We start from the raw sequence: 41,565 nt of genomic DNA on the forward strand, positions 1-41,565 counted from the left end.
ATCAGGGTGACAACAAACGTTAGTGGTTAAACCCGCCCCTACAAAAGGGTGGATTTAGTGACATTAAGGTGACAAAAAATGTTATACAAAATCCGAGTTAGCCACCCCTTTTATAACCCAGTCCGCGTAGGCGGACTTTGTTTGTGTAGCAGCGATTTTAATCGCCGTGGTAAACGAGGGTTACTAAGGCAGATTTAGTTCTCGTAGGTTGGGTAGAGCGTAAGCGAAACCCAACCTACAAAGATGACATAATTCCGATTTTAATCGCCGTGGTAAAAGGGGGTGACAAACATCTATGCGGGTAATGTCCAAATTAAATAGGATGCCCATATCGCCGCCACTACAGCCAGAATCACTAACCATAATGGATAATGGGCGCGACTGATTTTCCCATCTGATGTACTCAATGTTTCCACATCAATCCAAGGCGTAACCCCCCGCCGAAACCAACCCATTACTGTCACCGATTCACCGACTAAATCACTGGGGCGAGTTCCCAGGGGGAGTAAGTTACCCAGAGGACCTAAAATTGAAAAGTAATGCAGTTTAACTAACCCACTATCCGTTTCGATAATTAAATCGACCCCTAACCAATTCTGCAATCCGCGCCGCCCTAAAAGTTTACCTGTAAATTCCACAGGTTGATGGGTAGAGGGTAACGCATTCGGATCAGCTAACATTTGTTCTAAGCTGGGTTGGTGACGAATCGCCGCAGGTTTGATATCGGGAAAGTAACGATTAATCCAGAGAATAATACTTAAACTAAATGCAATTAGGATACAAGCATCCAGAAATGACCCAGCGTTGTGTAACCATATCAGCCGCCAGAATCCACTTATCCACTTGCGAGATAACAAATCACTGAGAATACCGAGTAGCCAGAATACCACTCGCAGCACAACACCGACAACGAATCCAGTTAATAGGACACTTTGAAATAAGGGAAAGGCTTTATAACTATCAATTAGTTTCAACCAGCGTGTTTTATTATCCCGTATTGGCGGTGGTGGTATGGGTAAATCCAATTCTGTACCCAACCGCCACTCATAAGCATAACGAGCGCACAAATGCAAGCGATCGCCTAATAAAGGATGAGCCTCTGTGATAATTAACCAGTGGCGGTAAGGGTTGGTACATTCCCACTGTAAAACCCGTTCAAAGGGAACATGGGGCGAACAACTGCTTAAGAGTAATCCTTGTCGGTATCCTAGGGGTAATACTAAATCAAAGCTTTCCCATAAGGGGCGGGTTTGATCGGCTTGATGGATTGCATCACTCATTCCTAAGCCGATTTTCAATAGCGCCCGGGTTAAGCCGTTGGGATTTCCGGTGGTTTCTATCGCCACGCGATCGCTATAGTAAATTCTAATCCGGGAAAACCAGAGCAGGGGGAGGCGCAGTAGCCAGTAGGTGGTGTAACCTAAGCTGGAAATAATACTGGTAATCCCTAAACACAGAGGCGGTAACACTCGTTGAGTGGCGGGATATTTGCCCCGAATCCACTCCGCTAACCGTTCTCCCCCTTGGGCAACATATATATATAGGAGATAGGGAAACTGGAGAATTAATGTGCCTAGAGAACTTAAGATAAAGTCCCAGTTAACAATATGCCCCAACTGAGTCGCATAGATCGTGGCGATTTCATCTTCAGCGAGTTGTGTCAATAAGCCCTCACTGACGACAATTCGAGCCGTGCGAGGCAAATTACCATAGGTTATCGCTAAAGGCGCTTGTGTGGGTAAAATACCCAGCGTCGGTAACGGTAAACGGCGTTGACGGCAAAAGCGTTGGATAGTTTTAGCCGATTCTGATGATCGCGCCGCCAGTTGGCTTACGGAAAGAGGTTCTAATCCATACACCTGTCTTAATAGCCAATCCATTAACCAGGGAGAGACGATTAGCGTCACGATCCCTAAGATAGCTAAAACCTGAGTAGGATCACGGTAGAACCATTGAATCGGTGATAATAGCGGCAATTTCACCAAGATAGTATTGGTGGTTGCCATTAAAAACTTTAGCCAGAAACGCAGCAACCAAGCAAACGCGATCGCACTTCCTACCCCAATTAGCCCCAATCGCCTTAATTTCGGGCGTTTGAAGGGACTCCAGTTTTCCGCACGCCCTAAGTTACGAAACCGAGGGTTAGCGGAAAATAGGGAGGGTGCTGAAGGGGGTGTGAAAGCAACCGGGAGTTGGGATGAGGGTTGAGGAGGAGGTTGATTTCCTGAAGAGTGTTGTCGCGATTTGCCACCTGCAAACAGGCGTTTAGCAGAATCAGTTAACCGCTGTTTAACCGTTCCAGGTTTGGCGGGGGAGGAGGGGGAGTTTAGGGGAACAAATCCGGTAGTATCGGATGCGGAGGGATTAGCCGATGTTTTCTCTACAGGCGTAAACCCTGTGGGATTGGCTGGAGGTGGGGATTCCGCCATGAGTTCCGGTAAGGTATTTGTCGCCCATTGTTGAACCTTAGGATTGAGATCTTGGGTGAGGGTTTGGCAAAGCGCGATCGCGTTTTGGATATCACCACTTTGGCGATAAGCCTTGACTAGGGCGACATTGGCGCGGGAGACGATGGCTTCATCTAACTCAATCTCGCAGACACCTTCTAGGTGTTCGATCGCCGCCGCGTAATTGCCCTGTTTGAGAGCCGCTAAACCCGCATCGAGGGAGGGATTGGGAACAGATGCCATAATCTTTACATTCTACCCTGCTCTTTTAGAATAAGCTGTCCTGCCTGGAATGTTTCATCCGGCAGATAAATCGCGTCATTGTAAAGTTTTGTGTGGGATCGGGTTTCACGTTTATCGTTTCTTCGTCAGTATTTTTCCACAACTTTATCGATGATATGGTTAGCCGTCCTCAATTGGTATGGTGTTCAATTGAAGAACTCCTAAGAGGAATACCAATCTATCGCTTTAGCAACTATTTCCCCTCTGGAAACTGTCGCTCTCGCACATCATGACTATAGTCTTGCACCGCCTGAGTAATCACTTGCCGCAAATTTGCATATAACTTGGCAAAGGGTGGCTGACGTTCCGAAAGTCCCAGTAAATCGGCGGTGACTAATACCTGTCCGTCGCAATCGACTCCAGCACCAATCCCAATCGTGGGAATGGTTAAGGTTTGTGTAATCTTCCTAGCCAAATCTGCCGGAATATGCTCTAAAACCAGGGCAAAAACACCCGCTTGCTCAAGCGCGATCGCTTCTGCCAAAATCCGCTCCGCCGCCTCTTCTGTTTTCCCTTGCTGACGATAACCGAGAAGATGTACCGACTGCGGTGTCAAGCCCACATGACCCATAACTGGAATTCCCACCGCCGTTAAATGGGCTACAGTTTGGACAATGGCAGAATGTCCGCCTTCTAACTTCACCGCCTGCGCCCCTGTTTCCTTCAATACCCGACCCGCCGAATGCATCGCTTGTTGGAGACTTTCCTGATAACTCAAAAAGGGTAGATCGCACACCACGAACGCCTGTTTTACACCCCGACGCACGGCTTTAGCATGGTGTAGCATTTCTTCCAAGGTCACGGGTAATGTCGTCTCATACCCCAAGGTGACCATTCCCAAGGAATCCCCAACCAGAATAATATCAACTCCAGCCGCATCTAATAATTGTGCGATCGCATAATCCCAAGCGGTCAAGACGACCAACGGACGCCCTTGTTGTTTCCATTGTTTCAGTTGCTGGATATTTACCATTAGGGGAGTTTTGATCCTTGGCGATCCTCGAGGACATGGTGCGTGATTGTGTAGGGGCGGGTTTTACCGATAACGTTTAAACTCAAACCACTACCGGAACTAAACCCGCCCCGTCTAAATTATGAATGATGACTTCCTAAATAAATGACTAAAACGTCTCTGGCGGATTCTTAACAAACGCTAAATGAGGTCTGACTTGACCCGTGGATAGGCTAACCCAGGCTAGTCCTTCCGTCGTTCCCACCCATAATTTATTCCCAATATCTGGGGACAGGGAAAGAATATAGTCTGAGGGAAGATCGGATAGTTCTCCCAACACGGCTCCCGTTTCCGCTCTGATTTTTAACAAGCCACTTTCCGTACCTACCCAAACACTACCATCTAGAGCAAAGCGCACCGCTGTTACACTACGCCCCCGTAACGGAGTCACCGAACGCGGTTCGGCAAAGGGATTGTTGGGGTCAATTACCAAAAGACTACTGGGTGTTCCGACCCACAGCTTGCCATCAGGTCCTGTGGTGAGGGTTTGGACAATGGTTCCAGGTAGATTGCCAATCCGCCGAATGACAAAAGCACTGGCGGTATCGACTTGCACTAATCCTTCTAATGTACCCACCCAAAGTTGACCCTCTTCATCTAATGTCAGAGCATTGGCGCTGACGCCGGGGAGTTCTTGCACCGTGGTCATCAATAATCCTTTGTCGGGACTAATCATAGCCAAACCGCGATCGCTTCCTACCCAGAGATACCCACGCCGATCTATTTGTAAGGATAAGACTCGATTCGAGGGTAATGTAAAGTTTTGTGCGGTAACCTCGTTACTGCGGGGATCTACTCGTAACAATCCTTCATAAGTTCCCAGCCAAATTCGTCCTACCCGGTCTTGGGCTAAGGCGTCAATGGTGTAGTTTGGTAAATCAACACGGGCTTTCAGGCGTCCGGTGTTCGGGTCAATTCGGGCAAGTCCTGAGTAGGTTCCCACCCAGAGGTCACCGGTGTAGTCGGGTTGCAACGCGGGGACGCGAAAATCGATGGATAGGGGTTCTACTTGTCGTCGCAAGCGTTCGGGGGGTAACGGAGCGCCTCCAGGGGGAGGGGGTGCACCTTGATAGTCGGGGGCTGTCCCCAGTTCGGTTTGAGCTAGGGTCACTTGTGCCAGTACTGGGTTCGGCTCAATCCCCATCCATAGAGGAGCGGTTAAGCTTGCCAGGGGTAACCCTAACCCTAGCAGGGTAGCACCGATGAAAAGACGAATCGGGGCATTCAAAGACGCCATGTTCTCTGAGACTATTGGGATAGTTTTTCTATATCTATATCTATATTAGTCGGAGTGATGTTTCATCCTGGACTATAAAATCATTACCTCAATACGTCCCAGATTGGTTATTCTGTAACAGAAAATTAATAATATTTAACATTTCGTTGATTTATAATAGTACCTTATACAATTCTCAAGAATATTTGAAGTTAAACTTATTGAATTCTTTGGTATATTAACAACGTTGCTGAAAATTTCACTTGTCTGGCAAGGAGCTGCACGTCGTGCCGCTTCGCGAACACGCTATAATTTTTCAATTTGGCGTGAAATGAATCGCCACAAGGATGCCACCTAAAGCCATAAGGGGAGAGAAGCCCATATCAAGCAATAGTTTGGTGCTGTGGGATAATTGCTCTTATCCTGATCCGCTCAATAAAAAAATGTCTTGGCTGAGTCAAGTTTTTTGACCCAAAATGGCGGATAATAGGTAATTCAGAAACCAAAAACCAAAATGAGCAGGTTGGGTGTGGGGATGCACCCAATCCGGGCTAATTTTCAGAGTCATTTTAGCGATTTTAGTCTTTAACTAAGGGCATAAAATCGTTAATAATGCATAAGGGTTTAGCCTGCCGCAACATTCAGTACGTTCCTAAGGAAGGAAAACATGTCTTACGCTAAAACAAAAACTCAGTCAAAAGCTGGGTATGATGCCGGGGTCAAGGATTATAAATTAACGTATTACACTCCGGATTACACTCCTAAAGATACAGATATTCTGGCAGCTTTTCGCATGACCCCGCAGCCTGGGGTGCCTCCAGAAGAAGCGGGTGCAGCTGTAGCGGCTGAGTCTTCCACCGGGACATGGACAACGGTTTGGACAGACCTGTTGACAGACCTGGATCGCTACAAAGGTCGTTGCTATGAAGTCGAGCCAGTCCGTGGGGAAGATAATCAATATATCTGCTACGTAGCTTACCCTTTGGATCTGTTTGAAGAAGGTTCTGTAACCAACATGCTGACCTCCATCGTGGGGAACGTGTTTGGTTTTAAAGCCCTGAAAGCCCTGCGTCTAGAAGATATGCGGATTCCAGTGGCTTATCTGAAGACCTTCCAAGGACCCCCTCACGGGATCGTGGTTGAGCGCGATAAGTTGAACAAGTACGGGCGTCCCTTGTTGGGTTGCACGATTAAGCCCAAGTTGGGTTTGTCGGCGAAGAACTATGGTCGTGCCGTGTATGAGTGTCTGCGCGGCGGTCTAGACTTCACTAAAGACGACGAAAACATTAACTCCCAGCCCTTCATGCGCTGGCGCGATCGCTTCCTATTCGTGCAAGAGGCAATTGAAAAATCCCAAGCCGAAACCGGTGAAATGAAAGGTCACTACCTGAATGTCACCGCCCCCACCTGCGAACAAATGATGGAGCGGGCGGAGTTCGCCAAGGAAATCGGTACGCCGATTATCATGCATGATTACCTGACGGGTGGCTTCACGGCGAACACCACTTTGGCGCAATGGTGTCGTCGCAATGGTGTACTACTACACATCCACCGTGCGATGCACGCGGTAATCGACCGTCAGAAGATCCACGGCATTCACTTCCGGGTGCTTGCCAAATGTCTGCGGATGTCCGGTGGTGACCACCTGCACTCCGGTACTGTGGTCGGTAAGCTCGAAGGTGAAAAAGGCATCACCATGGGTTTTGTTGACCTGATGCGGGAAGATCATATTGAGCGCGATCGCGAACGCGGCATTTACTTCACCCAAGACTGGGCATCCATGCCCGGTGTAATGCCGGTCGCTTCCGGTGGTATCCACGTTTGGCACATGCCAGCGCTGGTTGAAATCTTTGGCGATGATTCCTGCCTGCAATTCGGTGGTGGTACTCTGGGTCACCCCTGGGGTAACGCTCCTGGTGCAACGGCTAACCGTGTCGCCTTAGAAGCTTGCATCCAAGCCCGTAATGAAGGACGCAACCTGATGCGTGAAGGCGGCGATGTTATCCGCGAAGCCTGTAAATGGAGTCCTGAATTAGCCGCCGCTTGCGAACTGTGGAAGGAAATCAAGTTCGAGTATGAAGCGGTTGATACCGTCTGATACCCGATGAAGTGTGAAGTATGAAGTGTAGAACTTCATACTTCATCATTGATACTTCATACTGTTATAGGGCTGGGTTCAGACTATGGATCTAAAACGAGTTGCCAAAGATACAGCCAAAGTGCTAACTAGTTACATGACCTACCAAGCACTGAGGATTGTCCTGGATCAATTGGGTGAAACTGACCCGCCCCAGGCTCTGTGGCTGCATTCTTTTTCGGCAAACCAAGGAGTTCAAGATGGAGATGCCTATCTCCAAGCACTCTTGGTGGAAAAACAAGAACTGGCGTTTCGGATCATGACTGTGCGACAGCATCTGAGTGAGGAAGTGGCAGACTTCTTGCCAGAAATGGTTCGCACGAGCATTCAACAGTCGAATATGGAATATCGCCGTCAGTATCTTGAGCGAATGACGCAACTCAGTATCTCTGAACACCCAGCCTCAACCGAACAGCAAGCTGATTCGGACACCTAGTTGGCAATTAAGCCGGGTACTCTGCCATCTGCTGGCATACCCTACTTATGGAATGTGAGTTCCATATAATCTCCCTTTTTCTAAAAAGGAGATCGTCAAAAACACAACCATCACAGAATTACCCATGCAAACGTTACCTAAAGAGCGTCGTTTTGAAACTCTGTCTTATTTGCCGCCTCTGAGCGATCAGCAAATTGTCCGACAGGTTGAATACATTTTGGAACAGGGCTATATTCCAGCCATCGAATTTAGCGAAAGCTCTGAACCAACACAGCACTACTGGACACTGTGGAAACTTCCTCTGTTCAACGCCACTTCTGCTAAAGAAGTAATGGCTGAGGTTGATGCTTGTCGGTCTGAATATCGCGACAATTACATCCGCGTTGTGGGTTTTGACAACATTAAGCAGTGCCAAGTTCTGAGCTTCATTATCTATAAGCCCGGTGAAAATCGTGGTGGTAGTCGGTGGTAGTCGGTGGTAGCCGAGGGTACTACTAAGTTGCCCAGCTTTGAAATCTGCTGAGATAGAGAGGAGAGGTCATAAAACCTCTCTTTTTTTCTTAATAATCACCACAAAATAATAGTAGAGACGTTACCTGTAACGTCTCTACATTAATACCCCCAAGGGAATTCGAATCCCTGTCGCCTCCGTGAAAGGGAGGTGTCCTAGGCCTCTAGACGATGGGGGCGTATTTCTCAGACCTTAATAAATATAACGAACATTTTTGGGTTTGTCAACTCCTGAGCCAACAAATTAAGCGGAAACTTTTATGGCTCCACCTGAGTGACCAGATGAATCAATTCTGGTAAGATAAGCCTTTCCATGGCAAGGGTGACTGCTCCGGTAGAACCAGGAATGGAGAAAATCAGCTTACGGCGATACACTCCAGCGACAGCCCGTGAAGCGATCGCGCGTGAGCCAATCTCTTGGTAACTGAGCCAACGAAAGACCTCACCAAATCCGGGTAAGGTCTTCTCTAACAAACCCACTAAGGCGTCATAGGTTGTATCTCGCTCAGCAATCCCCGTACCCCCGTTAACCACAACCGCCTGAATATCCGAACGCTTTGCCAAGACTTGCAGATAAGTCTGAATCTGGTTCGGTTCATCCTTAAGAATGGAGTAAGCGACAACAGCATGACCCGCGTCACGCAGCAATTGCTGGATGAGGGAACCACTGCGATCTGATTCGTGCGATCGCGTATCGCTGACTGTCACCACAGCACAAGAAATCGAGCTTGAGCCTTTATCGGGATGAGGCTGATGAGTCATATCGGCGGTGTTTAGGCGTATGCAAAGGGATATTTAAGCTGACATCTGATACTAAAGCCGTTATGAAAGACCTACTCAAAGCTGGTCAACCTTAGTCAGACCTAACTTTGATGCTTACTTCCTGCTTCACTCTGGCAGTGACGGCACTTAACCAGTCCACAGGCTACCACCACCTAACTGGCGGCTATCTCCAAATTAATGGAGGCGTTAAAATCGCGGTCAAGTTCTAACCCGCAATTGTCACACCGGAAAACTCTTTCAGATAGGGGCATTTCATCCTTTTCGGTGTGGCATCTTGAACAGGTTTTAGTCGAGGGATACCATCGGTCTACTACAACCAAAGTTGACCCCCGTAGATCACAAAGAATTGAGATCTACAGGTTCAATGCCCACAAGAATACCATTGAGTTACTCATCCTTTGAGCCGTGGGAGAATCAAGACTTACTAAATCCTAAATCATTCTCCTCAGCATACCGCTCCATGAAACGCATAAAGCGATCCCATTCTTCTTGGGATTTCATGATCACAATTGCCTCTAATGCCGTCGGCTGTCCATTGACAAATTTGCCTTTAACCTCTCGGCTGACCAGCTCACCTTCTTCATCCATCAGGTATATACCTGTTATTTCTTCACCATAGTTGCCATTGAGCGCCTTAGGATTATCAAAATAAAAGGTTGCCGTACCATTGCTGCCATCACGAGAGCGAGTCAGGCGCACATCAGGTACAACTTCTTCGTCAATGCCTCTAATAAATTGAATTTTAGCCATGAGCCGTTCAGTCAAAATTTAAGAAAGTTATCAAAGTTATCACCAATTAAACTTCCCCCTGTTGCTTACGCTGAACAGTGGGATTTCAGTAGCCCTAAGACATGCTCCTCTAGCGAGCAAGCAAGTCCTGAACCTCCAGGCTGGTCTAAAAGCAGCCCCAAAACGGAAATATTCTTAGCGCCGTTCTCATCCGCATCACCAATCCAGCCGCAATGACCACAGCTAAACCTCTTACCACTTCTGTAGGATTTCCCTCTAACTGGGTGAATATGCAAACACTTATAACAGGTTTGCGAGGTATAGCGAGGGTTAACAAACACCAGGTTTACGCCAAACTTCACGGCTTTATAAGTCATAAATTGGCGAAATTGGTAGAACGTCCAACTGTTACTTCTACGCCTCTCAATTTTAGATCGTGGTTGTTGGTTGATACTGGTTGGAGCAAAACCCTTAACAGGTCGGTTCTGCTGTTTGGCAGTCTTACGATTAGCGCAAACTCGGCGAATAGCGTGGATAGTCATCTGAGCCGACAAACCCGAGTATTCCCGTGCTTCCCTGTAAATCAAGGACTGCACGGCTATCTGGTTGGTCAGTTTTGGGTCAGTGTTTTTATTCACGTACTCACAGCAGCTAGCAAAGGCACGAAGCACCGCATCAAGTTTTTCAACCTGTTGCGGGGATACTTCGATTTTGCAGCTAACTGTGAGGACTTGGAACATTTTCAAAACTCCTTCGAGTCCGAGTGTGGAGTTGTCACGTATTTATGTTTGTCCTCAGTGATCATACCAAAAACCCTACAATTAACAAAAAAAGCACGATTCTTCTGCCATAACGACCAAGGTAATGGCAAAATTGATAGAGCAGATCATCAAAGAATTATCAGGCGTCCCCTCATTGGTGTTAGCGTAGGTTAGCGGAATCCAGCTCACCTTACCTCTGAGGGGAGACGGTTTTGTAGATTCCTGCCAAAAATCTGCACCGTTTCACGGCGATTCCTCCAGTGCTTGACACGAAAGCGGGTACAAGCCTGGGACTCTCGCCACCTTGGCTCTTCCAAATCCTTAACCAATATCAATGGGCAAAAAGCGCGTTCTCTCTGGAGTTCAACCAACTGGCAATCTTCACCTGGGTAACTATCTCGGAGCAATCCGTAATTGGGTAGAAGCTCAGAGTCAGTATGAAAATTTCTTTTGCGTCGTCGATTTACATGCGATTACGGTTCCCCACAATCCAGCAACTTTAGCCGCAGATACCTATACGATCGCGGCGTTATATCTAGCTTGTGGGGTAGATTTAAACGATGCAACCATTTTTGTCCAATCTCACATCCCAGCTCACTGTGAACTCACCTGGCTGTTTAATTGCATCACGCCAATCAATTGGCTCGAACGCATGATTCAGTTTAAAGAAAAAGCGGTGAAGCAGGGAGAAAATGTCAGTACGGGTTTACTGGACTACCCTGTGCTGATGGCAGCAGATATTTTGCTCTATGATGCGGACTTAGTACCCGTGGGAGAAGACCAAAAGCAACATATCGAACTCACTCGTGATATTGTAATTCGGATTAATGACCAGTATGGCAGCAAAAAAAAGCCGGTGTTAAAACTGCCTGAACCCTTGATCCGTAAAGAAGGAGCGCGGGTGATGAGTCTCACCGATGGTACAAAGAAAATGTCCAAATCTGACCCATCCGAAATGAGTCGGATTAATCTACTGGATGCTCCAGAGGAGATTCAAAAGAAAATTAAGCGCTGTAAAACTGATCCAATTAAGGGTCTAGAATTTGACAATCCAGAACGTCCAGAGTGTAATAACTTGCTCACCCTTTATACCCTGCTTTCGGGGAAAACCAAGGAAGCTGTCGCCGCCGAATGTCAGGATATGGGGTGGGGACAGTTCAAAGCGGTGTTGAGTGAAGCAACTATTGAAGCCCTCAAACCGATTCAGCAAAACTATCAAGCTGTGATGGAAGATAAAGGCTATCTAGAGTCAGTGTTACGCCAAGGGCGCGAGAAAGCTGAAGCGATCGCTCTCTCAACCCTATCCAGAGTCAAGACAGCTATGGGGTATTCTACACCCTTGTAGAGACGTAGCATGCTACGTCTGGGAGCAGGGGGAGCAGAAGGATTACAAATGACGAATGACAAATGACAAATGACGAATGACAAACCTTACTAAACCCTCGTTTCGCGACGCCGTTAAATCAGGGGAATTCTTAATTACGGCTGAGGTTACCCCCCCCAAGGGAGGTGATCCAATTCACATGCTTGACATGGCAAAACCGCTTAAGCAGCGTGTTCATGCCGTTAATATTACGGATGGGTCTAGGGCTGTCCTGCGGATGTCTTCCTTGGCAGCCGCCGCTATTTTACACCAAAATGGAATTGAACCCATCTGTCAGATGGCTTGCCGCGATCGCAATCGACTGGGATTGCAGGCGGATCTGATGGGGGCACAAGCATTGGGTATTCGTAACATTCTTGCCCTCACTGGCGATCCAGTAAAAGTCGGTGATCATCCTGACGCTAAGCCCGTTTTTGATCTAGAATCAGTACGTTTGCTCCAGCTAATCAGTAAACTCAATCGTGGCTTCGATGCCAATGATAAACCATTGTCTGATGGAAATACAGACTTGTTTGCTGGAGCAGCCGTTGACCCTCAGTTAAAAAGTTGGTCTGGATTACAGCGTCGATTTGAGCGTAAACTAGAAGCGGGTGCCCAGTTTTTCCAGAGCCAACTGATTGCTGATTTCCAGCGGCTGGAAATGTTTATGGATAAGATTGCGGCTGACACCGATAAGCCGATTTTAGCTGGGATATTTTTGATTAAATCGGCGAAAAATGCTCAATTTCTCAATAAATACGTTCCCGGTGTCAACATTCCCCAATCTATTATTGATCGACTGGCAGCCGCCGTCGATCCACTGCAAGAAGGGATGAAAATTGCCGCTGAGCAAATCCAACTCGCGAAACAACTGTGTCAGGGTGTCCATATTATGGTAATTAAGCGAGAAGATTTAATTCCCCAGATTCTCGATTTAGCGGGAATCCCTCCTCTGAACAGGTAAAACGGATTTCAGTAGACCGAAACGTTTTTGGTTGCGATCGCAGGGGGATTACTGTTCCAGACGTAGCATGCTACGTCTGGGAGTAGGGAAAGATTATCGTGTTTTAGCTTTCGCAAGCCGGAAGCCCCACAAAGAAAGCGGTACACCGAAGAGGTGTCGGGATGGATAGGCGGGTCATTGGAGGTACGGAAATGACCAATAAATTAATCAGGTTCCTCCTGGTTTTTGATGTACTTCTTTAATGCTGAAACACTCACACCACACTGTTCCTGAAATTAAGCCAGAGTTTAACCCGGATAAAATTACCGGAATTGATATGGGTTTAAAGGAATTCTTGACGACTTCCGAGGGTGAAACTGTTGCTATTCCTCAACACTACCGAAAAGCCCAGAAACGTTTGCGTGTTATCCAAAAACGGGTATCACGAAGGAAAAAGGGAAGTAAGGGTAGGCTCAAAGCAATTAAACAGTTAGGGAAGCAACATAAGAAAGTTGCCGACAAGCGAAAAGATTTTCACTTCAAGACGGCTAATTATTTGCTGTTAAAATATGATGTAGTGGCTCATGAACAGTTAAACGTTTCTGGGCTTGCTCGTACCCGATTGGCTAAATCTGTGTTGGATGCTGGGTGGTCAAACTTCCTGTCAATACTCACGAACAAAGCCGAAAATGCTGGTTTGTTGGTAGTTCCAGTCAACGCCCATAACACTACACAGGATTGCTCCAATTGTGGCGAGAAAGTCCCCAAAAAGCTGCATATTCGCTGGCACAACTGCCCTCAATGTGGGTGCAGTCTTGACCGTGACCACAATGCAGCTATAAATATCAGAAACAGGGCTGAGGGGCATCCAGTCCTTAAAGCGCAACGCCTCCTAAGCGATAGCCGGATTGGTTGCGAAGCCTACACCATACCTGTACTCAGGTTTGTGTAGGAGATGTCACATACCTCACATTTGACGTTTAATTAATTTTTTGGTCTGTATTCAAGCGCCGAAATGATTGCAGGGTGCTTGATTTGAGGAAAAACAACGGATGAACAAGACGGTAGATACCGAAATTTGTAACGTTACAGTGTATGATGACCAGGCGCTAGTTAAGCGCCGGGGTGTTGTACAGCTAACGGGTGAGGAACGGGAACTGGTCATTGCTAATTTACCCGTAACGATTTTAAGCGAATCCGTTCAGGTGTCGAGTACAGGTTGTGTCGGTAGGCGATTATTAGAGGTGCGGACGGAACAAACCAGTACTCGTGAAGCGACTCACCCAAAAGTTAGCCAACTTTCTGAGGAAATTAGTCAGTTAGAAGAGCAAAGACGTCAGGGACAAGATGTGCTGACGTTGCTGAATCTACAGCGGAATTTTATCAAAAATTTAGGGAATCAGTATCTGGAGCGCTTGACAAAATCCCAAAACTCTGAACCTTTAAACTTGACTCAAATCGGGGAATTGCTGGATTTTGTGGGAGAACGGTGGCAGAATTTATCTAGTGCGATCGCGCAACAGGATCACGAGCAAAAACAGCTTAACACTCAGTTACAGGCGGTGCGAGGGCAGTTTCAGCAGCTCTCTACCCCCCAGATTCATGACAGCTTTAATATCATTGTCACCCTAGAACCATTGGGTTCGGGGGAATTAGCGATCGAGGTTTCTTACAAAGTTACAGGGGTAAGTTGGCAACCCGTCTATGATTTACATTGGCAAGATAACCTCCAAGCCGTTAGCCTTAGTTACTTGGCTCAAATTACTCAAAACACGGGTGAAGATTGGTTAGGTGTAGCCCTTACCCTTTCCACCGCCCAGCCCGGAGTTGGGCGGGAAATTCCCCCGATTACACCCTGGTATATCGATCTGCAACAGCCTAGCGCCTTGGCAAATCGGACAACCACAAATCCAAAGGAGCATAACTCACCTCGCCCCACGTTGGTGAATATGCCCTTTCCTGGGATAGCGCCAGAACCCGAACCGACGATAGATGAAGAGTTAGAGCGGTTGAGAGCCGAAAAGGAAATTGGGGAACGTCCGGGACAAAAGGGTATTGTTACCTTTACCCTCGATAGTCAAGCGACTATTCCCAGTGACGGGGTTAGCCATAAGGTTCCTATTTTCCACAGAGATGATTATCCCTGTAGGGCTGAATATGTGGCGATGTCGCGCCAACTTAATTTTGCTTACCTGAAAGCAACGGTTACCAATCCCCTGAATGGCGTTACTTTATTACCGGGACAAATTATCATCTTTCGCGATAATACGTTTATTGGCACTAGCGAAATCCAGAATATTGCCCCAGGTCAGGATTTTCAAATCGATTTGGGCGTGGACGATGGGCTAAAAATTGAGCGGTATTTAGTAGAACGACAGATGGATAAGAAGCTGATTGGGAGTCAGCAGCGTGAAGTGGCTACTTATGCTTATCGGTTAACTGTTGCGAATTTACGACACAAAGATGCACAAGTTAAGGTGATGGAACAACTGCCGGTGAGTTGTCATTCCCAACTGAAAGTTCGGCTCACTGATGCTAATCCTCAAGTTCAAGTTGGTGAATTGGGTGTGTTGGAATGGTTACTAACTTTGCCTTCCCTTGCCTCTCAGGAGTTATCCTATCAGTTTACGGTGGAGTATTTGCCGGAATTCAGGGTGATAGGATTAGACATTTAGCCATAAAATTAATTAAGACTTATTAGGCATAGTCTGAATTTGGTGGAAGCGAGTTAGGTTAGAGGGAGACTCTATATTAAGCATTATGGAGCGAATCCGTGCAAGGCAGTGGCAACTAATTGAAAGTGAAGCTATCGCAGTTGAACTGGGAAAAATGCGTAATCTGGAGAAAAAAAACTATATATTAGAACTCTTAGAATTAGCAACAGTGACGCAGGAAATTAACGAAAATATTGACCTGCGATCGCAACAATTGGAAAGGTTTGGTTTGGGACTTTATGATTCATTTCATCTAGCTTGTGCTGAGGCGACTCAGGCTGACATATTTCTCTCTACTGATGATCGCCTACTAAAAAATCCTATCCGACATCAAGAGGCTTTAAACCCAGATTCCGCATGTCAGTCTGTAGTATGTTAATTCTGGTGTAGTTTGCTTGTCAGGAATTGTATGATCAGTTTACAGTCGGGTATTTGCCGGAATTTAGGGTGATAGGATTAGATGTGTAACCTAGTATGCACGCGCTCATCTAGGGAGGAGTCCGATGCCTGGTTTGACGATTAAAGACCTGGAAAAATTGCAGGTGCAACATCCACACTATCGAATGGAGTTGATCGGTGGGGAGATTATTGTTATGAGTCCGTCAGGGTATGAATCCGATGAAGTTGCGGCGGAGATTATCGCCCAGTTGCGTAACTGGGTCAGACCTCGCCGGTTAGGGCGAGTGACGGCATCCAATGCTGGATTTATTCTCCCCAATGCTTCGGAGGACGTGCGTGCGCCGGATGCGTCCTTTGTCCGAGCCGAGCGATTGCCGCGAACCACAGGAGATTATGCTCAGTTAGTCCCTGATTTAATGTTTGAGGTCAAGTCCAAAACTGACTCTTTGTCCAAGCTGCGTCAGAAAATTCAGGAGTTTCTAGCACTAGGAACACAGGTTGGGGTTTTAGTTGATCCGAGAAGTCGGACGATGGAGGTTTATCGTCCGGGTGTGGAGAAAGTGGTTTTGCGAGATGGGGATGTGCTGACGGTGCCGGAACTGCTGCCGGGATGGGAGTTAGTCGTAGCTGAAATTTGGGCACCAGAGTTTGACTAATACCAAATAGTTCTACCAAATAGTTCTAACCCTAACCGGGAGCATGTCGAATTTAGAAATGGTGATAAACTTAGCGATCGCTAAATTTTTGGGAATCCCCATGACGATGGGAGGCGGAGCCTCCATAAGAGCCTTCCCAGGCAGAGCCTGGGAAGGAGGGTGTCTCTAGAAAGTAGCTAGATTACTGACGCCAGACTTCATCGACAACATCCCCTGATGAACCGACTAATTGGATATGCAAGGGCATTTGACCGAAGGCATGGGTGGAACAGCTTAAGCAGGGATCAAAGGCGCGAATTCCGGCTTCAACTCGGTTTAATAACCCTTCAGGTATTTCATTCCCGTGGATGTAATGCTTGGCAATTTGTGCCACGGTTTTGTTCATCGCCAAGTTATTTTGACCCGTGGCAATAATCATGTTGACTTTCTTGATAATGCCATTTTCATCAACATTATAGTGGTGGAACAATGTACCTCTGGGCGCTTCACTGACACCGATGCCTTCTAAATTGTTAATTCCGGCTTCAGCACGAGTACGTTTGGAGACAATATCTGGATCTTCAACTAATTGTTCAATCCGTTCTAAAGCTGCCAGAATTTCCACTAAGCGGGCATAGTGATAGAAGAAGGATGAGGTGGCTACACCGCCGGCGCGATCGCGAAACTCTTGTAACTCCCGATCCGCTGCTTCAGTTCCCATGCGATCGCAGATATTCAGTCGGGCTAATGGACCTACCCGATAAATCCCATCCGGGTATCCTAAGGGTTTATAGTAGGGGAATTTCAAATAAGACCAGGGTTCAACCGCTTCACCCATAAAGTCTCGATAATCATCCTCACTGAGTCCATCGGCTACCATATTCCCTTCACTATCTTTAAAGCGAAGATGACCATCATAATGTTCCCAGACTCCATCTTTGCCAACTAACCCCATAAACAAAGAGGGGAACAGACCAAAGGTTTCTACCTCTGTAGAAAACCGATCCAATAACTGCTTAAACAGCCCCAGGGCGGTATCTAGAGTCGCACGGGATTCCGGTAAGCGATCGCGAATCCAGGCGCGTCCCTCTTCCGATAGAGGCGATCGCACGCCACCAGGAACCGCCCAAGATGGGTGAATCTTCTTCGCCCCCAATAATTCGATCACCGTTTGACCAAACTGGCGCAAGCGAATCCCACTGCGGGCTAAATCTGGATCAGCCGCAATTAATCCAAACACATTCCGAGTCGCCGGATCACTATCCCATCCCAATAAAAAGTCAGGACTACTCAGATGAAAAAACGACAGCGCGTGAGATTGAGTAATTTGACCCAAATTCATCATCCGCCGCAATTTCTCACCCGCAGGCGGTACCTTCACCGCTTGAATTTTATCCCCAGTTTTCGCCGACGCCAGTAAATGACTCACCGGACAAATCCCACAAATTCGAGCCGTAATTCCCGCCATTTCCCACATCGGGCGTCCTTCACAGAACTTTTCAAAACCCCGGAATTCCACCACATGAAATCTAGCGTCTTCCACTTCCCCCGCATCATCGAGAAAGATAGAAATTTTCGCGTGTCCTTCAATACGAGTAACCGGATCAATAACAACTGTTTTAGCCATAACATTACCCTTGTTTATTTGTTTCTTTGTCCTTTGCTTATTTTCTTGGTTAATTATTGTTCGTCATCAACTATCAACTTTAACCAATGACAAAGGACATAAGACGAATGACCAATGACTATCCAAACTTAATCATTTCCCGTCCTTCCATAACGGGTTTTTCACCTCGCAGTAAAGGTTCGATTGTTGCTTGAATTCGGTCGGCTGGTGGTGGACAACCGGGCATAAATAAATCAACGTGAACCACCTCATGCACAGGGCGCACGCGGTCTAGTAATTCTGGGACAATTCCAGGGAATTTTGGTAATTGGGGATTAGTGTCTCCCAACTCCAAATAACAGCGTTTCAGCACAGGTTCTGCCCCTCCCAACATATTCCGCAGGGCGGGTACATTCGCGGTTACAGCACAATCGCCAAAGGAAATCAGGAATTTGGTGCGTTCTCTGGCTATGCGAATTAACTCTAAGTTTTCTTCATTAGCGATACCCCCTTCTACTAAACAAACATCCACGTCTTCGGGGTAGTCTTTAATATCAGAAGCCACGGGGCTAAAAACCACATCCACTTTCTCAGCCAGTTCCAGTAGCCACTCGTCTAGATCCAGAAAGGACATGTGACAGCCGGAACAGCCACACAACCAAATAGTCGCCAGTTTTATCTTTGCCATGTTTTATTTCTCCCATAATTGGTGATTGGGGAACAGGGGATTGGGCTCTCGCATTCGCGTTGGGATTTGAGTATAAATCCGAGATATTTGGGCGCGAATGCGAGAGCCCCTACGATTTTGTCACCGCGTCCATTTTCGATCTTCCCGTGCTGTGACCAAAAATTCTACTTTCCCTCTGTCTTTTTCCATTTCCGCGACTGTAGAACCTTTGCGGAAAAGAGAACCTGTGGGACAAGCATCTACACACTTACCACAAGAGGTACAGGCTTCCACCTCTCCCCAAGGTTGAGCTAACCCGCTAATTACACGGGAAGCCGGACCTCGACCCGCCACATCCCAGACGTGGGCGCCTTCGATTTCATCACAGACTCGCACGCATCGGGTACAGAGAATACAGCGGTTGTGATCGATGCCGAAGCGATCGTGAGACACATCCACCCCTCGTTCTGGAAAGCGGTAAGGGAAACGGGTGTGATCCATCCCCACCTCAATTGCCACATCTTGCAGTTGGCAATTGCCATTGGCTACACAGATGGCACAGATGTGATTCCCTTCGGAAAACAGCATCTCGACAATCATGCGGCGGTATTCTTTGATCGTTTCGGTATTGGTATGAACTTTCATTCCCTCTGCTACCTCAGTAACGCAGGCAGGGAGGAGTTTGTTACTACCTTCAATCTGCACTAAACACAACCGACAAGCGCCCACATCGGTAACCCCTTCTAGATGGCACAATGTAGGGATATGGACACCTGCTTCTTTGGCTGCGGTTAGGAGGGTGGCGCCTTCTTCAATGGCGAGATCAACACCATCAATTGTCAATGTTTTTACTGACATATCTTTTGTCCTTAGTCATTTTTCCTTGGTCATTCATCAACAAACTTATGACTTATGGGGCTGGTTTTGCTGATTTAATTAGTTTTAGTTCCTAAACCCGTCCCTACAGTCCCTAAAATTAACCCTTCACAACCTTCGAGGGTAGGCTGATGACTTATGACTTCACCGCCACTTTGCCATTGGGGCTGTCTTGAAGCAGCGCCAGATACTCATCCCGGAAATAGTGCAACGTACTCAGGACGGGATTGGGTGCGGTTTGACCCAAACCACATAGACTGGTGGATTTCACCATTTCACAGAGGTGTTCAAGTTGTTCAATATCTCTCATTGTGGCTTCTCCCTTGAGGATCTTGGTCAGCGCTTGGTACATTTGCACTGTTCCAACCCGACAGGGAATGCATTTACCGCAAGTTTCTCCGCGACAGAATTCCATATAAAACTGGGCAACTTCAATCATACTGGTGGTTTCATCCATCACCACCATACCGCCGGAACCCATCATTGAGCCGATTTTAGTCAAGGAGTCGTAGTCTACGGGGGTGTCGAGGAGTGATGCGGGAATGCAACCACCAGAAGGACCACCTGTCTGCACCGCCTTGACTTCACCATCGGGTACGCCGCCACCCATTTCTTCAATGATTTCCCGTAGGGTGATACCCATGGGAACTTCAATCAAACCATTGTTGCGGATTTTACCCGTGAGGGCGAACACTTTCGTACCTTTGCTCTTTTCGGTGCCGATATTGGCGTACCATTCGGCTCCTTCCCGAATAATGGCAGAAATATTAGCAAAGGTTTCGACATTATTAATTAAAGTAGGACATCCCCATAAGCCCGATTGCGCGGGGTAGGGGGGGCGGGGGCGAGGCATTCCCCGTCCGCCTTCTACGGAGGCGATTAAGGCGGTTTCTTCACCGCAGACGAAAGCACCTGCACCAATGCGGATATCAACTTTAAAGTCAAAGGGAGAGCCGAAGATTTGACTCCCTAGAAGGCTGAGTCTTTTAGCTTGCTTGATTGCCTTTTGCAGGCGATCGATCGCGAGAGGATATTCAGCCCGGACATAGATGAAAGCTTGTGTAGCACCAACCGCATAACCTGCGATCGCCATTCCTTCTAGAACCCGATGGGGGTCACTCTCTAACACCGAGCGATCCATGAACGCACCGGGATCACCCTCATCCGCATTACAGATAACATATTTTTGCTCCCCAGGCATCTTCGCCATGGTTGCCCATTTCAATCCCGTGGGATAGCCGCCGCCACCGCGTCCCCGCAACCCACTCTTGCTGATTTCATCGACAACCTCCGCCGGGGTCATATCATGAATAACTTTATAAAGGGATTGATACCCCCCCGCCGCAATATATTCTTCAATCCGTTCTGGGTCAATTTTGCCACTGGTTTCCCGGACGATTCGCATTTGGCGAGCAAAAAAGGGGTGATTCAGATCGCCCTCATCTGCCGTGGCTGTCCCGCCGTTAAGTGCTTCAATAATACTAGCGGCATCATCGGGAGTTACTTCCTCATATAGTTTTTCCTGGGGATCGATTTCCACCAAAGGACCTCGCCCACAGAATCCCATACAACCGACACCAACCACTTGCACGCGATCGCCTAATCCTGCTGTTTTAACCGCTCCCTCTAAATTTTTCTTTACACCCAAGGAATTTGCCGCTTGGCAACCCGTTGACGTACAGCAATGTACCCGGATGCTTTTTTGCGCCTTGCGTTCTTCCTCAGCAATTTCTTGCAGTTCCGTTAAGTCCATCTTTTTCTCTCCTCATCAGTTATGGAATCAACCCACCCGCACAAACGTAATCCTACCCAGCGCCATGTAAAGACGTAGCATGCTACGTCTCTACTCCATCCATCCCTTCACCTTCTCCAGTGCCAATTCTGCGGTTTGTTTCGGCGCAACTGTGCCATCAAACACCACGGCTGGGGCGATACCGCAGGCTCCAAGACAACGGGCGCTGAGCAAGGACATTTCCCCATCGGGGGTAGTGTCGCCCACTTGGATACCAAGATGCTCTTCTAGTGCTGATAACACTTGTCCGCCGCCTTTGACGTAACAAGCCGTACCCGTACAAACCACACAAGTATGAGTGCCACCGGGCTTCAGGGAGAATAGATGGTAAAATGTCGCCACCCCATACACCCGACTCAGGGGGAGTTTTAGCCCTCGTGCTACATACAGCAACACGTCCTCCTCCAGATAGCCAAAGGCTTCCTGTGCCTTGTGGAGAACTTCAATCAAAACATCAGGACGATACTGAGCCCGCTTCATAGTGATATCTAGGACTTTGAAGCGCTTATCACCACTGGGATGTCCTGTCTTGGCTTCCTTTGGTTTTTTCGCCGCAGTGGTGTCTGCACGAGCCGTGGGCGCAGTTGCCATAGTTAACTCTCCTTTATTTGAGTATCTGTAGGGTGGGTAAATGCCCACCCCACAACAGGTTTACACCGCAGGTACGGCAGGTTGGGTATCGCTTATACTGGTGTCACCGATCGCACCATTGCCGTTGACGGTTTCGACATCAGGAACCTCACCCAAGTCGCCGTGATAGGCTTTGGTAAGGATTTCCTTAAGATCTGCAATCAAGGGATAGCGGGGATTCGCGCCAGTACATTGATCATCGAATGCCTGATCCGCAACTTCATCCAGCTTGGCGAAGAATTCCGCTTCACTTTCCTTGATCACATCCTTCAGCGCCGCCGGAATCCCCACCTGACGCTTGAGTTCCTCAATTGCCCCAATCAGGTGATTGATTTTCTCGTCTTCGCTATCGCCGCCCAAGTGCAGGTAATCAGCAATCCGAGAATAGCGCCATTTGGCATTAGGATACTTGTATTGGGAGAATGTCGCCTGCTTAAAGGGCGCATCCGTGGCGTTATAGCGAATAACATGGGAAATTAACATGGCATTCGCTAACCCGTGGGGGACATGGAAAATAGCCCCTAATTGGTGTGCCATAGAATGACAGATGCCCAGGAAACTATTGGCAAACGCCATCCCTGCCATCGTGGCGGCATAGTGCATTTTCTCCCGCGCCTTGGGATCATTTGCACCATTTTTGTATGCCGAAGGCAGGTATTTAAAGATTAGGCGAATTGCCTCTAGTGCCAACCCATTGGTATATTCACTAGCTAACACCGAAACATAAGCTTCTAAAGCGTGAGTCAAGGCATCGACACCCCCGAATGCGGTGAGACTCTTGGGCATATTTAGGACTAATTCGGGGTCTACAATCGCCATATTTGGCGTTAAGGCATAGTCCGCCAAAGGATACTTAATATCATTGCGGCGATCGGTTACTACCGCAAACGGGGTAACTTCTGAACCCGTTCCCGATGTCGTGGGAATGGCTACCATCATCGCTTTCTCACCCAAGGGGGGCAGTTCATATACCCGCTTGCGGATATCCATGAACCGCATCGCGAGTCCTTCAAATTCAATCTCTGGATGCTCATACATCAGCCACATGATTTTGGCCGCATCCATGGGCGAACCCCCACCCAAGGCGATAATCACATCGGGCTTGAAGGTGTTCATCAACGTCAATCCCCGTTGTACGGTTTCTAAGGAGGGGTCTGGCTCTACGTCATAGAAGATATCGTATTTGATACCAATTTCAGCCAAAACCTCTTCGACGCTAGCCGTCATCCCTAGATCGTAAATGGGTTTGTCGGTGACGATAAATGCCCGTTCTTTCCCCGCTAACTCCCGCAGCGCTACGGGCAGAGACCCATACTTAAAGTACACCTTGGGCGGTATCCGGAACCACAGCATATTTTCCCGCCGTTCCGCGATCGTTTTTATGTTCAGCAGGTGTTCCGGTCCGACATTTTCACTGATGGAGTTCCCTCCCCAAGTACCACAACCCAGCGTCAACGAGGGATCAAGGCGGAAGTTATAGATATCCCCGATCGCACCTTGGGAGGAGGGGGTGTTAATTAAGACGCGAGACGCCTGAACTTGGTCTTCAAACCGTTTAATATGGTCAGCATTGGCTGGATTGGTGTACAGCACCGCCGTATGTCCACGTCCGCCAAATTCAACCAATTGTCCGGCTTTGTCTACCGCATCCTCAAAATCTTTAGCCCGATACATTGCCAGAACGGGGGAGAGTTTCTCGAAGGAAAAGGGTTCATCAGTGCCAATCTTTTCCACTTCGCCAATAATCACCCGGGTTTGTTCCGGTAAGGCAAATCCAGCTAATTCGGCTAACTTCTCAACAGGTTGACCGACAATTTCGGCATTTAAGCGCCCATTGACAATAATTTTACTCCCCATTTTTTCCCGTTCTTCTGGCGTCAAGAAGTAAGCGCCGCGATTAATAAATTCTTGGCGAACTTCCTCGTAAACATTATCCAAGACAATCACCGACTGCTCACTGGCGCAGATCATGCCATTGTCAAAGGTTTTACTCAGAATAATCGAAGACACCGCCATTTTAATGTGAGCGCTGGAATCAATCACCGCTGGCGTGTTTCCTGCACCAACACCGAGAGAGGGATGTCCCGAAGAATAGGCGGCTTTCACCATTCCCGGACCCCCTGTCGCCAGGATCAGCTTCACATCGGGGTGCTGCATCAAAGCTTGGGAAAGAGGCACCGTTGGTTCATCAATCCAGCCGATAATATTCTCAGGTGCGCCAGCCGCTACCGCCGCGTCTAAGACGACTTTTGCCGCTTCCAGGGTGCATTGTTTGGCACGGGGATGAGGGGAGAAAATAATCCCATTTCGGGTTTTCAGAGCAATTAATGCCTTAAAAATCGCCGTTGAGGTGGGGTTGGTGGTGGGTACGATCCCCGCTAAAATACCAACGGGTTCAGCAATTTTCTGGAAGCCGAAAGACTTATCCTCTTCGACAACACCACAGGTTTTGTCGTGTTTGTACTTGTTGTAGATCATTTCCGAGGCAAAGTGGTTTTTAATCACTTTGTCTTCAACGACTCCCATGGCGGTTTCACTAACTGCCAGTTTTGCTAGAGGAATACGGGCAGCATTGGCAGCGAGTGCCGCTTTTTTAAAGATGGCATCGACCTGCTCTTGAGTGTAGCTAGCGTATTGGGTTTGAGCTGCTTTAACCCGTTTAATTAATTCTTCGAGTTCCTGATGGTTTGTGACTTTAATCATGTTGGTTGCGGTAAGTTTCGTCATGGGTCAATATTTAATGTCCCTCACACCCACTATTGATTTGGTTCTTGTTATTTCTCGTTTACTAATCGGGCAGATTTCCCAGCTAAAGCGACTGAGTTTCTCCCTGAATAGCAACCATAGTTTTGCCACTTACTTTTGCTTGCACCCTTACATTTGCGTCATGGCAAACTGAGCTACTCCCAGTATAAAGTGGGTAGGACTTCATAAAAATCTCCTCATTGGAATACTCAAATTTGCTCCGGCTAATCCCCTAGAATGATTCGATTCAACAATAATTAATCAGATCGTTGATTAATCAGACAGTTCCTCCCCATGCAGTATAGACCAAGAATTCATGACTAGGGTAGTCCAGGGAATCTCAGGAATACTTTTTCCTCCCGTCACACTTACTATACTATCTCGAACGAGGGATTCATACATTAATAAATCAATGAAATTTTTAGGATTGCGCTAGACTTTAGCCTCCTGAATTTTAGAATTTCTTAATAAACAACGCTCTAGTTGTTCAAACGCCAGACTAGCTTTTTTCAACCAACCAAAACTGTTAACCATGAACCAAGCATCGGACAAGGCGGCTGCATGTCCTTAATAGCACTTGCAGTATCGGTTTGTCGATAGGGGGAGAATTACCCCTGATGGGACTATGTTCGTCTATCTCCAGACGTAAACGTTGCAATTTTAAAATAAACTTAACACAATGAAATTATTCTTTTAATATTGATAGGCGATGACGACCACCGATGAACTAAAATCCCGCCCCTTACCTCCCGGTCATTTCGGTTTACCGCTGATTGGGGAAACAATCCAGTTTTTCCGTGATCCCGACTTTGCCAAGAAGCGTCATCAAAAGTATGGGTCGATATTCAAAACCAAGTTATTTGGACGTCCCACGGTGATGATTAGTGGTTCCGAGGCGAATCGCTTCGTCCTCACCCATGAGAACCAGTACTCAAGATAGCGGTGTTTATACGCAACCAGAACTATTTGACCCAGAACGGTTTAACCCTCAAAGGGCGGAGGATAAAGCCAAACCCTTTAGTTATGTAGCCTTTGGCGGTGGGGTGCGCGAATGTTTGGGGCGGGAGTTTGCCAAATTGGAGATGAAATTATTTACCGCGTTGTTAGTGCGAGATTATCAGTGGGAACTGCTTCCGGAACAGGATTTGGATATGGTTACAGTACCGACACCCCACCCCCGCGATGGTTTGCGGGTTAAGTTTTGGCGGCGACAGGGACACAAGTCGGTCTTTGTCACTGATGAATAACGACGGGCGTTCCTACAGACGCCCAATTATATAACCACTCGGCGTGATCAACTGCTACATTCACACAACCGTGACTCATCGGAGTGCCAAAGTTATTGTGCCAATAAGCCCCATGAATGGCATAGCCACCTTGGTAATACATGGTATAGGGCACATTAGAAACATCATAACCGGGACCACGCATGCGATCGCGCCGCAGCTTGGTTTGAATGTTAAAGACGCCGGTACGGGTAGGTGTAGCGCTTTTCCCGGTGGAGACAATCACCGCATAGACTTGAGCCCCCCCTTCCCAGGCGATTAACCGTTGATTGCTTACATCAATTTGAATCCAGCGCTGGTTCGTATTTTGCAGCGCCGTCATTTTGCTGGCAATCTGTTCACTTTGGGGTGTGGGATGGGCGACGGGTGTATTAAACCCAAACACAGTTATGGCTAAGGCGACACCCGCTAGGAGGGTTCCTGAACGGCGCAGCCACTTTGTAGACCTGATGGTTTTCATTGAAACTTCTGAGGTAACAGCATCATCCTCTTAGTTCCATTTTATGGATCATGGTTAAATTGAGATCGAAGTTTTTTCGCCCGTTGGGTAATCCCTTGCCAATCCCCAGACGCGATGAGGGGTTTGGGAAACAAATCTCCCGCCAAACCGACCGCGATCGCACCGGCTGTGATAAAGTCTTTAGCATTGGCGAACGTTACGCCGCCTGTAGGAATCAGGGGAATATGACCCAGAGGTCCTTGTAAGGCTTTGATATAACTGACACCGCCTACCGCCTGGATAGGAAACACTTTAACGCAACTTGCCCCCGCATCAATAGCGGTAACAATTTCACTGGGAGAAAGTGCGCCGGGAACGATGGGAACTCCAGCGTTAACAGCCGTATTAATTAGACTGGTATTGGTATGAGGGGTAAACAGAAACTCAGCCCCCGCATCAATAGCTTGATGTACTTGTTCCAGGTTTAATAATGTCCCTGTACCAATCGTACAGTTTGGTAACTCTTGGCGCAGATGACGAATTAATTCCGCCGCTGCGTCTGTATTCCAGGTAATCTCAATTAACTTTATTCCTCCTGCGGCTACCGCCAGCGCCATTTGACGTCCTAACGATTGGTCAGACGCCCGAATTACGGCAATGGTACGATGCTCTTGCAGAAGAGTCAACCAAGATTGATTTGATATACTCACAACGTTATGCTTACTTCTGTCATCTACCTTAAGTCAAATGGTACTGCAATTAAGGCTGGTGGGTAGTGACCACCCTACAGTATATCAAGGGTTTCGGCGCTTCCAAAATACAAATGTTCAGTGCCATTGAAATTAAGTCAGTGCCAATCACTTTAAATCAAAAGTCACCGACTTACTGAGTTGATAGTTGCGCTGTATTCGCCCTAAACGCTTAAAGGCTGACTACAAACTCTTAATTCAGTAACATTCACTCTAGGTTAAGTCGTATAAATAATTCAAGGATTATAGTCAGGGCTTCAGAGTTATTTTACAGGCTAAAGCCCTTACTACGAACTACAAACTAATTCACCGCTTAGCCGTAGCCGTTTGCAGCCATTGCTGTAACTGTTGCTTAACTTGTCGTTCCCTTTGTGCAACGGTTGCACCAGCTTCACCCATCTTATTCTCAAACTCAGCTTGCTTGTATTCTACAACACTAGGTTCTACAGTTTGAGATTGTGCTTTTAGTTGGTTGTACCAGGCGGCAAAAGTCTCTAGGCGCTGCTTCAAACGCTCATAGCGATTGCGCTCAATTTCAGCCCCGTTGATATCACGATTAACCTCGCGATTATTCATCGTAGCATATTGATGCTGCACATCCGTATAGGCTTGGCGCAAATAGGGCAAAAGGCGATTTTTAAGCGCTTTGGAGACGGCGATAACGATAGCTTTGGAACGAAGCCCAGGTGTTTTTGGCGCGGCTTCATCGTTTTCGTTCTCGATTTTATTTACCCTTGCCAAAATCTCCGATAAGTTTTCTTGAAAAATCCCGCGAATTTCACCCGTTCCGTCTTTCACTTCAGCCAAGGTTTTAGAGAAAGCCTCTTGGACAATTTCTTGAATTCGTTCTGCCCGTTCCCTTTCTGCGGATTTAGCTTTCTGAAAATCAGTGGTGATGCGTTCTTTAGTAGAGTGAGACATTTTTTATCCCTCGTTGCTTTGATTAACTCGGTTTCGAGACTTCTGGTAAAAAGCTTTTCTACTCCCAATTTAATCTTGCCAAATTTATGCCTAACTTTCCGGTGTGGTTTACCCCCAGTTTTGGCGTACTAATTCGACAAACGGTAGGGAGACTACGACATCAGGTACGGATATCCGACGATTGAGCTTGTTTCATCAACTATCCAGTTGAGGCGGATTCCTGTTTCCTTCTTTCCCCCCTTTCAAAGGGGGCTAGGGGAGATCTCCCGATGTTCAATACACACTTCCCAGTCGTATTGTGCATTTTCCCAACCTACTTGACTCTCTTGAAAGCAGGGAACAGGAAATAAAGGCAGAAGTCTAGGATATATTATTTTACCCTTGGCTTTTGGCTTGGTTCTTCGCCACGGATAATTTTTTCTTTAAGAGAAAAACAACAAATTGACAATAAGGTCTATATTTAGCTTTTTTGTTGACATTGGCAAATTTGGCAATTTCCTTACTGAAAATGCCAACCGTCCAAGACTTAGATGGATATTTTTTACTCAACCACTCAATCACAGCATACAGTAACAACAAATATATCCTTGTTCAATTAGTAATGATTGGCGTAAATCATCTTTTTGCGGATAGTTATCATAATCAGCATAAGGCTGTGAGCGGTGTTCTAACAATGAGCGGGGTTCGTTCCCTTTGACAATATGCTTCATGCTAGTCAGTCAAAAAACTAATCAACGTTTGCCCCCGAACAACTTCCGGGTCATTTTCTCCCAGTAACTCAGCGAGTTCTTGCAGTTTAGTTTTAGCCTCCTCTATTTTATCTTCATCGATCAAGGCAAAACAAGCATTGATTTTCTCCTGCACTTGATTGGGGCGTTCTTTCACCCCCATCAATTCATATAAAATTGAATTGCTATCTCTACCATAGGTATGAGGGGTTACTTCGACGAGTTGATAGTCTTCTAAAATAAATACATTTTCTCGTTTCACATTACTCAGAACTTGAGGCGAATGAGTTGTCACGATAAACTGGCAATTCGGAAAGGTACGGGTTAGGCTGGGAATTACGATTCTTTGCCATTGGGGATGCAAATGTAAATCGATTTCGTCAATTAAAACAATACCTTTGCCTTCTAAGGCATTAACTCCCAAGCCGGGATTAGCAATTGCCAATCGCCGCGCTAAGTCAGTCACCAACATTAACAGCATTTTTTCTCCATCTGAGAGTTGCTCTAGCTTGAAATCTTGATTATTCTTGGTGATTGTTAAGGAAGGGGAGACAGGGTTACGAGTAAAATCAATATTTCTTTGGGATTTTGATCTAACTACTCGCAGGTTATGAAAATGGTTATCGGGAAATTCGGCTAAAAATACTTCTATTGCCTTTCTTATTACTTCTAAGTTGGGATTCCTATATGCATTATCTTGGCGCAAGCGAATTTCATTTTCGTAATCCTCCTCTTGTCTGAACCATATCAAAAAATCTTGAAAATTCTTTATTTCCGGATTAAATGCTCCCCGATAAGCATTCAATTGATTAATTTTGCATTGAATAATTGTGATATCTAAATCATCTAAATCAATGGGTTGAGTACCTAAAATCATTCGATGAGTTCTGTAATATATTAGTAACGGTAAATTTAGAGCTTGATTCTCTTCTTGTAATTGTTGGCGCAAATATTCAATATAATGATTGACTTGATCATAGTTTCCTGGAATTTCTTGTTGATTAATATTTTTTTGAATATACCAACATATTTCATTATTAGAATCTAATGAAATTTTAATGGATGCATAAAACTCTTTATTCCCAAGTTTAATATCATCTATCGTCAAAATTTTATTGATTTTCTTATAAACAGTATCTGATTCAAAAAGATCAGTGAGTTCAATTTTAAGTATTCGTATTTCTAATTGAATTAACAGAGCAGCAATGCAATCCAATATAGCTGATTTTCCTGAACCATTGATTCCAATGAGTATGGCTGTATTATCAGGTGAAAATTTAAAATGTATTTCTTGAAAACATCTAAAATTTTGAATATGTAATTCATCAATATGCATAAATAGCCCAAAATGGATAATTTATATAAATTATTTTACTTTAAAACCTTTGCCAATTCAAGTAAACTCAGCCATTAGCCCTCTACAAAATCTCAATCACTTGCCTAGCCATCCTCTAGCGTCAATCTAGGAATCAAAGTTAACGGCTACAAGACGTAATCAGTCAATTGTAGGGGCGGGTTTAGCCACTAATTTAGCTTTTCAAAGATAACTGAGCAACAAAACCCGCCCTATCTCACTTTTCACGGGAATTCTATAAACCTGAGTCGGGGCGGGTTTAGTCACATCTTGGTGAAACCGAAAAGATAGTAGTGAAACCCGCCCCTACACAATCTACAAATCTCCCAATTTCTAACTCAAAACTTACCTCCCTTCGTTGCGCCACATACAGTGAAAACTAATAAATTAAACCACCTTGGGTTTCGTTCCTCAACCCAACCTACGAAGGTAATAAAAGGTGATATGCTCCCTTCACATTCGCCTTATCCAGAATCCTCCTTTTCCAGCAAAGTTAATAAATTCAATTCTTTATTCGCTACATACATCACCGGATTCTTCTGCTTAATCACATTACCCTCTTGCACCGCTCTTTTTAACCAATCCTCCATCTGTCCTTTTCGTACCTGCAACGATTCAGCCAGAGATTTCGCATCTTGAGGTTGCTCTAACTGGTTGAGGATAAAGGGTAAAACCGCTTCATAGATATCTTTGGCGGGTAAATTAATAGAAATCGTTTTATCCCCGCCTAAATCATCTCCGGCTGAGGATTTCTCAGACTCTATTACTCCCCCATCAACTTTGCTTTCTTCAGCCTCAGCTATAGCGGCGTCTAAAATTGTACGCAACGGTTTATTCCAAGGGGCTTCTGGAAAAACGATTCCTCCCTTTTCCAGCAATTTATGATTTCCTTCGGGTACAGTTCCCTGCATTCGTACAAAAACCGGGACATCTTTTACCTGTCTCAACACCTCAGTCGCCCCCGCCCAGGTTCCACCTTTACCAACAGCAGAACTAATCACTAACGCATAATCAGCTAACGCATAAATATACTTGTTTCGCCCCATAGCATTACCCGCGCTGAAACTAGCGTCGGGGTCATACGCAGACACTAATGTCAGTCTACCTTCTTTAATTCCAGCACGATACTTACTCGCCACAGCCGCCTTCGTTAAACTATCAGCAAGTACGCCCACAGCGTTCCCACCTGCTGCTAATATACCTAACATGGAAGCTTGATCTACCCCACGCGCCCCACCAGAAATCACATTGATTCCTTGTTCAGCACATGTCTGGACAACTCTTTCAGTATAATTGAGTCCTTCTTGATCAACATCACGAGAACCAACGATAGCCAACCCAGCTTGAGAAAGCAATTCTCTAGTCCCAATTCCATAGAGAATAGCGGGTGCATTATGATTCAATCTTTGCTTCAGATATTGAGGATAAAGAGCGTCACCTCGTCCCAGTATCCATAACCCCTGATTCGTCCACTTTTCCACCGCTAAACCTAGCATAACACCGCGCTCAAGTAAAGCGACTAACCGATGAGACTCAAGCTTGCCAATGGTAATTTGGGATAAGCGATTTTTCAGGGTTTGATCAAGCAAATCCTCCGGAATCATGTCATTTTCCAGCAACCAACTCGCTACCGTATTATACTCGCTCAGGGTTAAGGGTTTGGGTTCAGTTTGACGATTTTGTCCAAAGCTGGCACACAATAATAAAATGGCTTGAGTATTGGGTGACAGCAGATGGTAATCCATAATCTTCTAATTGGCTTACGCTAACGAATTGAGTGTCAATGCCAACGGAAAAACCTGACCACTTCCAGCACGACGCAAAAGTGCAGCAATGACCGTGAATGTCCAACGTGAATCTACCATATCATCAATTAAGAATACTGCACCCTTCATGCCTTGCCAAGGCTTCACTTCAAAGACACCATCGAGGTTATGCGCTTGTTGGTAACTATTCCCCATCTGTTTTTGTGGCTGAGTTTGGCGAACTTTCTGCACAATTGGCTGAAAGGGTAGTTGTAATTGATTGGCGAGTCGTTGGGCAAAATTTGGCACAAGTTGTGGATGACGTAAGGAAGGAACACAAGTTACCCAAGTAGGAAAAGGTTGAGGGTGCCAACGTCGAATCATCTCAAATGCACCCTGCACCAAGGCGTCATCAAAATCATGATTATCGTATTTCCCTTGTTTAACTAATTCTCCCCAACCTGCATCCCCCCAAAGTGATAATGCTCGTCCGGGTTCAGCGCGTAAATTGTCGCGAATTTTCCCAGAAAACCCATAAATAGGGAGCGCTTTAGATGCCCATTGTTTACGATGTTCGATAATTTGGTCACTACGACGGAGATACTGAATTGCTTGATTAACTCGGTCTAGGGAATAGGTTTCGGGTAATAACGGTCTACCCAAGCATACCGCACATTTACCGCAAGGCGTTGGCTGGGGATCATCTAATTCTTTGGCGAGAAATGTCATCAAGCATTCTCGACTGTTCATATAGTCCAACATGCGAGTTTGTTCTTGGCGACGAATTTGGGTTAACCGTTTAATTTTATCTGTATCCGGTTGATAAAATACGGGCGTCGCATACCATTTAGAGCCTTGTTTGGTTACGGGTGCAGGGGACTCCAGGGATAACAATTTCAACACCTTATTAATTTGTCCATTAGAAAGATTGAGATGCTGCTCGATTTGGGGAACCGACAATCCATCTTCTGCTTGTTCTAATGCCTTTAAAACATCTTGAACATGAGCCTCTGGCGGAAAGGCAGTTTGAATAAAATAATCAGTAATTTCCTGGTCTTCATCACCACTGAGCAGAATCCCATAAGCTTGCTCTACCGCTCTCCCCGCGCGTCCGACTTGTTGGTAATAATGAACCACAGAACCTGGACGCTGGTAGTGAATGACAAATCCTAAATCCGGCTTATCAAATCCCATTCCTAAAGCAGTTGTAGCGACTAAAGCTTTAATTTCATTGTTGAGGAGTTGGTCTTCTAAGGTTAAACGCTGTTCATGGGTTAGAGCCCCATGGTATGCTTGAGCATTAATGCCTTGCTGATTTAACCAATGGGCAACTCGTTCGGTATCTTTAATCGTCAGGGCGTAAATAATCCCACTTCCGGATAAATTTGGCAGCTGTTCAGCTAACCACGCCATGCGTGCGGCGGGACTCGGTAATTTGATGGTTTGTAATTGTAAGCTTTTTCGGGTTAGAGTGCCTCTGGATACAAGCAAATTAACACCCAGTTGAGTAATAATATCGTTAACTACTCGGTTATTTGCTGTGGCGGTTGTGGCGAGGGCGGGAATGGTTTGAGGAAGCGCTTGCAAAACACGGACGATGCGCCGATAGTCGGGGCGAAAATCATGTCCCCAGTCGGAGATACAATGGGCTTCATCAACAACGAATAAGCCAATTCGTTGCGATATGGGTAACAGAATGGTTTGGCGAAAGTTTTCATTGGCGAGTCGTTCGGGAGAAATGAGCAGAATATCAATGATTCCCCCTTGTAATTGAGTGTTAATCTGTTCCCATTCTTCTGAATTACTGGAGTTAATCGTGGCGGCGTTAATATTAATGCGTTCAGCGGCGACAATTTGATTTCGCATCAAAGCCAGGAGGGGTGAAATCAGCAGGGTGGAACCCGCACCACTATTTCGCAGCAAGCGAGTAGCGAGAAAGTAGACAATGCTTTTCCCCCAGCCTGTGCGTTGTACAACCAGGAGCCGCGATCGCGCTAGAATTATGCTAGCGATGGCTTCCCATTGTCCATCCCGGAATTGAGCAGTTGGATTATTGAGAGCTTGGCGCAGCAGTGACAGCGCTTGGGCTTTGAGTTGGGTTGTCATATCGATACACCGTAACGATAATAGCCAAGGCGGGTTTAGTTTCATTATGGGTTTTCTTCTGAATGTTATCAGTAAAACCCGCCCCTACTGTCCTCAAATTCAAATCAACTTATCAATGGATAATTAATAATTGATAATTGACAATTGATCAATTGGGTCTAAGATCTCTTCATTTACGAAGAAATTAAAAAAGATTTTCCTTAATTTCAATCCTCTTCTTTTAAGGAGAGGTCATTATCCATTGTTCATTATCCATTGTCAATTTGTGAATGGAGTGGCTCAAAAGATTGGCGGACTGGGCGTTAGCTTTAAAATTGTTTAACCCTAGGAATGCGAAAAAGGCGAGAAGTATGTCTCGTCGTTTAAACTTCATGTTGTTTACCTTCGCCAAATAGAAAAGTATCAGATATTATATCCTTTTAGAGAGAGGTTTTACGGGAACGCCTCTCCCTAATAGAGCCTGCTATATCTGGCACAATCTTTTTTGCCTACTCTAGATACTTAGTGAGACAGGTTTTGTTGTCGCATCCTGAGTTTATCCAAAAACTGGATAACTACCCTTTCCAGTGGTCTATCTTGAATCCTTTGAACAAATTTAGTTAATGGGTTGAGTTCAATAACATAATTCCCAATTTGAATCCCCAGCGGTGCTAAATGCTTACCGGATAGTTCCTGGTGCAGTAAGGGAAACTTGCCCTGCTTTAAATAATCAATGAGCCACAGCACATCACTATTTCTTCTGTGTTCCTCATCTTTAAATCTGTCCTGCTCACTTCCAGCAATTGTATCCTTGTCAAAAGAAATAATGCCTGTTAAATTAAACAGTGGGCTTTGGCTGATGTAGCATAGAGTTTGTTCCCTTGTGGGAATTACACCCAGGTTTTTTGAGTCGAGGAAACGGGCGATGAAAGCTAGAGGTCGAGGAATGGCACTTTGCGTATCACTAATATCAGGTGCGATGAGTAAAGAAGGTTGACCTTTGATAGCACGTTGTAGGTCAGGACTATCGAGGATACTTTCTTCAATTTGTCGAATCTGACTGTCCGCGTCTGAATTACACCGCTTTAAAATATCTCGCCATCTGTCGCCACTTAAAAGCTCTAAAAGGGCGATGTACTTGCACCCTAAACTGTGACCTATCCAAAAATAGTTTTCTGGATTTTGATAAACTTGAGTTGGATAGTTGAGTTTATTGGCAATTTGGGAAATTTCCTGGGACAGAAATTTCTGTTCTTTTAACAAATTAATTGAAACAGACCAATGGCGAAAGGTAAACCGGAATGGTAGAGCAATAATCGTATAACCTTCATCAAACAACGCCTTTAATAAATAGCGATAAAAAACGGTCGGTAAACTGCCAAAGAAAGCACCGCCGATAAATTGAATAACACCTTTGGGATTGGGATGAATAGCAACCCAACTAAAGGAAAGTGGCGAAAATTTTATTTTCTCGTTCATATCAGTTGATTTTGCTTTTAGGGGGGTAGGGGAAATCTGAATATGTAGTAAGCCGAAGGAAAATTAGTATATTTCCTAAGTATGGTAGTAGAGACGTAACCTGCTACATCTCTACTATCTTTTTGGTCAAAATCCAGGTTGATACCGACTGAATTACGGTTTAAGCTGTGATTGTTTAACGGCTTGGAGCTTGGGTTTCTAACTCACTGATCCGTTCCACCATCGCGCTTAAAACCTGTTGCAAGCTATCGGTGGTGCTTGAGATTGCTCCATTGCTCAGATTCGGGGGGGTAAGAGTAAGCCGATCAGGATTTTCTCGGATAATTTCGGCTAACCCAGGGTCAAGATCAAGAATTTCCGGAGGAAGTTGCCGTATCGGAAAATTTGGGAATTGAAACTGAGTCAGTTTAACTTGAGAACCGCCTGTAGCCGTGGGAAGTGCATAAGCAAGTTGGTCAAAGTCTTCCTTGCTTGTGGGAAAGTTTTTTGGCAAGAATGTTCCTCGTTGCTGAGGAGTCAGCAACAAGTCAAAGGAGCTAGAACCAAATAAGTTGGCTAGGGAAAGCGTAACAAATCCACGTATTTCAGTATCTGCTTTGTCAACAACCTCTTTTTTGGTTACATCAGGTTGTAAGAGAAATAATCCGGTATCTCGTGGACCAATGGATATCAAATAGGTTTGGGTAGTTGGGGTCTGACTAACGGGATTTAATGGACTATTCAAACCCGCGACATCAAAAAATGCTAGTAGCGGTTGGCTGTTTAGGTTTGGAGATTGAGCGGTGAAATTGACTCGCAGTCGGACAGGGACACTGCTATTGAGATTAGAAATTGTCAAAAAGTAACCCTGGATAATAGTCCGACCTGCGCCTAATATGTCAGCAGCCGGCTGCACTAGGGGTTTAACCAAAAGCTCGAAAGTAGAAACAACTGTGGATACAGCCATTAGCTTGAAACTCCTTTAATAGAACATCAGAACCTAGTACCGCTTCCGAGAAATTCACAATGGTTTGATTGTCAGCATTTTAGTAAGGCTTGACTGATCAATTAATTTCCGCCGCGCTGTACTTAATGATTAACCGGGTTGTCCCTCGGTTATTACTAGAAACGAGGATTAAGGGGGGACTATTCCAGATTGATACAAAACTTTACATTAGGAGTTGAAGCGGAACCACACAAACAAAGAGGAGGCGATTGAAATCGCGGAACCACACAAACTTTCGTCCGCCTGTGGCGGCTGTGAGTATTCGTCAGTATGAAAAAGCCCTAGAGTCTCTGGTTGAGTACAATTGTACTGCTTTTAGCCAAGAAATTGAGTTCTTGGCGGGTGTAGGAGCTTACTCACGGCAGTTTATAACTAGCAACCCGTACCTTTAAGTCTCCCTCTTGGGGAGGGTAGCTAAAAATAAATGCTCCCTCTTGAATTTCACCACTGGACAAAAAGTTAATAGTTTGTTCCCCTGATTCTTGAACTCCCGCTGCTGTTGTGAGTTCCGCCACCACCTGAACAGATTCCGCCGTTCTACCTCCACTATTGGTGACTGTGAAGGGGACATAAAATTGTCCCTTTACTTGGCGAATTTCTACTTGTTTAATAGTTACACAGAGGATAGGGGGTTGACTGTCTCTACCCAGTCCTCTAAATGTGACCAGTCCCACAATTGTAATTAAAATGAACAGGGCAATGGTAAAGCTGACCCACTCCGCCGGGGAACGATGAGAGGAGTTCGCTTGATCGGAAGAGTGATCACTCATCTGTTTTTCGCGGCTGGATACCTCGTCTATGTACTCTTATGTGGGGAGGAAAGCCTCGTCCATAGCTAGGCTATGGGCAGGGTAGTTGACATCATATCGCTAAACGTCCAGCAGCACCGCCAATAGTGGCAGGTAGCCCTAATAACAGCGTATACCGCAACCACAAAAACCACGGATCACTCAAGCTAAGACGGTTGAAGAACCACAACATTAAAGCCGAAGCCAGCAGTGAAATCAAGTAGGAGAGAATAGTTTTCCCGATAGGAGTTGGCAAGATTCCTTTCTGTAGGCGGCGTGGGCGTTGGTGGGCAAAGCCAGCAGCAAAAACAATCCCGTAGGAAATGAGTAAGGAGGCGGCAATAATGACCAACAGCCAAGGGGGTGATGCGGCAGCCGCTAGGGTGGGAATTTCGTCAGTCGGGGCAATACTAAAGGCAACAATAATTGCACCGATTAAGGTCGCACTAATATCAGCTATCATATCCCGGAAACCGAGTTGCTTGATCTGTGGCTGGATGATTATAATCGACCGTGAGCCTTGACTGGATTCAAATTCAGCCGATTGTTCTGGCAGTAGCGATCGCGCCATCGCTACACCCAAGGAAAATGGTACACTCTCAAAAATTACTTTTCCCAATGCTTCATCAATTGGAGTTTCTCCGGTAATTCGACGCAGCAAAATTAGAATAACTGTCGCACAAACAATGCCAATTGCCAAGGCTTCTACGCTTTCTATTGCCGCATGAACTATCCCATCACGCCTGCTTTTGCGGAAGCCTTCGCTGCGATTAAATAAAAACACAGCTAGATAGGTAATGCTTAGAACCCCCAGTAATATGATAGGTTCAATATAAGAACCTATCCACCAAACCTCCATAGTATAGAGCAGAGGAATACCAAATAAGAAACCACCGAAAATACCTCGAATGATTTGATGAATCTCTAATAACCAAGTCGGTGAATGCTGTTGTGTCTGGATCAGTTTAACCATAGTCTATTTAACTAAGAAATTTATGATGGTTGAATCAGTCACTCATCTCTCATCCCCAACTCCTGGCGTCGATGGAGCCATCGAGACACATCACTAGCTGTAATAATTCCCTGTAGATCTCCATTGTTAGTCACTAACACTCGCCCCATTCCTGTATTTTGCATCTTTTGCAACACATTAGATATAGTCTCATCCGGACGAGCGGTTAAATCCTTCTGCACAGGTTTCATAATATCTTCAACCCGATAGCTTTTCCATTGTTCTCGTGAGATTTGCTTAAACACAGCGAGTAACCAGCAATGGCTAGAGCGCTTACTGATATTGGGGACAGGATTAGTGGTGCTGTGGATTTTAGCCACAAGTAAATGGGTTGACCGTTATTTGTCACGACTGATTAATTGGGCGTTGCCGCGCTGGACGACACTTAATGTGCAAAATTACGCCAGTTTGCTACGTCTGTCTGGTGATTACACCGTAATGGAGATGGAAGTACATAACAAAGGACAAAGAACAAAAGACTCATTAAAGAAAGAAAAGAGGCGGTAGACCGCAATGCTACAATCAGAGGGGGTAACGGGGAAAGCGAGGTTCGATTCGGGAATAAAGGGATTGAGGTCAATCCTGAATAGATTGGCTACATTAAAAACTATTGATGCTCCCACCTTAATCGGGCGCTGCACTGAATCAGGGCACTTAGGGAAGCAAAATACCCCACATTACTCAAAACGCTTTGAGGGACATGGCTATGCAGTCGGAACAACAACAGCGAATCATGGGCTACTTTATGGAGGAGGCACAAGACCACCTCAATACCATAGAGCAAGGTTTGCTAAATCTGCAAAGCACCATCGAAGACGCTGAGACGGTGAACGAAATGTTCCGCGCTGCTCATTCGGTTAAGGGCGGAGCAGCTATGTTAGGACTCAATAGCATACATCAAACTGCCCATCGCCTAGAAGATTACTTTAAAATCCTCCAAGAAGCTCCGATTAGAGTAGATACTCACTTAGAATCCCTGTTGCTGCGAGTTTTCGATATCCTCAGCGCTCTTTTAGGGCAGCTGCAAGGAGCTTATGGATTGACCGACGAAACAGCCAGTACGATTATGTCTGATGCTGAGCCTGTCTTTGAGCAACTCAACAGCTATCTGCAACAGTTAGTCCAAAACACTCAAGCGGCTGGTGATACTCCTTCCCTAGCCAATTCATCTCAATCCTCTAGTAAAGGAACAAAAACCTTGCCCGCCACCTTTAAACGAAATGTGCTGGTAGAACTGCGGGAGATGTTGCAACTGTATAAGCAGTCGGATACTCCCGAACATCGCCACGCCCTGCAAGAACATTGCCAAAGGTTGATCGAATTAGGCGATCAATTAGACTTACCGGGGTGGGGTGAATTACTAGAGATATCAAAAAGTGCGATCGCGAATCTTGAAAATTCCTATCGCTTACTCGCTAGTGTCACCATTAAGGAAATTAAACAAGCTCAAGAATTAGTTCTGAGCGGGCGCTCCGTTGAGATTGTACCCAGTGAACAACTCAAAGCCCTGGCACCAGACGCCACAACAGTCGAATCAGCGACAGCACCTGATATTAGCACCCATTCTTCCCATCAACCAACTCCTGTAACCGAGGAATCCGACCTAAACCTAAATAAAGCCACCCATCTCCCCGATAGTCGAGATACCTATATCCAATCCCAGGATACCTATATCCAAGATCCAAACGACACAACAGAGTTCAGACACGATCAACTCCAATTCTCGGTGGTTCAATCCTCAAACTCGATCTCTCCCCTCTCCGATCAGGGCGAACCCGAAGTGGGTATCGCAGAACTCAATAGTTTAGCCGATATTTTTGAAACTCAAACACCTGATTTCGATCAAAGTTGGCAAGAAGAAGAAATTATCAGCCTAAATGCTCAATCCTTAAACTCTGATTCAGATGATTTTCTGAATCTTGAAGACTCGAATGATTTCTCGGATCTAATTGAGGATAGTGAGAATTTAACAAATAATGACTTAAGGCAAGGGTTAGCGGATGAGTTCGCCCTAGACGCGATCGCAAATCCTCAAGCATCAAAAGAATCATCGGATTCCTTTGATATCTCATCCAGCTTGACCGATGACTTTTCTGATCTACTATTTGAGTCAGATAGCTCAGAAGATTCCGACCCAATGAGTCAATCAGGTGATGACTTAAAGAGTTTATTTGGTGATAGTTTCTTTGACGGGGAAAGAGAAAATTCGCCAGCAGCCATTCTTAGTTATTCAGAACTTGAGGATTTGGACGTAGATGAGGACTTTCTCCAATCCTCCCTTGAGGGCGATGAAACCGTCTCAGAATCAGACTTTGACTTTGATGACCTGCTAGAAATTTCCAGCAGTGAAGAAAATCTCCAAACCCCAGGAGAATCAGTCAATCAGAGCGATTTAGCTCTGGAAGACTATCTAGACAGTAATGATTTAGATTTAGATCTAGAAAACCATTTAGACAATAGCAATCAAGCTGATACAATCGACATCGAATCAGCAACACCGGAAGCGGGAGATGTATCAAATATGTTTGAAGAAACATCTCTCGACGATTTTGCTCAAGAAGCTTGGGAAGAGTCAGAAGACCTCCCCGATTTTGAGGCTCTCAATGACTTCTTTGATTTAGAATCACCTGAAGTTGAATCGACGCCAGTCGATAGCTTGACTGACCCAGAAGAGGTTTCTATCGTTGATATGCCCCTATCCAGGGATGAAGCTTTATTGAATGAAAGCACAACTTCATTCCAAAAGGATGGGGAAAGTTCGGAGTCATGGTTTGAGGAAGAAGGCGACGAAATTCTGCCAGGAGTAACAGAAGATGCCGAAGAACTCTTTGCTGAAGAAGGTGAAGAGTCATTGGACTCAACGGTACAGGTAGAGGATTTCGAGATCGATTGGTTAACGGATGAATCTCAACAGACACAACAACCGTGGACATCGGAAACTGAATCAGCAGCTGACCTATTTGGCGATTGGGAAACACCACAGACGCCATCTAGCGAAGATTTAGACGCCCTCTTTACTGAAGATGAAGATGGTGAGGAGTCATTTGACTCAAGCGCCGAGGTAGAGGATTTAGATGCAGATTGGTTAACCGATGAGTCAAAAGGGACACCGCAACCGGAAACACCACAAACCCAAGGGGATTTATGGGGCGAGTGGGAAACAACAGAAACACCGCCGAGTGAAGAGTTAGACGACTTATTTGGCGAAGCAGAAGAGGAAGCATTAGCCAGCAACGCCGAGGTAGAGGATTTAGATGCAGATTGGTTAACCGATGAGTCAAAAGGGACACCGCAACCGGAAACACCACAAA

Annotated in this window: 34 protein-coding genes, 1 tRNA gene and 3 pseudogenes; 12 read left to right on the forward strand and 26 right to left on the reverse strand. The window is 45.9% G+C overall.

Annotation, left to right across the window (positions count from 1 at the left end; all coding sequences use genetic code 11):
* Window positions 1-293 precede the first annotated feature (293 nt).
* The 3 genes from ACLGGO_RS23865 to ACLGGO_RS23875 all read right to left on the reverse strand — a co-directional run bounded on the left by ACLGGO_RS23865 (window position 294) and on the right by ACLGGO_RS23875 (window position 4,978).
* Window positions 294-2,690: a zinc metalloprotease HtpX gene (locus ACLGGO_RS23865; protein ID WP_446421153.1), complete on the reverse strand. Its 2,397-nt coding sequence runs from the start codon at window positions 2,688-2,690 to the stop codon at window positions 294-296.
* A 232-nt stretch (window positions 2,691-2,922) separates the two neighbouring features.
* Window positions 2,923-3,702, reverse strand: coding sequence for a 3-methyl-2-oxobutanoate hydroxymethyltransferase (gene panB, locus ACLGGO_RS23870; RefSeq protein ID WP_446333966.1), 780 nt, complete (start codon window positions 3,700-3,702; stop codon window positions 2,923-2,925).
* 148 nt (window positions 3,703-3,850) lie between these two features.
* On the reverse strand, window positions 3,851-4,978 hold the full coding sequence (locus ACLGGO_RS23875) for a ligand-binding sensor domain-containing protein (RefSeq protein WP_446421154.1): 1,128 nt from the start codon (window positions 4,976-4,978) through the stop codon (window positions 3,851-3,853).
* A 646-nt stretch (window positions 4,979-5,624) separates the two neighbouring features.
* On the opposite strand from ACLGGO_RS23875, the gene ACLGGO_RS23880 reads away from it, so the two are divergent.
* The 3 genes from ACLGGO_RS23880 (at window position 5,625) to ACLGGO_RS23890 (ending at window position 8,002) form a co-directional block, all read left to right on the forward strand.
* Window positions 5,625-7,055 (forward strand): form I ribulose bisphosphate carboxylase large subunit, encoded by a 1,431-nt coding sequence (locus tag ACLGGO_RS23880; protein ID WP_446333964.1) that lies wholly within the window; start codon window positions 5,625-5,627, stop codon window positions 7,053-7,055.
* Between the two features lie 85 nt (window positions 7,056-7,140).
* On the forward strand, window positions 7,141-7,530 hold the full coding sequence (rcbX, locus tag ACLGGO_RS23885; RefSeq protein ID WP_446421155.1) for a RuBisCO chaperone RbcX: 390 nt from the start codon (window positions 7,141-7,143) through the stop codon (window positions 7,528-7,530).
* A 124-nt stretch (window positions 7,531-7,654) separates the two neighbouring features.
* Window positions 7,655-8,002: a ribulose bisphosphate carboxylase small subunit gene (locus ACLGGO_RS23890; RefSeq protein WP_446364230.1), complete on the forward strand. Its 348-nt coding sequence runs from the start codon at window positions 7,655-7,657 to the stop codon at window positions 8,000-8,002.
* A gap of 144 nt (window positions 8,003-8,146) precedes the next feature.
* On the opposite strand, the gene ACLGGO_RS23895 is transcribed toward ACLGGO_RS23890, so the two are convergent.
* From ACLGGO_RS23895 to ACLGGO_RS23915, 5 genes and pseudogenes are all read right to left on the reverse strand, one after another.
* Window positions 8,147-8,219 (reverse strand) — tRNA-Glu (locus ACLGGO_RS23895).
* Between the two features lie 79 nt (window positions 8,220-8,298).
* The gene (locus ACLGGO_RS23900) at window positions 8,299-8,802 is read right to left on the reverse strand and encodes a MogA/MoaB family molybdenum cofactor biosynthesis protein (RefSeq protein ID WP_446421156.1); all 504 of its coding nucleotides are present in this window, start codon (window positions 8,800-8,802) and stop codon (window positions 8,299-8,301) included.
* A gap of 173 nt (window positions 8,803-8,975) precedes the next feature.
* Window positions 8,976-9,164: pseudogene (locus tag ACLGGO_RS23905) on the reverse strand (zinc ribbon domain-containing protein); the annotation flags it as partial.
* Between the two features lie 73 nt (window positions 9,165-9,237).
* Window positions 9,238-9,573: a photosystem II reaction center protein Psb28 gene (psb28, locus tag ACLGGO_RS23910; RefSeq protein ID WP_446333962.1), complete on the reverse strand. Its 336-nt coding sequence runs from the start codon at window positions 9,571-9,573 to the stop codon at window positions 9,238-9,240.
* 65 nt (window positions 9,574-9,638) lie between these two features.
* Window positions 9,639-10,292 carry a zinc ribbon domain-containing protein gene (locus ACLGGO_RS23915; RefSeq protein ID WP_446421157.1) on the reverse strand — a complete coding sequence of 218 codons (654 nt, stop codon included), beginning with the start codon at window positions 10,290-10,292 and terminating at the stop codon, window positions 9,639-9,641.
* Window positions 10,293-10,647: 355 nt separating this feature from the next.
* Here ACLGGO_RS23915 and trpS point away from each other — a divergent pair, with 355 nt between their 5' ends.
* The 6 genes and pseudogenes from trpS to ACLGGO_RS23945 all read left to right on the forward strand — a co-directional run bounded on the left by trpS (window position 10,648) and on the right by ACLGGO_RS23945 (window position 16,388).
* On the forward strand, window positions 10,648-11,658 hold the full coding sequence (trpS, locus tag ACLGGO_RS23920) for a tryptophan--tRNA ligase (RefSeq protein ID WP_446421158.1): 1,011 nt from the start codon (window positions 10,648-10,650) through the stop codon (window positions 11,656-11,658).
* Window positions 11,659-11,734: 76 nt separating this feature from the next.
* Window positions 11,735-12,640, forward strand: coding sequence for a methylenetetrahydrofolate reductase (locus tag ACLGGO_RS23925; RefSeq protein ID WP_446421159.1), 906 nt, complete (start codon window positions 11,735-11,737; stop codon window positions 12,638-12,640).
* A 259-nt stretch (window positions 12,641-12,899) separates the two neighbouring features.
* A pseudogene (locus tag ACLGGO_RS23930) lies at window positions 12,900-13,571 on the forward strand (RNA-guided endonuclease InsQ/TnpB family protein); the annotation flags it as partial.
* Between the two features lie 100 nt (window positions 13,572-13,671).
* Window positions 13,672-15,294: a mucoidy inhibitor MuiA family protein gene (locus ACLGGO_RS23935; RefSeq protein ID WP_446421160.1), complete on the forward strand. Its 1,623-nt coding sequence runs from the start codon at window positions 13,672-13,674 to the stop codon at window positions 15,292-15,294.
* Between the two features lie 85 nt (window positions 15,295-15,379).
* A complete protein-coding gene (locus ACLGGO_RS23940; protein WP_446421161.1) occupies window positions 15,380-15,712 on the forward strand; it encodes a PIN domain-containing protein in 333 nt (110 codons plus the stop codon).
* A 124-nt stretch (window positions 15,713-15,836) separates the two neighbouring features.
* Window positions 15,837-16,388: a Uma2 family endonuclease gene (locus tag ACLGGO_RS23945; RefSeq protein WP_446333944.1), complete on the forward strand. Its 552-nt coding sequence runs from the start codon at window positions 15,837-15,839 to the stop codon at window positions 16,386-16,388.
* 181 nt (window positions 16,389-16,569) lie between these two features.
* Here the strand turns inward: ACLGGO_RS23945 and ACLGGO_RS23950 are convergent, their stop codons facing one another.
* The 6 genes from ACLGGO_RS23950 to adhE all read right to left on the reverse strand — a co-directional run bounded on the left by ACLGGO_RS23950 (window position 16,570) and on the right by adhE (window position 24,641).
* Window positions 16,570-17,994, reverse strand: a complete 1,425-nt coding sequence (locus ACLGGO_RS23950) for a Ni/Fe hydrogenase subunit alpha (RefSeq protein WP_446421162.1) — start codon at window positions 17,992-17,994, stop codon at window positions 16,570-16,572.
* A 118-nt stretch (window positions 17,995-18,112) separates the two neighbouring features.
* Window positions 18,113-18,661, reverse strand: coding sequence for an NADH-quinone oxidoreductase subunit B family protein (locus tag ACLGGO_RS23955; RefSeq protein ID WP_446333946.1), 549 nt, complete (start codon window positions 18,659-18,661; stop codon window positions 18,113-18,115).
* Window positions 18,662-18,781: 120 nt separating this feature from the next.
* A complete protein-coding gene (gene hoxU, locus ACLGGO_RS23960; RefSeq protein ID WP_446421163.1) occupies window positions 18,782-19,498 on the reverse strand; it encodes a bidirectional hydrogenase complex protein HoxU in 717 nt (238 codons plus the stop codon).
* 154 nt (window positions 19,499-19,652) lie between these two features.
* Complete coding sequence (gene nuoF / locus ACLGGO_RS23965; RefSeq protein ID WP_446333948.1) at window positions 19,653-21,269, reverse strand: NADH-quinone oxidoreductase subunit NuoF; 1,617 nt, start codon at window positions 21,267-21,269, stop codon at window positions 19,653-19,655.
* A 90-nt stretch (window positions 21,270-21,359) separates the two neighbouring features.
* Window positions 21,360-21,899: a bidirectional hydrogenase complex protein HoxE gene (gene hoxE / locus ACLGGO_RS23970; protein WP_446333949.1), complete on the reverse strand. Its 540-nt coding sequence runs from the start codon at window positions 21,897-21,899 to the stop codon at window positions 21,360-21,362.
* A 60-nt stretch (window positions 21,900-21,959) separates the two neighbouring features.
* Entirely contained in the window at window positions 21,960-24,641 is a 2,682-nt protein-coding gene (gene adhE / locus ACLGGO_RS23975; RefSeq protein WP_446421175.1) for a bifunctional acetaldehyde-CoA/alcohol dehydrogenase, read from the reverse strand.
* A gap of 751 nt (window positions 24,642-25,392) precedes the next feature.
* Here adhE and ACLGGO_RS23980 point away from each other — a divergent pair.
* A complete protein-coding gene (locus ACLGGO_RS23980; protein ID WP_446421164.1) occupies window positions 25,393-25,623 on the forward strand; it encodes a cytochrome P450 in 231 nt (76 codons plus the stop codon).
* Window positions 25,616-25,930 (forward strand): annotated as a pseudogene (locus tag ACLGGO_RS23985) (cytochrome P450); the annotation flags it as partial. The gene ACLGGO_RS23980 and the pseudogene ACLGGO_RS23985, both read left to right, overlap by 8 nt.
* Here ACLGGO_RS23985 and ACLGGO_RS23990 read toward each other — a convergent pair.
* The 12 genes from ACLGGO_RS23990 to ACLGGO_RS24045 all read right to left on the reverse strand — a co-directional run bounded on the left by ACLGGO_RS23990 (window position 25,917) and on the right by ACLGGO_RS24045 (window position 38,574).
* On the reverse strand, window positions 25,917-26,429 hold the full coding sequence (locus ACLGGO_RS23990) for a L,D-transpeptidase (RefSeq protein ID WP_446421165.1): 513 nt from the start codon (window positions 26,427-26,429) through the stop codon (window positions 25,917-25,919). The pseudogene ACLGGO_RS23985 and the gene ACLGGO_RS23990 sit on opposite strands and share 14 nt — an antisense overlap.
* 41 nt (window positions 26,430-26,470) lie before the next feature.
* Entirely contained in the window at window positions 26,471-27,112 is a 642-nt protein-coding gene (locus ACLGGO_RS23995) for a bifunctional 4-hydroxy-2-oxoglutarate aldolase/2-dehydro-3-deoxy-phosphogluconate aldolase (RefSeq protein ID WP_446421176.1), read from the reverse strand.
* Window positions 27,113-27,463: 351 nt separating this feature from the next.
* Window positions 27,464-28,078, reverse strand: coding sequence for a hypothetical protein (locus ACLGGO_RS24000; RefSeq protein WP_446421166.1), 615 nt, complete (start codon window positions 28,076-28,078; stop codon window positions 27,464-27,466).
* Window positions 28,079-28,453: 375 nt separating this feature from the next.
* Window positions 28,454-28,654 carry a hypothetical protein gene (locus ACLGGO_RS24005; RefSeq protein ID WP_446421167.1) on the reverse strand — a complete coding sequence of 67 codons (201 nt, stop codon included), beginning with the start codon at window positions 28,652-28,654 and terminating at the stop codon, window positions 28,454-28,456.
* 135 nt (window positions 28,655-28,789) lie between these two features.
* A complete protein-coding gene (locus ACLGGO_RS24010; RefSeq protein WP_446421168.1) occupies window positions 28,790-30,142 on the reverse strand; it encodes an AAA family ATPase in 1,353 nt (450 codons plus the stop codon).
* A gap of 482 nt (window positions 30,143-30,624) precedes the next feature.
* Window positions 30,625-31,905, reverse strand: a complete 1,281-nt coding sequence (locus ACLGGO_RS24015) for a DNA-processing protein DprA (RefSeq protein WP_446421169.1) — start codon at window positions 31,903-31,905, stop codon at window positions 30,625-30,627.
* Window positions 31,906-31,920: 15 nt separating this feature from the next.
* Window positions 31,921-34,011 (reverse strand): RecQ family ATP-dependent DNA helicase, encoded by a 2,091-nt coding sequence (locus ACLGGO_RS24020; RefSeq protein ID WP_446421177.1) that lies wholly within the window; start codon window positions 34,009-34,011, stop codon window positions 31,921-31,923.
* Between the two features lie 501 nt (window positions 34,012-34,512).
* On the reverse strand, window positions 34,513-35,469 hold the full coding sequence (locus tag ACLGGO_RS24025) for a DUF1350 family protein (protein WP_446421170.1): 957 nt from the start codon (window positions 35,467-35,469) through the stop codon (window positions 34,513-34,515).
* Between the two features lie 175 nt (window positions 35,470-35,644).
* Complete coding sequence (locus tag ACLGGO_RS24030) at window positions 35,645-36,415, reverse strand: hypothetical protein (protein ID WP_446421171.1); 771 nt, start codon at window positions 36,413-36,415, stop codon at window positions 35,645-35,647.
* A gap of 395 nt (window positions 36,416-36,810) precedes the next feature.
* Window positions 36,811-37,224, reverse strand: coding sequence for a TIGR02588 family protein (locus ACLGGO_RS24035; RefSeq protein WP_446421172.1), 414 nt, complete (start codon window positions 37,222-37,224; stop codon window positions 36,811-36,813).
* A 91-nt stretch (window positions 37,225-37,315) separates the two neighbouring features.
* A complete protein-coding gene (locus ACLGGO_RS24040; protein WP_446333959.1) occupies window positions 37,316-38,215 on the reverse strand; it encodes a TIGR02587 family membrane protein in 900 nt (299 codons plus the stop codon).
* 38 nt (window positions 38,216-38,253) lie between these two features.
* The gene (locus tag ACLGGO_RS24045; protein WP_446421173.1) at window positions 38,254-38,574 is read right to left on the reverse strand and encodes a CBS domain-containing protein; all 321 of its coding nucleotides are present in this window, start codon (window positions 38,572-38,574) and stop codon (window positions 38,254-38,256) included.
* Between the two features lie 386 nt (window positions 38,575-38,960).
* Here ACLGGO_RS24045 and ACLGGO_RS24050 point away from each other — a divergent pair.
* The coding region (locus ACLGGO_RS24050; RefSeq protein WP_446421174.1) for an Hpt domain-containing protein at window positions 38,961-41,565 on the forward strand (2,605 nt) is incomplete at its 3' end.

The organism is Coleofasciculus sp. (assembly GCF_046565525.1).
Taxonomy (GTDB): domain Bacteria; phylum Cyanobacteriota; class Cyanobacteriia; order Cyanobacteriales; family Coleofasciculaceae; genus Coleofasciculus.

What these genes read in the sequence shown, in the direction of transcription:
- ACLGGO_RS23915 (WP_446421157.1), bottom strand. Translation starts at nt 10,292, where the DNA reads ATGTTCCAAGTCCTCACAGTTAGCTGCAAAATCGAAGTATCCCCGCAA.
- ACLGGO_RS23945 (WP_446333944.1), top strand. Translation starts at nt 15,837, where the DNA reads ATGCCTGGTTTGACGATTAAAGACCTGGAAAAATTGCAGGTGCAACAT.
- ACLGGO_RS24035 (WP_446421172.1), bottom strand. Translation starts at nt 37,224, where the DNA reads ATGAGTGATCACTCTTCCGATCAAGCGAACTCCTCTCATCGTTCCCCG.
- nuoF (WP_446333948.1), bottom strand. Translation starts at nt 21,269, where the DNA reads ATGGACTTAACGGAACTGCAAGAAATTGCTGAGGAAGAACGCAAGGCG.
- panB (WP_446333966.1), bottom strand. Translation starts at nt 3,702, where the DNA reads ATGGTAAATATCCAGCAACTGAAACAATGGAAACAACAAGGGCGTCCG.
- hoxE (WP_446333949.1), bottom strand. Translation starts at nt 21,899, where the DNA reads ATGGCAACTGCGCCCACGGCTCGTGCAGACACCACTGCGGCGAAAAAA.
- rcbX (WP_446421155.1), top strand. Translation starts at nt 7,141, where the DNA reads ATGGATCTAAAACGAGTTGCCAAAGATACAGCCAAAGTGCTAACTAGT.
- ACLGGO_RS23940 (WP_446421161.1), top strand. Translation starts at nt 15,380, where the DNA reads ATGGAGCGAATCCGTGCAAGGCAGTGGCAACTAATTGAAAGTGAAGCT.
- ACLGGO_RS23890 (WP_446364230.1), top strand. Translation starts at nt 7,655, where the DNA reads ATGCAAACGTTACCTAAAGAGCGTCGTTTTGAAACTCTGTCTTATTTG.
- ACLGGO_RS24000 (WP_446421166.1), bottom strand. Translation starts at nt 28,078, where the DNA reads ATGTCTCACTCTACTAAAGAACGCATCACCACTGATTTTCAGAAAGCT.
- ACLGGO_RS23925 (WP_446421159.1), top strand. Translation starts at nt 11,735, where the DNA reads ATGACAAACCTTACTAAACCCTCGTTTCGCGACGCCGTTAAATCAGGG.
- ACLGGO_RS23950 (WP_446421162.1), bottom strand. Translation starts at nt 17,994, where the DNA reads ATGGCTAAAACAGTTGTTATTGATCCGGTTACTCGTATTGAAGGACAC.
- ACLGGO_RS23880 (WP_446333964.1), top strand. Translation starts at nt 5,625, where the DNA reads ATGTCTTACGCTAAAACAAAAACTCAGTCAAAAGCTGGGTATGATGCC.
- trpS (WP_446421158.1), top strand. Translation starts at nt 10,648, where the DNA reads ATGGGCAAAAAGCGCGTTCTCTCTGGAGTTCAACCAACTGGCAATCTT.
- ACLGGO_RS23935 (WP_446421160.1), top strand. Translation starts at nt 13,672, where the DNA reads ATGAACAAGACGGTAGATACCGAAATTTGTAACGTTACAGTGTATGAT.
- hoxU (WP_446421163.1), bottom strand. Translation starts at nt 19,498, where the DNA reads ATGTCAGTAAAAACATTGACAATTGATGGTGTTGATCTCGCCATTGAA.
- ACLGGO_RS24020 (WP_446421177.1), bottom strand. Translation starts at nt 34,011, where the DNA reads ATGACAACCCAACTCAAAGCCCAAGCGCTGTCACTGCTGCGCCAAGCT.
- ACLGGO_RS24015 (WP_446421169.1), bottom strand. Translation starts at nt 31,905, where the DNA reads ATGGATTACCATCTGCTGTCACCCAATACTCAAGCCATTTTATTATTG.
- psb28 (WP_446333962.1), bottom strand. Translation starts at nt 9,573, where the DNA reads ATGGCTAAAATTCAATTTATTAGAGGCATTGACGAAGAAGTTGTACCT.
- ACLGGO_RS23955 (WP_446333946.1), bottom strand. Translation starts at nt 18,661, where the DNA reads ATGGCAAAGATAAAACTGGCGACTATTTGGTTGTGTGGCTGTTCCGGC.
- ACLGGO_RS23865 (WP_446421153.1), bottom strand. Translation starts at nt 2,690, where the DNA reads ATGGCATCTGTTCCCAATCCCTCCCTCGATGCGGGTTTAGCGGCTCTC.
- ACLGGO_RS23980 (WP_446421164.1), top strand. Translation starts at nt 25,393, where the DNA reads ATGACGACCACCGATGAACTAAAATCCCGCCCCTTACCTCCCGGTCAT.
- adhE (WP_446421175.1), bottom strand. Translation starts at nt 24,641, where the DNA reads ATGATTAAAGTCACAAACCATCAGGAACTCGAAGAATTAATTAAACGG.
- ACLGGO_RS24025 (WP_446421170.1), bottom strand. Translation starts at nt 35,469, where the DNA reads ATGAACGAGAAAATAAAATTTTCGCCACTTTCCTTTAGTTGGGTTGCT.
- ACLGGO_RS23900 (WP_446421156.1), bottom strand. Translation starts at nt 8,802, where the DNA reads ATGACTCATCAGCCTCATCCCGATAAAGGCTCAAGCTCGATTTCTTGT.
- ACLGGO_RS24030 (WP_446421171.1), bottom strand. Translation starts at nt 36,415, where the DNA reads ATGGCTGTATCCACAGTTGTTTCTACTTTCGAGCTTTTGGTTAAACCC.
- ACLGGO_RS24040 (WP_446333959.1), bottom strand. Translation starts at nt 38,215, where the DNA reads ATGGTTAAACTGATCCAGACACAACAGCATTCACCGACTTGGTTATTA.
- ACLGGO_RS23875 (WP_446421154.1), bottom strand. Translation starts at nt 4,978, where the DNA reads ATGGCGTCTTTGAATGCCCCGATTCGTCTTTTCATCGGTGCTACCCTG.
- ACLGGO_RS23990 (WP_446421165.1), bottom strand. Translation starts at nt 26,429, where the DNA reads ATGAAAACCATCAGGTCTACAAAGTGGCTGCGCCGTTCAGGAACCCTC.
- ACLGGO_RS24010 (WP_446421168.1), bottom strand. Translation starts at nt 30,142, where the DNA reads ATGCATATTGATGAATTACATATTCAAAATTTTAGATGTTTTCAAGAA.